This is a genomic window from Desulforhabdus sp. TSK, assembly GCF_022836495.1.
Classification (GTDB): Bacteria; Desulfobacterota; Syntrophobacteria; order Syntrophobacterales; family Syntrophobacteraceae; genus Desulforhabdus.
The window spans coordinates 111380-168279 of record NZ_BQXM01000001.1; the positions used below are offsets into that span (position 1 = coordinate 111380).

The following is a 56900-nucleotide window of genomic DNA, read 5'->3' on the forward strand; positions in this document are numbered from 1 at the left end:
AGTGGGTGGTGTGGGGGGAGGTCGGTCTTGCGGGGGAGGTGCGTGGAGTGGGACACAGCAGCGTGAGGGCGCTGGAGGCCCAGAAGCTCGGTTTCACGCGATGCCTCATTCCCAGGAGTAACGCCGAACGGCTGTCCCCGGAGCTGGAAATCGAGTGTGTCGGAGTGAAATCTCTGCAGGATGTCATGCAGCTGCTGTTTTAGACAAAAGCAGTCGATGGGAATCCGTGCCGTGCGCATGCCTGCCGTCGTTCCCGCGGAGAGCCTGCGGGAACGACGCATGAGCAGGTTGGTGAGTCTTTGGAAACCCATCCCGGGCTTGTATCACGCCTCCAGGGCCTTGCGGATGGACTGCTTGAACGGCTTTTGCAAAACGCCCACTTCGGTAATGATCCCGGTGATATATTTGCTGGGTGTCACATCGAAGGCGGGGTTCAAAGCCTTGATATCCTTGGGCGCCACAGGTCTGCCGAAAAGGTGAGTCACCTCCCGCGGGTCCCGCTGCTCGATGGGAATTCCCGAGCCGTCGGCCAGGGAGGGGTCGATGGTGGAACGGGGGGCGGCCACATAAAAGGGAATGTTGTGCGTACGGGCCAGCACAGCCACCGTATAGGTGCCGATCTTGTTGGCCGTATCGCCGTTGGAGGCGATGCGATCCGCACCCACGACCACCACGTCTATTTTTCCCTGCTGCATGAGGCTTCCCGCGGCATTGTCCGTGATCAGCGTCACGGGGATTCCGGCACACTGGAGCTCATAAGCCGTCAACCGGGCTCCCTGCAGGAAAGGGCGCGTCTCGCACGCGTAGACTTCCACGGTCGGGTCATCGGCATAAGCAGCCCGGATGACTCCCACCGCCGTGCCGTAATCCGCAGTGGCCAATGCCCCTGCATTACAATAGGTGAGGACTCGTGCCCCGCGGGGAATGACTTCCTTACCCCATTTCCCGATGGCCACATTGTCCCGCACATCCTCGGCGAGGATTGCGTCGGCTTTCCTTCGGATGAGAGTCTGGAGCTCCGGCACGTCCGCCCCGGGGTTTTCCAGCAGGACCGAATATACTTTTTCCACGGCCCATCCCAGGTTGTTTCCTGTGGGGCGGGCATTCTTCACCTGCTCACAGAGCCTTACGAATTTTCGCCGAAATGTCTGCGTGTCGGCCGCCTGCAGGTCCCGTGCACCCAGGGCCAGAGCCAGGGCGCCGGCCACACCCACGGCGGGGGCTCCGCGTATGGACATGTTCTTGATGGCCGTGATGACCTGTTGCGGCTTGCTGCAGAGCAGAATTTTTTCTTGATGGGGCAGCACCCGTTGATCGAGAATCGCCACTGCATCTCCATCCCAGTAGATGGGAGGTAAACACTTTTCAAACATGCTTCATTGCCTCCTGGCTTCTTGCTGGATCCCAAAGTGACCGGCTGCTTCCGGACGGTGCGGCCTAACGTTCTTCATTCGCCAGTTTGCTGCGAAGAATCTCATTGACCAATTGGGGATTGGCCTTTCCCTTGGTTTTCCGCATGGCCTGTCCCACAAAAAAACTGAAAAGCTTTTCCTTCCCGCCCCGGTAGAGCTCAACCTCCGTGGGATTCTCTCGCAGGATCTCATTGATGATGGCTTCGATGGCGCCTTCGTCTTTGACCTGAGTGAGCCCCTTTTCTTCGACGATGGCTTTAGCTTTCCGGCCTGTCGTGTACATGTCGTCGAAGACCGTCTTGGCGATCTTCCCACTGATGACCCCCGTATCCATCAGGCTCAAGAGCTCGGCCAGGTTTTCGGGGGGAACCGGGCAATCCTCGATTTCCCGTTCGTCACGCTTCAGCTGCTTCATCAATTCGGACATGATCCAGTTGCTGACGGTCTTGGGCTGGGGAAACTCCGCCGTGGCCGTTTCAAAATAAACCGCCAGGGCCTTGGAGGAGGTGAGCACCTGGGCATCGTAGAGCGGCAGGTTGTACTGCGCCATGAAGCGCTCCCGCTTGGCCTCGGGAAGCTCCGGCAGCGTCTCCCGGACAGACGCCACCCAGCTGTCGCTCACCACCACCGGCACCAGGTCCGGGTCGGGAAAGTAGCGGTAGTCATGGGCTTCTTCCTTCCCCCGCATGCTGATGGTCACGTTGCGCGCCACATCCCACAGGCGAGTCTCCTGCACGACGGGCTCGTTCCGTTCGATGAGGGCTCTCTGCCTGCGGATTTCAAAATCCAGGGCCCGCTGGACGTTTCGGAAGGAGTTCATGTTCTTGAGCTCTGTTTTGACACCCAGGGCTTCGGTACCCACAGGCCGCAGGGAGATGTTGGCATCGCACCGAAAGCTCCCTTCTTCCATATTGCCGTCGCAGATCTCGAGGTATCTCAAGATTTCGCGCAGGGTTCTCAGGTATGCGGCCGCCTCTTCCGACGTGCCCATGTCCGGCTCGCTCACGATTTCGATGAGGGGCACTCCCGTGCGATTGTAATCCACGTAGCTCATGGGCTGGAATTCGTCGTGGACGAGCTTCCCTGCGTCCTCCTCCATGTGGATGCGATGGATTCGGATGCGCTTGGGTCCCTTTTCCGTCTCGATGTCCACCCAGCCGTTGACGGCCAGGGGAAGTTCATACTGGGAAATCTGGTAGCCTTTGGGGAGGTCGGGATAGAAATAATTCTTGCGGGCGAACTGGCTGCTGGGAGCGATGGTGCAATGCGTGGCCAGGCCCATTTTCATGGCAAATTCCACCACCTCCCGGTTCAGGACAGGGAGCACACCAGGCATGGCCACACAGATGGGGCAGGTATGCGTGTTGGGACTCGCACCGAAAGCAGTGGAGCAGCCACAAAAAATCTTGCTTTTGGTGAGAAGCTGGGCATGAATTTCCAAGCCAATGACCGGTTCCAGTTCCATATTTTACTCCATCTAATGCGGCCATCCTGATAGGGTAACGTTCTGCCTGCTCGGGCAAAACTCAGCCCGGGCCATAATCCGCATACCCTATAGCACCAAACAAAACAACGGTGCAAGGGATAGAGCGGCAAGCTGCTTGGAAGCCCCTGCAAACAGTGTTTGACATGGAAAGATCTTTCAACTACGAATAATGTGAGTTATTGAAAAATAGATGCTTTTTCGGTCAATGGCTCTCGTCGGTGAGATCTGAATTGCACAGTACAAGATGGTGTTGTTTCGGGAAGAGTGAGGATACCTATGAAAATTCACGAGTACCAGGCGAAAGAGTTGTTTCAGAAATACGGAATCCCGACTCCTCGCGGAAAGGCCGCTTTCAGCGTGGAAGAGGCGAAAGCTGTCGCCGCTGAATTGGGTGCATTTCCGGTGGTTGTGAAAGCCCAGATTCATGCCGGCGGGCGTGGGAAGGGCGGCGGTGTGAAGCTGGCCAGGTCCGCAGTCGAAGTGGATCAAATTGCAGGCCAGATCCTGGGCATGACACTGGTGACCCACCAGACCGGCCCCGAAGGCAGAGAGGTGAAGAAGCTCCTGGTGGAAGAAGGCCTTCCCATTGAAAAAGAGCTCTACCTGAGCATGCTTCCCGATCGCGGCTCGGCCAAGAATGTCATCATGGCCAGTGAAGCCGGAGGTATGGACATCGAGGAGGTTGCCGCCAAGACCCCTGAAAAGCTCATCAAAATCTATGTGGATCCGCTCCTCGGCCTCCAGGGCTATCAGGCGCGTCAAGTGGCTTACGGCCTCAATATGGAACCGGAAGTCGTCAAGGCTTTCCTTCCCATGCTGACCAAGCTTTACAAGATGTTTGTGGATTACGACTGTTCCCTCCTGGAAATCAATCCGCTCATCATCACGAGCGACAAGCGGGTCATCGCCCTCGATGCCAAAGTGAACTTCGATGACAACGCCCTTTTCCGCCACAAGGATGTTCAGGCTTACCGCGATCTGGATGAAGAAGACCCTTTCGAAATCGAAGCGTCCAAGTACAACCTCAATTACATCAAGCTTCCCGGTGGTAACATCGGCAACATGGTGAATGGAGCCGGTCTCGCCATGGCCACCATGGACGTCATCCAGCTTGCCGGCGCGAGTCCCGCCAACTTCCTGGACGTCGGGGGCGGAGCCAGCGCCGAGCAGGTGGAGAACGGTTTTCGCATCATTCTGGGTGATCCCAACGTGAAGGGTGTCCTCATCAACATTTTCGGCGGCATCCTCCGCTGCGACATTCTTGCGGAGGGAGTCGTGCAGGCCGCCAAAAAGGTGGAGATCAAGGTTCCCATCATTGTGCGCATGGAAGGGACGAACGTTGAAAAGGGTCGTCAAATTCTCAATGAATCCGGACTGAAGATCACAGTGGCAACTGACCTGGCTGATGCCGCCCAAAAAGTTGCAGCGGTAGCGAAAGCATAGAAGGAGACATCATGAGCGTTTGGGTGGATGAAAATACGAGGTTGCTGGTTCAAGGCATTACCGGCCGCGAAGGGCAGTTCCATACCCTCCAGTGCAAAGCGTATGGTACCCAGGTGGTGGCAGGCGTTACCCCGGGCAAGGGGGGGCAGTCGGTGGAAGGGATCCCCGTCTACAACACCGTGGCCAATGCCGTGAAAGACGCGCAGGCCAACGCCGCCATGATTTTTGTGCCGCCGGCCTTCTGTGCGGACGCCATTCTGGAAGCCATCGATGCCGAAGTTCCCCTCATTGTGGCCATCACCGAGGGCATTCCCGTCATGGACATGATGAAGGTAAAGAATTACCTGAGAGGCTCCGGGAGCCGACTCATCGGCCCCAACTGTCCCGGCATCATCAGCCCCGGCAAATGCAAGATCGGCATCATGCCCGCCCCCATTCACAAACCCGGCCCCGTTGGGATCGTTTCCCGCTCCGGCACCCTGACCTACGAAGCCGTGCACCAGATCATGCGCTTCGGCATCGGCCAGAGCACCTGCATCGGCATCGGTGGGGACCCTGTGAATGGTACGAATTTCATCGACTGCCTCACTGCCTTTCAGGCCGACCCCGAAACCAAAGCCATTATCATGGTGGGTGAAATCGGTGGGTCCGCGGAAGAAGAGGCGGCTGAATTCATCCAAAAGAATGTCACCAAGCCCGTTGTCGGCTTCATCGCCGGGGCCACCGCACCGCCGGGACGGCGCATGGGTCACGCCGGCGCCATCATCAGCGGTTCGAGCGGTACGGCACAGGGGAAAATGAAGGCCATGCGGGATGCCGGCATCACGGTCGTGGAAAACCTGGGGATGCTGGGTGAAGTGGCCAGAGAGGCTTTTCAGAAAGTTCTGTGATTCAGCTTTTCCACGAAAATATCCTGAAACAGGCTGTCCGCAGATGTTTCCGTCAGTGTTTGAAGCTGCCGGAAACGTTCCACAAGCGCCTTGCCCAGGGGGGTGAGCTCTGATCCGCCCCCCCGGGCCCCTCCCTCGCGCCGGGCGACAAGAGGCTGTCCAAGACGCTCTTCCGTGGCCTTGATTTTTCCCCATACCGCCCGGTAACTCATGTTGAGCTCTTTGGCCGCACCGAGAATGGAGCCGTGGTCCGCGACGGCATTCAGAATGCGCAGACGCCCCGATCCAAAAACCACTTCGCCGTTTTCGTCCTCAATCCATATTTTGGATTTGATCGCCAGTTTCTTGAACCCGGGTTTGGTAGTTGCCACTGAAGGAATCCTTATGTTGAGTGTTTTGGGAAGGGTCATGGACCGTGTCTTTTGGGGCGTACCCGTTTCAGAAGCCCGAATCGAGAGCTGCACTCCGAGCAGCCTTGCGCATGAGAAACGGACGTCTTTATCTTCTCATAAAGCGTTATAAAGGGTCAATCTCTTGCTTTTTTCAAGGCTGACTTCCTGGTGGGGATTTTTCCGCCCGATTTGGGCTCGGCCGATGGTATAAACGACTTGCAAGCGGGGTCCCCCCTGGATGATCCTCTTTGAAGCGACTGCAATCCAAAGCCAAGGAAAAGAAATGCCCCTGTTCCTGAAAGTCAAAACCGCCGAAGAAGTCTTTGAGATTCTAAGAGAAATCAAGCCATTGGATATCGAAACGCTCCCCCTGGAAAAAGCTCGTGGGCGGAGCCTCGCTGCGCCGGTTTTCGCCCCGGAACCGGTTCCCCATTTTGCACGGGCGACCATGGATGGTTACGCTGTGCGAGCCCGGGATACCTTCGGGGCTTCGGAGTCCCTCCCGGCATTTTTGGAAACGGCAGAGTCGGTTTCCATGGGCGATCACGTGTCCTGGCGATTGGAAGGAGGAAAAGCCATCGCCATTCCGACAGGAGGAATGCTGCCCGAGGGCGCCGACGCCGTCGTCATGGTGGAATACACTATTCCCCTGGACGACAGGACCATCGAAGTGACACGTCCCGTCGCACCTGGTGACAATGTGCTGAGGGAGGGGGAGGACATTCCCCTGGGAGAAGAGCTTTTTCGAGCCGGCTGGCCCTTGAGGCCTCAGGACATGGGAGTTCTCGCCGCTCTGGGAATAAAAGACGTCTCGGTGATTCGCCGTCCCAAGGTCGCGGTGCTCTCCACCGGGGACGAGATTGTGCCCGTTTCCACTCAATCAGTACCCCCTGGTAAAATCAGGGATATCAACACTTACTCCCTGGCGGCCCAGATGGAGGAGACCGGTGCTGAAATCGGACAAACCCGTTGGGTGCAGGACGATCTGGGGGCCCTCATCGAAGCCTGCCGCGAAGCCCTCGCCACTCATGACGTTCTGGTCCTGTCAGGAGGAAGCTCGGTGGGGGTTCGAGATTTTACCGTCCGCATCCTGGATGCTTTTCCCGAAGCAGAGCTCCTGGTCCATGGGGTAGCCATACGCCCGGGGAAGCCCACCATTCTCGCCCGCATCGGTAAGAAGCTCTTCTGGGGACTGCCCGGCCAGCCCGTATCGGCCATGATGATCTGCAAAATCTTTGTCCTGCCTTCATTGCTGTACCTGCAGGGATATTGCCCGGACCTGCCGAGCACTCTTCAGGTGGAAAACGCGTGCCGGGCGGTTTTGAATCGCCAGGTGCCATCCGTACACGGCCGAATCGATTATGTTCCTGTTGTTCTATCCAGGGGAGCGGAGGGGATCCAGGCGACGCCCGTCTTCGGTAAATCAGCCATGATCAGCATCCTGGCCCGTTCGGATGGCTACATCATCATCCCTGAGCATGTGGAAGGACTGGACCAGGGAACGGAAGTGACCGTCCACTTCTTTTCCTGTGGGCGAAGTGTGTGAGGGCGGCGAGGGGATGATCCCAGCGGGATGTCTCCGGTAAAGGCATTACAATCGGACAATTCCTTCTGCCGGAGGAGAGATGGGCTCCACGTCCTCCACGTTGAGCTCCACGCTCACGGACTTCTGAATCAAATCTATGCTCACCACCAGCCTGCCCTTCCTGGGGTTCTGCCGCATCAACAGGCCGACGCACCCCCTGAGAGGTCCGCGAAGGACGCGCACCCAATCGCCGTCTTTGAGGTACGGGTGCAGGTCCAGGGTCTCCCTGGAGCCCAGCATGGTCTGCAAATTTTCGATCTGGTAATTGGGAATGGGGAGGGCCCCTTCGGAATTCCTGAGAATGTTCAAAGCCCCGGGAGTCTTGAGGATGTGCATGTTGGTGTAGTTGTCGAGGACCGCGTGCACAAACACATAGCCGGGAAAAAGAGGGGTATGGATTTTCTTGCGCCGGTCCTGCCTCCTGCTCCAGGATTCCATGAGGGGCAGAAAGGCTTCGATGGATTTTTGCTCCAGGCGCCTGGACACTTCTTTTTCATGGTTGACCTGTACATAGAGAGCGAACCATGACGGCTCATCGCCCGTTAGCGCGGGGTATATGATCGGGCCTTCGTGAGGGGCCGCCGGTGAAGCTTCAAGCTGTGAGCTTCGTTTTGTCTCGGTCATTGCATTGCCTTTCGAAGCCGTCAAAAGCTGTACGATTCACCATCGTCGGGCACCAATACGCGATGAGTCATCCCCTTTTCCCTCAGGAACTCCCGCAGATCCTTTCTTGACAGTGTGGAGTGGTTCAGAGCTTCCATGTGGCTGGCAATGATCGTGGCATGGGGAGCGGCTCGATACACCTCGTAGACATCCTCCTTGCCCATGATGATCGGTTCATCGGGGAGGACTTTGGCGTCGCCGCTGTTGAGGACGATGATGTCGGGCTTGTATTGCTTCAGGTTGTCTGCGACCCCCTCATACCAGACGGTATCCCCGGCAAGATAGAGGGTTTTTTCTTCGGGATGTTGAAAGACAACGCCGCACACTTCTCCCAGTATCTCTCCGAAGTCTTGCAGCACTTTCCCTCGTCCATGCTGACCGGTGGTTTTGATGAGCGTGATGCCGTCAAAAACCGTACGGTCTTCAAGGACTCGGATGTTGCGAAATCCTGCCGCCTGCATTGCTCCTGCGTCCTTCTTGTTTTGCACAAACAGCATGATGTCCTTGGGCAGTAATGTCTTGGCGGCGTCGTCCCAGTGGTCCGGATGAATGTGGGTGACAATGACTGCATCCACATCGAGAATCTCGTCTAAGGAGACAGGCAAGCCGACGGTGGGATTGGATTGCTGACTGTTCACCGTACCCGCAAACCCTGGGTATGCACCCTTTCCTGCCAGCATGGGGTCCACCAGGAATTTTTTCCCTGCATAGGCAATACGAACTGTTGCATTTCGTATTTGATTGAATTTCATGATGATCTCCTCGGTGTGGTCGATTCAAAGCCGTCGGGCATTCCTGTCACTTGGGGGTAAGATGTTTTTGTTTACCATGCGGAATGGAAACATATCAAGAGCTTGTGAGCCCTTCAGGTTCAACGCGGGCCCTCCAGTGAACGGAGGGCACAGGCGATGAGGCACCAAAGGCTTCACCTTCGAGAGCGCTTTTCCTCGAGGATGGCTTCGAGCTTCCAGGGGGTTTGAATCCGGAGCAACTGGCCGTTACGGTTGCTGTAAAGGAGGTATCCCTTGTCGAGGGCATGGAGGAAAAGGTCCCGGGTGAGGGTGACGTCCGACTTACAGTATTCGATGAGGGGCTCCCACTGGCCCTGGCGGAACCAGTTCACCGCCTGGATTCCGTCGGCGGACTTGTTGGCTCCCAAAGTCTTTTCGGCCAGGTGGTCAAGGCTGAGGCGAAAGCCCAGCCCCTGGTAAATCTCCTGGAGGAGATCGAAGGTGGGGAGTTTGCGGAAATTGAAGGGGGAATAGGCCTTGAGGACCTCGTAATCGAACCGTTCGATATTGAACCCCACCACGAGGTCCAGCCGCCGGAGGTCTTCCACGAGAGACGCCACCTCCTCCTCCCGGTACACCTTGAAGCTGTCGGATGAGGCGTCGTAGAGAACCGCCACGGAAACCCGCATGAGATGCTTGTTCTGCCATCCCCCCACTTCATTGGCGAGGCGCTGCGTCTCCAGGTCGAAATACCCGATGCGCCATCGGGGGGCAGCATTCGCGGCGGCCAGAATTTCCGGTATGGGCTCGTCGGGTTCCGTGAGGGAGGCATCGGTAGTCTGCAGGGGGTTCCATTCCCCAAGAAGAAACTTCAGGACAGCCAGGGCTGCCTGCTTGTCCAGAGGCTTGTTTCCCGACCCGCACTTGGGGGAATGGATGCAGCCGGGGCATCCGTCGGTGCAGGAGCAGGAGGCGATGAGCTCCCGGGTCTTTTCCAGGAGCGGGGAGATGATTTCGTAACCCTTGGCCGCCAGACCGATTCCCCCGGGGTAGCCATCGTAGATGAAGATGGCCCCTTTGCCCACCTGGGGATGCTGTGGGCAGGAAATGCCGCCGATATCGTTTCTGTCGCACAGGGCGAAGAGGGGGAACATGCTGATGGCGGCATGCTCCACGGCGTGAATGCCCCCCATGAAATGAAGCCCCTCGTCATGAAGGCGCTTGGCCAGCACGGATTCGATTTCTATCCAGAAGCCGACGGTTTCAAAGGTCTGGGGCGGGATCTCCAGGGGGTTCGTTCCCAATAGCTCCTGGGTGAAAAGGCGCCGCTTTTCATAGGCCAGGATGTGCTCCGTGACCCTAAGCCTTCCCATGCGAATGATGAAGTTGCCGACGGGCTTGGAGGCCAGCACTTCGAGGATTTCCGTTTCCTTCTCGGATTTGACCTTCGTGTAGTAAGGCGCCGTGCTGGGAGTCACATGAACGACATGGTTGGCGAGATCCAGTTGCTCCACGTGATAGGTTTCGCCGTGGTGGAGATAAATGGCGCCGGGGTGGCATTCCTTGAGAGCCCTCAGCCCTTCACTCCTTCCCAGCGGCCTTTTCTCGTCCTGCTGCGAAGCGGTGAAGATGGCATAGGACTGGCCCACCGAGCGGATATCCACGTGCCGGTGAGGCCTGGAAGCGGCCGAGATCCACGCTTCGCCTCCGGCAGTCTGCAGGAGCTTTCCCTCGCGTGTCAGCCGATCCAGAACGTTTCGAAAGGGACCGTCCTGTTTCCGAACCTCGTCCTGGTGGATGGGGAGCTCGGCGGCGGCGCAGGGCAGGTGTGATTTCAGGATTTCTTCGTTGGAGGGGTCCGTGACGGCGATTTCATACTGGCTGTCCAGAAATTCCCGGGGATGCTGCGCGATGTAGTGGTCCAGGGCATCCGGCTGGGGAAGGAGGATGATGGCCGATTCCCGTCCGCTGCGCCCCACGCGTCCCCCTCGTTGCCAGGTGGTCATGACCGTGCCGGGATAACCCACCAGGATGCAAAGATCCAGGCCTCCGATATCGATCCCCAGCTCCAGTGCGCTGGTGGAAATCACCGCCGCCAGATCGCCTCCCGCCAGCTTCTGTTCAATGGACCGACGCTCTTCCGGGAGGAAGCCCGCCCGGTAAGAGCTCACCTTCCGTGCCAGCCGCGGATCCATGCGCAGAACGCTCATGTGCACCAGTTCCGTCAGTTTGCGCGATTGCGTGAAGGCAATGGTCTTGAGTCCTGCCGCCGCAGCCTGGGCGATGAGGCGTGCCGCGGCCCCCGAAGCGTGGCCGGTCGCTCCGTCCTCGGACTCCATGAAAATGAAATTGCGTTTGGCCTGGGGAGCTCCATGCTCCTGAACCACCGTGACACCGGGCTGCTCCGGCCCCAGCAGCAGCTCCGCCAGCTCCCGGGGATTGGCGATGGTGGCCGACAAGAGCACGAACTGAGGATCGCTCCCGTAAAAACGGCAGATCCTCTGGAGGCGCCGCAGGATCTGCCCCACGTGGCTTCCGAAAATGCCCCGGTAGATGTGCATTTCATCGATGACGACATAGCGCAGGCTTTTCCAGAAGGTTTCCCATTTCCCGTGAAAAGGGAGGAGCGCGTAATGGAGCATGTCCGGGTTGGTCAGGAGAACATGGGGCGGCTCCTGCCGGATCTTTCCCCTGCGGTAGGGGGTGGTGTCGCCGTCGTAGATGCCTGCCTGCAAAGCTTTCCCATCCCGCCGGGCGTTGAGCAGATGGAAAAACGTGTCCAGGGTCTCCAGCTGGTCACGACTGAGGGCCTTGATGGGAAAGAGATACAGGGCGCGCCGGGTCGGGTCGTCGAGGAGGGCTTCCGCCACGGCCAGGTTGTAAATAAGAGACTTTCCACTGGAGGTGGGGGTCGCCACCACGACATTTTCCCCGGCGCGGATGTGATCCAGGGCATGGGCCTGGTGGGAATAGAGGCGGGGGATACCCATCTGCGTCAGTACGTCCTGGAGCACGGAGGGAAGGGGGGATCCCAAAGCTCCATAGCTGGGGGGGTGCGGCGGAAGGACTTCATGATGCGTGACCTTGAAATCCCGCCATTTCTGATTCAACAGGGCATGGATGAATCGTTGTATCACCTGGATGGATCCTTCTTCTTCAGAACCTGCCACGCAGTTGTTTAACAGCCTGGAAAAAAGAGTTAATGATGTGGAGCAGATTAACTCATCGGGAAGTGCAACGACAAGAGGACCTTAAGAAATCCCCGGAGTCGGTAAACCGACGGATGACATTAAAGTCGCCGCCCCGTCAAACCGATTAGGTATCGGGGCTGGAATCCAATGGTGGAAACAAGCTCAGTGGGGAAAGGGAGGGGGACTGCCGTGAACGGCCTCGAACCTTCAGCATTTTTCCCCCACGAAAAGGAATGAACAATGCCGGCTGCATATCTCGAAGCGCATGGAAACGGACGGTTGGATGAAAGCCTCCGCCGCAGCCTTCAGTGGATGAAGGTTTGCACGTTGTGCCCGCGGCTCTGCAAGGTGAATCGCCTGGAAAATGAGAAGGGATATTGCCGGACGGGGCGCTACGCCGTCGTGGCGAGCTACGGGCCCCATTTCGGTGAGGAGAAGCCCCTGGTGGGGAAGAGGGGGTCCGGGACGATCTTCTTCTCCTACTGCAACCTGGGCTGTGTGTTCTGTCAGAACTATGAAATCAGCCATGGCGGGGAAGGGCGTGAGGTGGAGCCCGATGAGCTGGCCGATATCATGCTGCAGCTCCAGCAGGGCGGTTGCCACAACATCAACTTCGTGACGCCTACCCACGTGATCCCGCAGATCCTCGAAGCCCTCCCCCTGGCCATTCGCAGGGGACTCCATGTCCCACTCGTTTATAACACGGGGGGGTATGATCGGGTTTCCGCTCTGAAGCTTCTGGATGGCATCGTGGACATCTACATGCCGGATTTCAAGTTCTGGGACCCTCAAGTCTCGGGGAAGCTCAGCGATGCTCCCGACTACCCGCATCGAGCCCGTGAAGCCCTGCGTGAAATGCATCGACAGGTGGGCGATCTCCGGATGGATGCCGGCGGGATTGCCGAGAAGGGACTGCTCGTGCGCCACCTCGTCATGCCTGGGGGACTGGCCGGAACGGAAGGGGTCCTGCATTTCATCGCGGAGGAAATTTCCCGGAGCACTTACGTGAACATCATGAGCCAGTATCATCCCTGCGGGGAGGCTGTGGGAAGCTCCCTCATCGGCAGAACGATCACATCCCGGGAATTTGACGACGCCCTGCGGGTGGCTGAGCGCGAGGGGCTCACACGGCTGGACGAGCGGCACAAGCACTGGCTGACCTTCGAACTTTGACTTTGAGCTCCCATAGCAACCGGCGGGTCATGGAGGGCGACCCGCAGAGAGAGGCTCCATGGCGAGGATTGACGCTTTTTTCAAACTGATGAATGAGCAGAAAGCTTCGGATTTACACCTGGTTTCGGGGCAGCAGCCGGTGTTGAGAATCCGGGGCGACCTGGAACGGGTGAAATACAAGCTGCTCGATGACGACGAGCTCCGTGCCATGCTCTATGAAATCACGCCGGAAGACAAGATCAAGACCTTCGAAGAGACGGGAGATCTTGACTTTTCCTATGAGATTCCGGGGCTGGCCCGCTACCGTGCCAATTATTTCATGCAAAAAAACGGGATCGGAGCCGTGTTTCGTGAAATCCCCAGCGAAATCCTCACGGTGGATCAATTGGGCCTGCCATCGGTCGTGAGCCGCCTGGCCATGCTCCCCCGGGGCCTGGTCCTGGTCACGGGACCCACGGGGAGCGGCAAGTCCACGACCTTGGCCGCCATCATCGATGAAGCCAACCGGAAGCGCAAGGACCATATCATTACGGTGGAAGACCCCATCGAATTCGTCCACCAGAGCAAGAGCTGCGTCATCAACCACCGGGAGCTGAACACCCACACCCGGACCTTCACGGCTGCCCTGCGTGCTGCACTCCGTGAAGATCCGGACATCATCCTCGTGGGTGAAATGCGCGATCTCGAAACCATCCGTCTGGCCATGGAAGCCGCAGCCACGGGACATCTCGTCTTCTCGACCCTCCACACCACCAGCGCCGCCAAGACCGTGGACCGCATCATCGAAGTTTTTCCCACGGGAGAGCAGGCCCAGATCCGTTCGACCCTTGCCGATGGGATCCGGGCCGTCATCGCTCAGGCCCTCTTCAAGCGGATCGATGTCAAGGGCCGCTGCGCCGTCCTGGAGATCCTCGTTGCCACGCATGCTGTGCGGGCCATGATCCGGGAATCCAAGACGCACCAGATCACCTCGGCCATGCAGACAGGAAAAAAGTACGGCATGCAGACCCTTGATGACGGCATCTTCGCGCAGCTGAAGGCGGGAAGGATCAGCCCTGACGAAGCCTACATGAAGTGTGTGGACAAGGAGAAATTCAAGCCGTACCTGACGGAGGCTCCCCAGGATTTTACTGAAGTTTAGGTCCCGGATGACGAGAGGGAAGGGACGCTGAAGAACGCTGACGGGCGCTGACTTGCGCTGATGGAAGGGCAAAGATGATTTCTTTTCCGACCGACTCCACACCCCTGAGGGCATTGAGGAGGAAAAGGGTTTGAGACGACCCGAGCTGGATTACCTGTTGAGCCGTATCCTGGAAGAAAACCCCCGGACTTCGGACATCAATTTCACTGTGGGAAAATCCCTTCAGGCCGAAGTGGACGGTCAATTGAAGGGCGTGTGCCACGATCTGGGCATCGACAAGCTGACCCCCTATCACACGGAAATGGTCGCCCTGAACCTGATGGGAGGAGACCGCCGGAGCGTGCAGCACCTTCTCACCCGTGGGTCCTGCGACATTTCTTACTACCTTCAGGGGCGGGCACGCTTCCGCGTCAACATTTTTTCCCAGCGGGGGACTTATTCCGTCGTCATGCGCCAGCTCCCCACCAAGATCCCATCCCTGGAAGAGCTCAAACTGCCGCCGGTTTTCAAGGAAGTGGCCGATCAGAAATACGGGATCGTTTTTGTCACGGGAGCCACGGGAAGCGGCAAGTCCACGACCCTCGCGGCAATCCTCAACGAGATCAACAGGAAAAAAGCGGTGCACGTCATCACCCTGGAAGACCCGGTGGAATTCGTGCATCCTCAGCTCAAGGCGACGTTCAATCAACGTGAACTGGGTCTGGACTTCGACGCCTTTGCCACGGGGCTGCGCGCGGCGCTGCGGCAGGCGCCCAAGGTGATCCTGGTGGGGGAAATGCGCGACCGGGAAACGGTGGAGATCGGACTGAGCGCCGCCGAAACCGGACACCTGGTCCTGAGCACGCTTCACACGGTGGATGCCGGTCAGACCATCAACCGCATCGTGGGCATGTTCGATCTGGAAGAGGAACGCCTCATCCGCATCCGCCTGGCGGATACGCTGCGCTGGGTGATTTCCCAGCGGCTCCTGCCGAGAATCGGCGGCGGGCGTGTGGCCACTCTCGAGATCATGGGCACCAACCTTCGGGTGAAGGAGGCCGTCATCCAGGGAGAGTCGGAAGGCAAGACCTTTTACGAAATGATGCAACAGTCCAAACCCTTCGGATGGACCAATTTCGACGACCACATCGTGGGGCTCTATACCGACGGCGTCATCACGGAAGACACCGCTTATGCCTATGCCTCCAAGAGGGCCATGGTCAAGCGCGGCATCGACCAGATCAAATCGGCCCGGGGCGAAAAAACCACGGATATCGAAGGTCTCAAGATCGATCAGGAGTACTTCCTCAAAATGAGCTGACCTTCTCAGCCGTTCCCTGCCTGTTTCTCACCGGAATCCGCATCCATGAGGGCGGATGCCCGTTGAAATCCTGCCGTTACCCTTCTATAGTAATTCCGCGGGATGATCTGAATCATCCCGGTCTTCATCAGCGTGAGTCTGCGCTTATCAGCGTTCTCAGCGTCCCAAGCTTCTTCATACTCTAATGGTACCGGACTCGGAGGCCGAGCCATGCGTGTGCGTGACCTGGGGGAATTCGGGCTGATCGGAAGGATCGCCCGTGCGCTGCCTTCACCCCCTTCCAACGTCATAGTGGGGATCGGAGACGATGTGGCGGTATTGCAGGGCTCCGGGGCGGATTATCTTCTGGCGACCTGCGACGTGCAGGTGGAGCACGTCCATTTCCGACTTAATACGACGACCCCGTATCAACTGGGCCGAAAAGTCGTGGCCATCAATGTGAGCGATATCGCCGCCATGGGGGGAGCTCCCCTGTGGGGGCTTGTTTCGCTCGCTCTTCCGCCCGATACGGACGTGAGCTTTGTGGACGGCCTTTACGAGGGAATGGCGGAAGAGATGGGACGTGCCGGCGGGTCTATCGTGGGGGGAAACCTGAGCAAGATCCATTCGGAAATTGTCATCGACCTGTGCCTCATGGGGAGCGTGGCGCGGGATAAAGTGCTGCTCCGTAAGGGTGCGGAGGCGGGAGACCTCGTCCTGGTGACGGGCTTTCTCGGCGATTCCCGGGCCGGTCTGGAGCTCCTGGGGCATCCTGAGTGGACGGTTTCGGAAGACGCCCGGCAGCGAGCCCTGGAGAGGCACCTGACGCCGCAGCCCCGCTTGAGGGAAGGGCAGATCCTGGCGGGGCTCGGCTGTGTCCATGCCATGGCGGATGTGAGCGACGGATTGGTGAGCGACCTTCGGCACATTTGCGGAGCCGGCCGGGTGGGGGCTGAAATCTGGGCGAAGGACCTTCCCATCAGCAGTGCCTGCCGCGAAGTGGCCGCAGCGGCCGGGGTAGATGCGTCGACCTGGGCCCGGACGGGCGGAGAAGACTATGAACTGCTTTTCACGGCTCCTGAATCCATGGCCGGGAAGATCCAGGAAGCCCTTCAAAACGGAGGGGGAACCTCCTGCCGGGTCATCGGGCGCATCCTGGCCGGGCCGGTTGATGTGCGGATCTGCATGCCCGATGGAAAAACTGTTACTCAGGCGGAAGAGTCGAAAGGTTGGGATCATTTTTCCGGCTCCTGACGGCGGAGGACCTTCGTGAACAAGCCTTGAACCCTGTGAGTGAAAGATGAACATGACATGACCAAAATTCCTCGTGCATTGACGATAGCGGGCTCCGATTCTGGAGGCGGGGCCGGGATTCAGGCGGACCTCAAGACCTTTTCGGCATTGGGGGTCTTCGGAATGAGCGCTCTCACCGCCCTGACGGCCCAGAACACCGTGGGCGTTCATGGCGTGGTGGAGTTGGACCCGGCTTTTGTTTCGGCGCAGATCCACGCCGTTGTGACGGACATCGGCGTGGATGCCCTGAAGACGGGCATGCTCGCCAATGCAGCCATGATTTCCCAGGTGGCGAGGGATATCGTTGCCTTGGGGATCGGTGAAAATCTTGTGGTGGATCCCGTTATGGTGGCCAAGAGTGGTGACGCCCTGCTGCGACAGGATGCCATCGACACCCTGATTCGGGAGCTTTTTCCTCTGGCCCTGGTGGTGACCCCAAACCTCCATGAAGCCTCCGCCCTCATCGGCACCGGGGTCACTCGCTCCGACGCCATGAGGGAGGCGGCCCGGCGTATTCATGACTTCGGGCCGCGCTATGTGCTGGTAAAGGGAGGGCACCTGGAAGGATCTCCCATGGACCTTCTTTTTGACGGGAAGAATTTCCGGGAATATACCAACGAACGCTATGACACCCCCCACACCCATGGCACGGGCTGCACTTTTGCTTCCGCCATCGCTGCGGGGCTGGCCAGGGGGCTTGCGCTGGAAGAATCCGTGGCGCAGGCGAAGGAATACATTACCGGAGCCATCCGGGAGGGGTTACCCCTCGGCAGGGGGCATGGACCGGTACACCATTTCTACGAGCTCTATTCCCTGGCCGGATGGTATTTTCGCTGATTTTTTCGTAACAAGAAAGGAGAGACAAGATGGCAGGCGATCCTCATGAAACCCTTTCTCCCCGGTGGCGGTACGGTGTTTTCTGGACCGTCTTCATTGGCATGTCCATTCTGGTTTACATGTCCGCGACAGCATACCGGGATGCGCCTCCCATTCCCGAAGGGGTCGTGTCGACTTCCGGTCAAATGGTCTTTACGGGCAGGGACATCGAAGAGGGACAGGAAGTTTTCCTGAAGCACGGTCTCATGGAAAACGGGACCATTTGGGGACATGGCGCCTATCTGGGCCCCGATTTCTCAGCGGAGTACCTCCACACTCTCGGCCTCCACGTTCGGGACGCTCTGGCCCGGAAGATCTATCAGAAGGACCTCACTTCCCTGAAGGAGACGGAAAAAGAGTCTCTTGACGCCGAGGTGGAGAAGCTCCTGAAGACCAATCGCTACGATCCCAAGACAAAGACGCTGATTTTCACCGACACTGAAGTCGCTTCCTTCCAGCAGCAGCAGACCAAGTGGGCGGAATACTTCTCGGGACCCAGCATCAATGGCGGTCTCCCCATGAAATTCATTCATGATCCCGAGGAAATCCGGAAGCTGACGGCGTTTTTTGCCTGGGCGGCATGGGCTTCCGTGGCGGATCGTCCCGGAAAGTCCTATTCCTACACCAACAACTTCCCTTATGACCCGTCTGTCGGCAATGTCCTCACGAACGATTCCATTCTGTGGAGCGCTCTCAGCCTCATCACGCTCCTGGTGGCGACGGCCCTGGTGCTCTTCATCTTCGGCCGCTTCGACTATCTGGGGTGGAAGGGGCACGGGGAAGGGGTTCACATTCATCCCCAGCTGCTGCCGGGTGAGGCCACGGAAAGCCAGAAAGCCACCATCAAGTATTTCCTCATCGTTTCGTTGCTCTTTCTGACACAGGTCATGGTGGGAGGTGCTCTGGCCCATTATCGAGCGGAGCCCGGGGACTTTTACGGCATCGACCTGTCCTGGTTCCTGCCGAGCAACCTCCTGCGTACCTGGCATCTGCAGCTGGCCGTATTCTGGATTGCCACCGCTTATGTGGCAGGAGGGCTTTTGCTCGCTCCGTCCCTGGGGGGCAAGGACCCCAAAGGGCAGGTGGCCGGCATCAACATGCTCTTCGGAGCCCTGGTGCTGGTGGTGGTGGGCAGCCTTGTGGGAGAGATGCTCGGAGTGCGCCAGCTCCTGGGGAACCTGTGGTTCTGGTTCGGGCACCAGGGATGGGAATTCCTGGACCTCGGGCGCGGCTGGCAGGTTCTCCTGACGATTGGACTCCTGTTCTGGCTGTGGCTACTCTACCGTGGAGTCGCTCCCGCATGGAAGGATGCTGAAAAGAGTGAAATCGCCACGCTGTTTCTCTTCGGCGCCGTTGCCATTCCCTTCTTTTACTTGCCTGCCTTCTTTTTTGGCAGCAAGTCCAACTTCGCCGTGGTGGACATGTGGAGATTCTGGATCATCCATCTCTGGGTGGAGGGCTTCTTCGAGCTTTTCGTGACGGTGCTGGTGGCGGTCATCTTCTACCAGTTGGGCGTGGTGTCCCGGAAAACGGCAGTACGCATTATTTATCTCGACGCCATTCTTTTCCTGGGAAGCGGCATCGTGGGGACCGCTCACCACTGGTATTGGACGGGGCAGTCCAACGTGACCATGGCCCTGGCGGCGGCCTTTTCCGCCATGGAAGTCGTGCCTCTGACCCTGTTGACTCTGGATGCCTGGGACTTTGTGAAACTGACGGGGACGCGGTGCGACATCTGCGGGAAGGGGATCAATATTCCCCACAAGTGGACCTTCTATTTTCTTATGGCGGTAGGCTTCTGGAATTTTACGGGGGCTGCGGTCTTCGGGTTCCTCATCAACCTGCCCGTCGTCAGCTATTTTGAAGTCGGCACGATGCTGACCCCGAACCACGGGCACGCGGCCTTCATGGGGGCCTTCGGCATGCTGGCCATGGCGCTCCTCGTGCTTGCCCTACGGCAGGTGCTGACGGATGAGCAGTGGGTCCGCCCCGAAAAGTTCATCCGCGTCTCCTTCTGGGGGCTCAATATCGGTCTGCTGCTCATGGTCGTCATGAACCTTTTTCCCGGAGGGGTCATGCAGTTCTGGGATGTCCTGAGCAACGGCTACTGGCATGCCCGCAGCCTGGAATACACCAGCCGCCATCTCGTACGTTGGATCGAATGGATGGGCATGCCCGGCCATGTGGTGCTCATCGCCTTTGGTGTCGTTCCCGCCGTGATGGCTACCGGTCTCGCCTATCGGGAAATGTGGGCCAGGGGACGATGAATCGGACAAAAGAAAAATGATAGCCCCCATCAAGGAGGGAATTTTTGGATAGCCTCCCAGCGGCCCGAACCACGTCGTCGATGAGCTACGGGAGACACCACCAAATGCGCCCGGCGTGGTTCGGGTCCGCTGGAACGACGGGTAACAGGTTCACAGTTTCAGTCCAAGCAGTCTTTTCAGGAGAACGTCTTCAACATTCTGTCGAGAATCCAACACGGACAAAACGTAGACCGTTCCCTCCGCAATCCTGTAGATGATTCTCCATGGAGCAATGATCAGTTCACGATATTGAGTGATTCCTTGATCCTGGAGCTCAGGGACAATACGACCTCTGCCAGGAAAGGAATGAAGGTTTGAGGCCTTTTCTTTGATGTCGCTGAGCACTTTGTAGGCACGTGAAGGGCTGTCTTTGGCAATGTATTCAACGATTCCCTTGAGGTCTCTTTCTGAGGTTTCCGACCATCTGATGGTGTAGGTCTTCTTCATTTCCTTTTTTCTTGAAGAGACTTCTCGATTTCCGTGAATACGTCCTCTTGTAATTTGGATTTCCCATTCCGTATGTCCTCCTCACCTTGGGAAATCAGCTTCAAAATACCGATGGCATTTCGCATGTTTTCATAGCTTTCGGGATCCTGAAGGACAGCTCTTGGTTCGCCGTTTTGAGTGATGACAACGGGTCGATGCGTTTCGTTGATCTGCTTTAACAGATCGGCTGCTCTTGCTTTGAGATAGGTAATCGGTTTGATATCTTTTGATATATTCATTTCATGACCTCCAGTTCTTTTATGATACGATAAAAGGACCGGTTGTCAAGCCTTACAACATTGGGGACTGCCAATCGCGGCGCTCACATGAGATTGCTGGGGGAGGCCCTTAACTTATTAACTTTTTTTCAAGCTGAGATCATCCTGAGCTTGCATTTTCCGATCTTGGGGCGCCCAAGTCACTCACAAGCCCGTGACGTATAGTGTGCATTAAGTTAATAAGTCAAGGGCGTCCCACCATTCATGTGCTAGCGGGGTAGTGTGGCGGCCGAAGAAGAAAAACTTTCGGCTACCCGATTAGGGCTTTGCCACGGGAAGTGCATACGTCACTTTTTGTCCATTGACTTTGATATAGCCGCGCTTCACCAGAGATTCGTAAACAGCATCGATCTCAGCGGCGGGTAATCCCTTGCCGCACTTTGCGTGAATGGTTCTTCGTAGAGTCTTTGGAGTGCGTGGCTTCGATGCTTTTCGCTTTATCAAGTCGTCCACTGCCACTTTGATCAAGTCATCGACCGAGGCTCGCACAGCAGTGGGTTTGACCTTGCCTTCACCGACCGCATCCTTTGTGTCAATTGCACTGACCGCAACCTTGCTGAAACAAGGCATATCCTCAATCGCAGCTGAGCGGACAGAGAAGACTTTCCTGGCCTTCAGATGCTGGATGAGCGGATCAAATCCTGTGTCTTTTGAAATAATGTGAAAGAATCCCGACGGGTCAGTTGACGCCAAAATGCCAAGATAGTAGGCAATATGAAAATCAAGCGCATTTGCTCCGGACGTTTCGAGAACGATGTATTCCGCACGGCTACCAAGTTCCTGCATTGCCAGAACAAACTCAACAGGAAGTCTCGTATTCTTTGGGCCGAGGAATACCCGCACCTGGAAGTGTTCGCCCTTTAAAAGAGCGAGAGACTTCACTTGGACGTTTTCATAATCGATGAGAACGTAGTTCATCTTCACGTCTTGCTTTCCCTATCCTTATGACTGACTGCTTTCAGCCCTAACATGTAGGATTGTATGGGGAGTGAGGGCTCTTTCGCATTTTCCCATACAGACGATCTTTCCTCATTCCCCATACAATCTTGTTGAAATATGTCGCTTCGCCCAGGAGCTATGGGGATTGAATAGTTTTTTCTCTTGTCGGCGGCGATCTTTCTCGTCTTGAAAGATTCCTGGATCAACCGGAGGGCTTAAAGACCACCAAGAAGCGGTTCAACTCGATATATGACAATTCGTGGAGTGGCCATGGAAAAAAGGGCGGTCCCGGCAATGTGATTGCATCCTACCTATTATTTGGACTTCTGCGAAAAGTATCACTTCCCCAGTGCAGACCGACAGCATTCCCCATTTTCTCGGCAAATTCCAGGCGAAGAAGCAAACGGAGGCGCAACAGCAGGCGCTCCACGCTATCACGCTCCATTACGAGCTTCTTCAGGACTGGGTACCCGGAAGCCTGTTTTGTTCGCCTCAAGAAAGGGTAGCTCACGGAAAAAGCACGAAGGAATTCCGTCCTCCGACCGAGCCTTCGCTCAAGCGGGAGAATGGAGCGGTTCAAGGAGAGCGCACGGACGGGCACTCTCCTTGAACCGCTTCGACCGGATATCTCGACTCCTCGTAGGGCCATCCTGTCACACGGAATTTCCAGGGAAAGCGGAGTATGCTGGGCTGTCCGAATTTTCTCTGCGTCGAGACAAACGCCCATGATGAGAGTGCCCGGAATGGAACTGATGCTTTCACTGGTGAGGAGCGGACGTGCAGGCATCAGCGTGGGGCTTTCGGGCGTTCCGAGAAGTCGATTCGCTCTGCTGGTTGGATTCGGATGCTGGCGCAGCTCTCTTTCACCCATTCAGAGACCGGCGGACAGTCGCGAGCAAGGAGATCGAATATAAAATCTTACCGGAGGAGTTGAACTTCGACGATTGATCCTTCCCGGAGGCAATCCTGTCCTTCGGGGATACGCACGATCGCCGCAGCCTTCACAATGGAGCTCAAGCGGCTGCGCTTGCTCATGGGATGAAAGTACGGCAAGGCCTCGGTGGATTCCAGGGTGCCGAAGAAGAAATCGGTCCAGTCGGGGTCGCTCTCCCTGATGTCGAAGGCAAGCCTGGCGTTCAATCTGGGCAGCTCCGGATTTGCATGGCCGCCCAGGGAGAGGATCCCGGGCAAAGCAATCTGCAGGAAGCCCATCAAATTGGAAGGGGGGCCTCCGGCCAGGATGAATACCGGTTTCTGCTCCAGCAGGCCGAAACCGATTGCCTTGCCGGGGCCTACCCGAATCCGGTGAAACACCTTCCTCCAGCCAAGCTCGTCCAGGACCTCGCCCACCATGTCACGGTCTCCCGTCCATGCCCCGCCGCTGGTGATGACGGCGTCTGTTTCTTCCGAAAGGATTTTGATGACATTGAACAGGGCTTCATGATCGTCCCTGGCAGTGGCCAGCCGGGTCTTCATGCCATAGCGACGGCACCATCCGGCCACCGTGATGATATTGCTTGCGTAGAGCTTGCCTTCCCCCAGGGGTTTTCCCGGTTCAACGATCTCGTCCCCTGTTCCGATAATTCCCACGACAGGATTTCTGAATACCGGGATCCTGTCGTGCCCGGCAGCCGCAAGGAGGCCTGCCATGATGGGCGATATTTCCCGGCCTCTTTCGAGGATACGCCGGCCGGACGCCACGTCGCTGCCGCGCCTCAGGATATTCCTGGGCTCTGCAGAAGCTTCTATCACAACCTCCGAGTCGGCCGCTTTCACGAATTCCTCGGCCACGACGGCATCAGCACCTGTCGGGATGCGGGATCCTGTCAGTACCTTGATCGCTGTTCCCGGTTTGAGTGAAATATCCTTTTGCTCCCCTGCCGCCAAGGAGCCCAGGAGCCGCAGGCGGACCGGCTTTTCAGCCGTTGCATGCGCCACTTCGTGCGACAGCACGGCGTAGCCGTCTTTTCGAGAGGAATCCATGGAAGGTGAATCCACTAGGGCATAGAGGTCCGAAGCCGCCACGCGGTCGATGCTCTCCACGAGGGCAACCTCTTCGGCAGCGAGAGGTTTTATCTCCTCCAGGGTCAGGCTCAACGCTTCTTTCAGGCCGAGTGACATCCGTAGCATGGAAGGCTCCTCATAAAAATAACGGCCTCAATGTTGACAAGGGTTGGATATATGGCAACTCCAAAGAAATAACCTCCCAAAGGTTAGCTTGCTTTGTAGGAGCGGCTTCCAGCCGCGACCAAGCGCATGGCGGCTTCTCCGATGTCGCGGCTGGAAGCCGCTCCTACAGTTCTGGTACCCTATTATTTGCGAGCTGCCTATATGGGGGCATCCGGGCGCCGGTCATGGACGAATGGGGCCGCCATGGTGTGGAATTTTCGTTTCAGTCCGTCCAATACGGTTTTCAATGGCCGCGGTGAAAGGCTGTGGCAAATGCCTGATGTGGGAGACCAGGACATCGATGTCTTCTGCCTCCATCACCGTGCCGAAGCCTTCTCTGAAGACCGTGAAATCGTCACCGCCCTCGGCGAGAAAGCTGTTGACCGTCACCGTATAGGTCGCTTCCCTGTCGATGGGAATACCGTTTTTCATGACCGTCGAAACCGTTCCGGGTACTCCGGGGCCATTGTCGGTCCAACGGTAGGAAAGCCCTGAAATTTGCAGCATCCTGGGGGGCGATGGGTTCTCCCACTGCTGCGCGAGAAGATCGTAGATCTGCCGGCCCGTCAGGGTCATCCTGACCAGACGGTTGCCGAAGGGCTGTACGGAAAACAGCGTGCCCCAGCTGACCGCTCCCGCTGGAATGTTGGCGCGTATTCCACCCGGATTCATGAAGGCAAAATCCGTCCCGCCGTAACGTCGCAGAGCGTCTGCGATGAGGTTTCCCAAGGGCGATTCCCCCGCGGGACTCTGGAGGCGGACAATGTCATGCGCCGCCGTGCCAATGACGGCATTCACCTTGTCCTGAACCGCTGCATCGGCGGCTGCCACCAGTGCTGCAGCCTCTCGGTCCGGTTTGAGGCCCGCCCCGGTGTCCCCCCAGGTCATGGACACAGACGCTGTTTTTTTGACGATCTCCCCGCTGCGCGGGTCGATTTCCAGGTCGATGTCTGCGTAAGCAACACCGGCGGAGTAAGCCTGGGTCACGAGGACCGGCTTGCCGGCGGCATTGTTCACGGTGGTGTTGGTCAACTGGTGGGTATGCCCGGAAATCACCACGTCGATCTCCCCATCCAACCGTCCGACAATGCCGTTGACTGCATCTCCACCCTGGTGGATCACGGCCACAATGGCCTTGATGCCCTTGGTCTTGATGTCGCGAACGCAGCGGTTGATGGCGTCCGCTTCATCGATGAAGCGCAGGCTCTCGACTCCAGAGGGCGAAACCATGCTCGGAGCTTCCTTCAAGACCGCCCCGATAAAAGCGATGCGGGCCTTTCCGACCTTTTTGACAACGTAAGGGTGGAGGAGCGTCTCGTTGGTATTGACGTCGATGACGTTGGCGGCCAGGCAAGGATAGTGGGCTCCGGTGTAGGGAAACTCGAGAAAGGGACCGTCGACGTGATTGCCGCCATCCAGCATCCGCTGGAGCTCAGCAAGGCCTTCGTCAAATTCGTGGTTGCCGACCGTGGCCACCAGATTGCACCGTTCGCTCATGCGGTTGGAGCAATGGCGATTGGCCAGGGAGCTCAGGAACATAACGGACGGTTCATCCTGAAGAAGCGCCGAGTTGGCCGGAGAGGCGCCCACGAGATCGCCGGCGCTCACGATAAGAGTGCGGTCTTTCATGCCGGTCTGGGCTTTCCTCAGGTAGGCCGCCAGGACCGCGGCGCCGCCGATGGGGCGCCCGTTGAAGGTCCTGGGGGACAACTGTCCGTGAAAGTCGTTGAAAGCCAGGACCTTCACCTGCAGGTTTTTCTGGGATGCTGCGGGCAAAACGCCGGCAAAACCGGATAGGGGAAGCATCACCAGCAGGGTGAGGAGGGGGGCCAGGAGCAGAAAAGGGGTACGACGTCCCCGAAAAAATCGCGTCTTCATTTAAGCAGCTCGTTGTCGTTGGACGACCGCAGCAGAAGCTCCTGTGTCCGCTGCTCTGTCCCTTCATGAAACACCAGATGAACTCGGTGGAGGTGCAGCGGGCGATCAAACAGGAGGCGGACGGTTTGCAATCCAGGCTCCGAAGCCTGCCAGCCGCGTTCGGGGCCGGGCTTCAAGGCAGATTCTACCGGGCGTGAGGCGTCTTCGGAGGTGAGATCCATCTGGGCCAGGCCTTCCAGGTCCAGCCAGCTTCCATCGAGGGAACGGACGTCTTGCGGGTCCGAGGCGATGATGCCTTTGCGCATGGATGGCCTCCTATGGCAAATGAAAGCTAAAGGGGTTGTTTCAAGGCTGCCGGCTCCTGCAGCGCCGCTGCCCTCAGGAACGGGGGGCTGGTTGTCTTTTCCCTCTTATTCCTTTCGATTATAGGCCTGGATGCTTCAATGGCAACTGTATTCTGCCCATTTGTGTGGGCAGCGGTACTACGGACGGCTAATAAACAGTGTCCTTTCAGCAGAAGGGAGAAGTCGTACCCTCTCACTGCCCGCCGGAAATCGCCGCGAAAAGATTCTTGACACTCCTATGGACAGGTGCTACGCGAAAACGACTGAAACGCAATTCCCTAATCATTGTCGCTTGTACCTGAATTGGATGTCATCCCCCATGCCTATCGTTCCGCCTGCGAGGAGCCTGGAATGAAGAAAAAATTGCTCCCCGTTCTGATCTGCCCCTCCTGTCTGCCCAACGAATATCCGCTGGCGGAGCACATCGAGGAAGAGCTCGGCGAAGACATTGTCCAAGGGCTTCTGAGCTGCCAGGAGTGCGGCGGGGCCTATCCCATACGGAATGGTGTCGCGTTTCTGGACCCGGCATCGGCGGGAGAGAAAGGGACCCAGTCCCGCTATGAAAGCCCTCGCGTCCTCTCTTCGTATCTCTGGAGTCATTTTGGTGACCTTCTCGGAGATGCGGAGGCGTCGGATGCCTATGCACGGTGGGCGGGCCTGATGGAAGGGACGTCGGGGATGTGTCTCGACATGGGCTGCGCTGTCGGGCGCTTTGCCTTTGAAATGAGTCTGAACAGTGACTTTGTTGTCGGCTTGGACAATTCGGCAACATTCATCCAAACGGCTCGGGAGCTCATGCTGCACCGAGAGCTCCGTTTTTCCCTGGTGCAGGAAGGGCTGTTGACGCGCGAGGTCGCTTTGCAGCTCCCTGAAGCCTGGAAGATGGACCGGGTAGAGCTCATCGTGGGAAATGCTCTGGCATTGCCCTTCCGTTCCCGGTCTTTTACGGCCCTGGCCGGGCTGAACCTGGTGGACAAAGTACCCGTCCCCCTGAAGCATTTTGCTGAGATGAACCGAACAGCGATGGCGGAAGACGCCCAATTCCTCTTTTCAGATCCCTTTTCATGGTCCGGGGACGCTGCGAAGGAAGAGGACTGGCTGGGAGGCAAGGAGACGGGTCCCTACCCGGGAAGAGGCATGGACAACGTCATTGCGCTCTTGAAAGGAGAGGGCGGCCGGCTCGTTCCCGGCTGGAAGATCCAGCAGACCGGCCATGTGTGGTGGAAGATTCGGACCCACTGCAATCACTTCGAGCTGATTCGGAGTCAGTTCATCAAGGCCGTTCGATAGGCGATGGCCCTCGGATTGATTTTCTCGTAACGCATCAAGCCATGGAGGATGAAATGGCTGCGCACAGAGTTGTCGTTTTCAACCTGTTCCCCCTGGAAGTCGGGCAGAAGATTCGGATCGAGGGAGGACCCCGGGGTGGGGATTGGGAAGTGATCGGGTTGACGGACCGCAAGATGCGACTGCGATGCCCTGTCACCTTCAAGGAAGTGGAATGGGACCGTTTCTGCTGCCTGGCTCGGGAGCTTGAAAACGACGAGTGGCCCAGGCAGCATTGATGGGATCCCCTGAGAATGGGCAGGGTCGTTCCATGACTGATAGGTGCGCCGGGAGGCCCCTGCTCTTATCCGGTGCAAAGGCATACAGGGGTGCAGGAGATGCCATGCAGGATTCGACGAAGATGGAAGCCGGCGTTTTGAAAAAAGAGGATGGCGGGCAGTCCCGGCAAAGGTGCCCACGGTGCAACGGCACCGGTCTGGTGTGTGGACATGAGCCCGTCATAGGCCCCGGCAACTGTTGTGTCGACTTCGCCAACGCCGTCTGCCCCGAGTGCAAAGGGACGGGCAAGCACCGGGGAGAAAAGGAATAGGGTCCGTCAGGACTTGGGATTCAGAAAGCCCTTGGCGAGGAGATAGGCCAGCACCTGCTCCGAGCATTCCCCGGGAAAGCATTCCGCCGTGTTGACGATGATTTCGGGATGGAGTGGAGGCTCTTAGAGAGCATCATTATAATGGGAAGGTCCCCTTCTTGACCCGGAAGGTGACAGGTCAGTGCCTGCTTCGACATGTATGACCAGGATGTTTGTCCGCTTCCTTTTTTGGGGACTCTTGCCGCAAAGTTCACACCGTGCACAGCACATCCAGATCGTGGAGAGTGCTGACCTGTACCATGTCTGGCGGGAGAAGAAAATGGCATTACGGTTTGGACTGTGTTGTATCTTCACTCAGGAGCCCATTCGATTCAGGGCGGCCACGGCAAAAGCTCTGTCCACTTTGAGCCGGCCCCGGCAGCTTGCAAAGCTCTCCGAGATCTGTCTCGCCAATGTCCAAAACCTCCTGGCCGCGGTCCAGACGGTTTCCCGCCTGGGGATCGGGGCCTTTCGTGTACTCTCTCCCATCTTCCCCCGCTTTACCCATCCCGAGGTAGGATACGGCCTCGACCAAGGATCTTTACCCGGTGGCGTGCGCATCGGGCATCCCCCTGGTGTACGATGTCCATCACCACCGTTGTCTTCCTGACGGTCTGTCCGTGGAGGAGGCCACTTCTCTGGCGGTGGAAAGCTGGGGGAGGGTCGGACGGGAGCCGTATTTTCACATCTCCTCGCCCATCCAGGGGTGGGATGGAAAAAATCCACGGAGGCATGCCGACTATATCGACGCCGCCGACTTTCCCCAGTCCTGGATGAAGCTTACGGCAACCATCGATGTGGAGGCCAAGGCCAAGGAAATGGCCGTCATGAAGCTCATGCGGGATCTTGGAGTTGCTCCTCTGGAGGCTCCGTCAAGGAATTCATCCTCCTGAGAGTCAAACACATTGCCATCTCCACGGTCGGCGAGCCTCGGCGTCAAACGCCCAACGCCTCATTGTCGGCCTCTGTCTTCGTATCCTCGTTGTAATTTTGATCCTGCCGGATGAAGTTGACCCTGTTTTTCTCCAGGTAGATCTTTTTCACCGTGGCAAAGTCCATGCGGAAGATGGCGCAAAATTCGTAGAAACAGCTCCAAAGAGCCAGAACGGCTTCCCGCGCCTTTTCAGGCTTGAAGCCGCCTCCTTTGGCCCACCACTTCCACTTCAGGCTGTTCTGAAGGGCATCGAGGGTCAGGAATGCCCGCAGGGCGCAGGCTTGAAAGGCATCTTCCGGGGCGATCTCATGGCCGGCACCTGCAGATACCTCCGATTCCTCCAGCCCCCTCTGCTGGAAGGGAATATCCGCAGGCACCACGTGTACAAGGTGGGAGAGGCTCACCAGGAAGTGGAGCATGTCTACGATTTCCACCCGGCCATTGGATGTGCCGAAACCATGGGCGTAGACTTCTCGAATGAGCTCGGCAAGCTCCGCCGACAGGGCCTTGCGATGGTTTTCGATCCAGACGATGCTTTTTTCCGGGTCGCTGAGGGTTTCCCCGTAGTCCAAACCAATATTCTTCAAAATATGAGCACCCAGTTGCCACTGAAGCTCAAAAATTTCCTCCATGATCTTCCTTTTGCACTACAATAGGCGTCAGGCAAGAAGTAGATATTCGTCCCGCCTGTTCATCCGTCATTTGTAGCAGGTTGTAGGGTGCGTTTTACGCACCATTGTTGACACAAGCATTTCTTCAGTGCGGATGGTGCATGGAATGCACCCTACCCCAATCCCCAATCGATGGATGCCGATTTATTGCCCTGTGCCTATCTGCTCACTTCGCTGAATACGCCATGCAGAGCATGGCGCTGAAAACAGCCTTCAACCTGCTGACAATCCCAGGGTTTCAAAGTATTTTCTGACTTCTCGTGCAATAAATCGGATTCTGGGATGCGCCTGGGCCGAGTCGCGCAGGGCGATGAAATGCTTCCATCCGCTCCATCGGCCGCTCACCAGGATTTCGCTCTTGAGCAGGTTCGGCAGGATATCCCGGGCCGTCTGAGGCTTGAGGCCTCGGTCGAGATCGTTTTGATACCATCTAAAGATGGTTTCCAGTCTTTGGGTCCACATTTCCACCAGTGGAGACTGCGCGGAAAAGCCTCCTGAGAGAGGGTCAAAAAAGGGCTCGAGCTCTTCAGGGAGGATGACCGTCATGCCTTTGTTGCCGTAGTTGACGTAGCGTGTGCTTTCCTGGGTGAAGGAGAGCACGCGGTGCCGGACCACCTCGTGGGTGATGCCCCGGTCGCACACGAATTTGAAGACGAACACCGGAAGGTCCGACGTCGGGTCCCGGCGGAGGGCCGAGAGTTGCTCATCTTCCTCCAGCAGAGAGACGGTAACGTTTGAGAAATCTTCGGACGGTCTTTCAGGAGCATGAAACAGGCTGGGGTAGAAACGGTTCAGGTGTGTCTGAAAAAAAACGGCGTAACGGGGTTCTCGTTCCCGGAAGTATTCCAATGTGTCGATCCAGGCACGGAAGTTTCCTGAAACGGCAAACCCGACTGCTGCGGAAAGGTGCGCCATGCGGTGGTATCCAATGCGACTCCCGAGACAGGCCTTCAGGGATTCCTGAAAAGCCTCCAGCGGCGGGTGATGTCCCTCCACGCCGGGGGCAGAACCTGCGATGCGCAGCACGGCATTGCTGTGCTCCAAAACGGAGAGGTGGCCGTGCTTTTTCAGCATCAAAACAAAGGACCGGGCGGAATCCCGCGTGATTTTCTCCTCGGACTTGTAGGCTGTTCTCCCGCAGATTTCAATGAGCTCGAGAGCCTGGCCTTCGGCCGACGGGGCAATGCCTTGAGGAGAAGCTGCGGTTTGTACAAACTGAATGGCTGTCATGGCTTTTGCCTCCCTTGAATATGGAGTGTCGTAGCACACAGGCGTGGGCAAATTCAAGGCAGAGCTTCGCGAGATTTGAAGCACCTGCAGGCTGCCGACCATCACAACAGGCGCGTTTCCTGCTCTTTATCCCTTTTGAATTGCAGTAGAATCTGCGATTCGAATCCGGGAGGTAGACAGGCCTTCTATGGGTGGAAATGCTCTGCCGAGGGGCGTTCCTCTTCGTCGAGAAGCGCTCGAAGATACCGGAAGAGGGTGCGGGAGGATTTTGGCGGTTTGTTCTGGACGATTTCTTTGCGGGCGTTAAGGGTCAGTTGTCGCAGGTGCTGATGATCTGCAGCGGGGAAACGGCCCATCAACTCCTCCAGAATGGCGTCGTCTCCTTTCAGGAGCTCGTCCCGCCATTCCTCCACCTGTTGGAAAACACGCTGCTGCACCCTGTGGCCGTGAAGCGCCGTATCAATGGCACGTTCTACCGGTTCGGGATCGATATCGCGCATGAGGGTCCCGATGTACTGCATCTGCCGGCGCAGGGCTTCGTGCTTCCGCATGGTCTTGGCAAAGAGCAGGGCCTCGCGTAGCTCCTCGGGGAGCTCGATCTTGCGGATCTGGTCTTCCGTAAGACCTGCCAGTTGCTCACCGAGTTTTTGCAGAGCCGTCATTTCTCGTTTGACTTGTGATTTGCTTTTTTTCTCTTCCATTACCTTTCCATTTTCAGAAAACAGCGTGGTGAGAATACCCTTCGCCTGAGCAACGCCGGTCTCACTCCCCCATCGCCTCATCCCTCGACCCTTTCGATGGAGCACCCTTCAGGGCGGCGACCTCGAGTCGTGATCTTCTTCCCGGGTGTTCCCGGCTATCGGTTGCCGAGCACCACGCGTCCCCCCGTCTTTCCCAGGACCTTCACGTCCCCCAGCCTGGTGAGCAGACCCTGGAGCTTTCCCTCCGCTTCCGTTACCACAAGAACGCGCTGGGAGGAACCCCAAAGCTTCAGAAATTCACTCTCGTCCAGAAAGCGGTCGGGTGGCTCCCGCCGTCGAGACTCCAGGCCGTCGAAGCGGGGATCCTTCAGGATGTGTACGGAGCGCCCCGCATAAAAGGTGATGCCCCCCACCCACATGTATTCATGGGGCTCCGGAAATACCACCATGTCGTCGGGACCGGCGTGAGTGCGAACGATTTCTGCAATGGGCCGTGTGGATTGGAAGGGCTCCACCGCCAGGAAGCCCCAGTGCACCAGCAGGAAGAAGGGAACCATCATGATCGCGGGCAAGCCGCAGGCGACGGTGTAGATTCTCCTTCGGGCCGCGAACCAGGCTCCCGCTGAAAAGGCGGCTGCACCGGCAAAGGATGCCATGGCAGGAACGCGAATCCGTTCCAGCGTGGCCATCTGTTCGGCGCTGCCTGTCCATCCGCCCGTGGGCCATGCGTTCGTGATGACCTGTGAAATGCTCATCTTGGCGGGTCCCAGCAGCACCAGGGCGGCTGCGGCCGCAATCCCCATGAGTACGGCCATGACGGCCAGGGCAGAGGTGAGGCTCCCCTGGGATGGGGACATTTGTTCACCCGAACGGCTGAAAGCCTTATCCTGCTGCTGAGGTGACGATCCCGCCTTCAGGGGGAGCGGCACATCCGGGTTCCCCGACAGGACGTCGCTCCACAATTTTCCCACGAGGAGGGCAATGGCCGGCATGCAGGGAAGGGCGTAGTATTCCAGCCTGGAATGGGATGCGGAGAAAAGACCCATGACGACCGTCACCCAGAGGATCAGCAGGAGATCCGCATCGCTTTGGAAACGGGTCCCCCGCAGGAAATCTCCTGGAGCCGGGAATGGCTTCCATCCATGGAAGCCCAATCTCCCCATGCTGCGCCCGACGGCCTGAGGGAGGAGGGTGATCCAGGGGAAGGTCCAGAGCACCGTCAGCAATAGAAAGAGGGGCAGCGGGAGGAATTCGTCGGGGGGGAAGCGCCGGCCGGTGAAGCGGTGAAGATGCTCTCGAATGACATAATAGCCGAGGAAATCGGAGTTGGCTCGAGCCACCGCAACGTGCCAGGGGAGGGCGATGGCTGCCGCGACGGCGCTCCCCATGAGCAGGCTCCTGGAGAAAAATTCCCGCAGGCGTCCGCTCAGCAGCACGTGCAGCCCGATGATGGCTGCCGGAAGGCCGAAGCCGAGGATGCTCTTGGTGAGCACCGCCAGACCCAGCGCCCCATACATGGCCCAGAACCACGGCCTGCGGCCGTCGTTGCCTTCCTGGAGATAACTCCTGCTGTAGCCCAGAATGGCCAGGGTGATCCAAAAGATCAGGATGGGATCGGACATCACCATGCGTCCGAAAATGTACGGGCCAAGGCTCGTGGCGTAGACCAGGGCTCCCAGGAACCCCGCCTGCCGGTCGTAAAGCGTGGACCCGAGTGCTCCAACGACTCCAATGGTGCCCCAGGCGGCCAAGGCAGGCCAGAGGCGGGCAGAGGTCTCCGTTTCTCCCAGTAGCATCTGAGTGCCCGCGATCAGCCAGAAGATGAGAGGAGGTTTGTCGAAATGGCGGTTGCCGTTGAGGTGCGGAGTGATCCAGTCACCCGATGCACGCATTTCCCGGGCGATTTCGGCATACATGGCCTCCCCGTCGTTGAGGGAGGGAGTGTCCAGGTACATGACAAAAAATGGCAAAGCCGCCAGCATCAATAGCAGGAGGGGGCGCTGCAGCAGGGAGCCCCCTCCGCGCGCCGTCGTATCCAAAGAAAAACCCATATAAGTATGCTCCTTCCATCGATAGCATTACCCGATTCTCGGACTGAGGCTCCACTTGATGAACCAGGAATTCTCTCCCGGCTCCTGATCCAGGCAGACGATGCCGCCGTTCTGGAATTTGAAGAGGATCTTGTCGGGTGATCCCGTCAGCAGGTAGGACGTGATCCGCCCCATGAAGGGCTGATGCCCCACCAGCATGACGTTTTCGCGTTGGTCGAGCTGCCTGGCGAAGGCGATGACGTCGTCCAGGGGGTTCAACCCTGCTGTCTCCTCCATGCCGCTCTCGGGATGCAATGCCGCCGCGAAAAGCTCCGCCGTCTGCCGCGCTCTTTTCTTTCCGCTGTGGCGGATGTGGGAAACACGAATGCCATAGCCCCGAGCCACCCCTGCGATGCGTTCCACGTCGGCGATGCCTTCGGGGGAAAGCCCCGGATCGGGGTCCTGGTCCTTGGGCAGTGCGATACCGTGCTGTACGAGAAAAAGCGCCATGGGAATGTCTCCTTTCTACCATTCATGAAATGCGATGGGCTTTACCCTGCCGATAGGAAATCCCTCCTCGGTCTCCTCCATTCAAGAATGAGGCGAGGAGGGATTTCCCGGCGCTAGTACGGAACCCTTTTTCTCTTCATATACCACAATTGGGCCCTCACAGGAGGTCCTAACGGTTGGATCGATACAGAGACAGGATTTTTTCTCATACCGGATAGGTGAGTTGCATCAGAACCCGATGGCCTTTTCTTTGTGATGATCCCCCTTGATTTTCGCTTCCAGCCTCAGGGCATCGATAAGGACGTGGTGATGGAGCTCCCTGCGGGGATGGAATGCAAACTTGTCGCGCACGACCTTGAAATCTCCCGGGCAGAGGTTGCCCATCCCCAGTAATTCCTCCCTGGAAGCCTGGGGCAGTGGTTCTTGAACGAGGGGCAGGAGCAGCTTGTCATAAAACACGAGGTTTCCTTCGGGCTTCAAGGCCGAGAACCCAATTTTGTGGCTGAAGCGGCGCAGGGAGGCTCCATCCAGGTCCTCCAGCCGGTTGGTCGTGCAGATAAGAATCCCCCGGAGCCGTTCCATCTGGGTGAGCAGTTCGTTGGTGAAGCTGATCTCCCAGGAGTGACGGGCGCGCTCACGGTTGTAAAGCAGGGAATCGGCCTCATCGAGGACGAGGAGTGCTTCCCGGGATTCGGCCTCGGCAAAGGCGGCGCTCAGGTTCCTTTCCGACTCTCCCACGTAAGGGCTTCGAAGATCGCTCAGGCGCCTGCAAAGGATCTCCCGGTCCAGGTGGGCTGCCAGGAAGCGGGCCAGCTCACTCTTGCCGCTGCCCGGAGGACCGTGAAAGAGGAGGTTCATGCTCACGTGTCCCTCGTGCCCCCCGTGGCGCAGATGCCGGTCGAAGCGCTCCAACTGCTGCAAGAGGGACGTGAGGTCGCCCTCCACGTTCAAGCCCTCCAGGGAGTAGCTCTTTTCGATTCTATCCTTGAGCAGGGGTTTCATCCCGGAATGGAGGAGCGTTCCGTGAGCCAGCAAAAGCGCGCCCACGGTTTCCCGGAATATTTTGTTCGACCGCGGATTCATCTCCACGCTTTTTTTGACAGCGAGGTCGATGGCTCCGGCGCCGACTTCATACCGGGTGGCAAGCTCCTGGAGGTCAGACAAGCGAAATCGGCCGGCTACTCCGTATCGAGCCAAAACGTTCTTCCACAGCTGAATGCGGCGGCGCCTGCCCAGGGGGCGGAAGCAGATGCTGAAGGCGAAGCGGCGCCGCACCGAGGCTTCGATGTGCTCGATGTCGTTCACGATCCAGATCATCCGGACCCCCGGTTGTTCCAGCAGGTGGTTGAGCCATCCCTTGTCCTGTGTTTCTCCGCGCATGAACCATGAAAACCGGGTGCCGAGGACATTGTCCGCCTCATCCACGATGATGAGGGACCCCGCACCACCGTTGGTCATGTTCAGGCAGGACACGATGGCTCCTCGCCGATTGCTCGAGCTGTTTTCCTGGTCCTGGACGATCTCGTAGGCGGGGACTCCCAGCTTTTGAGCCACCCCCCGCGCGAAGGAAGTCTTGCCGGTCCCCGGAGCGCCGTAGAGGAGGATATGGGTAGAGCTTTTCCGCTTCTCTTTCAACAGCTCCACGACGTAAACCGCCTCCTTTTCGAGGTGATCGTGCTGCTCCAGGGGAAGAGTATCCTGCGGAACCTTGGTGAAGAGGCGTTCCAGGACCAAGGGGGACGATGGGTCCCAAATGAGCTTGAGGTAATCTTCCTCGAGCCTTAGGTCGATATTGTCCATCTCGAAGGCGCCGATTTTTTGGAGGGTGCCCGTCAGGACTGCGTTGAGCTCATTGACGGAAAGGTGCAAAACGGTCCCCAGGTGCTTGCGCCCCGTGAATTTGTTGCAACCCAGGCGGTTCACGAAAAAGTCCTCGAGGATCTCATGATTGGCGAGGACAAAGAGGAAAATTGCAAACTCCATTTCAGCAGGGTCCAGGTTGAACATTTCCCGAAAGAGGGCGAGGTTTTCCTCGATGGGAGACACGGCCTCCGAGGCCAGGCTCTCGATTCTCTCCCCCAGGACATTCCTCACACGTGGGACGAAGCTCCTGGCCACCCGGTGGGGGGCCTTTCGAAGGAATCGGGCCAGGATGTCGGCGAAACCTTCGCCATCCAGGTCGCCCTCCTCCAGGTCGTCCTGGAGCTCCTTTCGGAGTCCGCCGCTCAGGTGCACGAGGAGCTCTCTCCCCAGCCGCGTCCTTTCTTCCCCCAGTGCCCAGCAAACGGCATTCATGGAATTTCTATCCAGAGGGCCGCTGCGGTCCAGGAATCGATGCAGATAAACGGCGCATTGTTTCAAGAGGAATCGTTCATTTTCATCGGCTTCGTGGACCCTCGGCGGAACACAATGCTTTCGAATTCTCGGCGACATGACTTCCCTCCCTTTCGTTTTGAGTTGACGCATGGTAGCATCACTCCGTTCCATATGGCGGAACGCTGCCTCGAAAGATATTGGAGGGGATATGCCAGAGAAAATAGATGCTTATAAGAGCTATGGGCAAAAGGTGATCAGCCTGTTTGCAAAACTGCTCTTTACGGGAAAGGACTATTCGCTGAGCGAGCTTGCGGGGCATTTTGCCTGTTCCAAGCAGACGATTTTGCGCCTGGTCGAGGACATACGGCGGAGCTACGGTGTGGAGGTGGAAGAGTCTTTTCAGGGGAACCAGAAGTATTTCCGCATCAGGCGGCCGGGCGGGACTCTACCACTCGTCAACCTGACGGAAACGGAGCTGGATGCCCTCCACATGTGCCGGGCCTTTGCGGAGCACCTGCTGGGACGGGAAGCCTTCCAGGAATCCACGCGAGCGCTGGAAAAGAGCCTGGCGCTTCTTTCCGGAAAGCCGCGCGCCTCCTCCGATCTCTTTGCGTCGTTCAAGCCCGGCAGCATCGACTACACGCCCCACCAGGAGAGTATCCGCAACCTCATCGAAGCCATGGAACAGAGGAAGATTTGCCGCATCTCCTATAAATCCATCATGGCCGGCGAAGCGAAAACCTTTCACATCAAGCCCCTGAAGATATTCTCCCACCGAGAAACGGTCTACCTGCACGCCCGACTCGCCCGGGAACCCTCCAAGCCGTGGAAGGAGCCCGCCTTCGACCCCCTCCTGGCAATCCACCGGCTGAAAAAAGTGGAGATCACGGACCGGCTCTTTGAATTCCCCAAGGATTACGACTTCGAGACGGTATTCAACCAGAACTTCGGCATCATCAAGGATGATGCCTTCAAGGTCCAAGTGGAATTCACCGGCTTCGCCGCCCGTTACGTGGCGGAACGCGTGTGGAGCCAGGGGCAGAAAATTGTGTGGGTGAATGACGACACCATCAAGCTTTCGTTCACCGCGTCGTCCGAAGTCGAGGTAAAAGCATGGCTCTTGTCGTTCGGGGAGGAGGCGAGGCTCATTAAACCGAAGTGGCTTGTGAAGGAGATGAGGAGTGTGATAGAAAGAATGAAAGGGAATTACGCTTGAGTACTGCAACCATAATCCGACGGGAAGAGGTTCATCACAAGGTTTGCCGACGCATATTATGTCTACTTATATGAAAATAGGAGCATGAATCAATGAGAACACAAATGACAGCTCAAGTGTCAACCGAGGTGCAGATTAGATAAGCGCCCAGCATATACCGGACGCCTTTGTATCTACCGAGAACTGTTTCATAAATCGCTAAATTTTCAATTCCTTATTCTGCAGAGATGGTGAGAACATCAATAATCCGTTTGCCCAAATTTGCTCCTTCTTTTTTCACCTCATCCAGTGTTGCATTTGCATTCAAGGGCAAAGGCCATTCAAGCCCAATGCCCCATTCATCCTCTTGTTTCAATCCTTCGGGAAAAACTTCCTGAAGTCGCTTCCAGTCGTTTTCGTCTCTCATTATCTGAATCCAAATAGGGCGGCCATTTTTCAATCCTTCTCCAGTTTGCCAAAAGCCAACCCAAAGATGATTGCCTCTGATTCTTGGAATATTCTTACGTACTTCGAATCCGATCGACACTTCAGGAGTCCCTTGCTCATCAACATCAATAACCTTGCCCCAACCAGCGTCACGGGCTATTAGACCGTCGTGGGCTACAATGGTGTCCCAAACCTCTTCGAGGTAAACGAGCAAGTGAAAATTCAAGCGGCACCAGTCAGAATTAAAAGAGTTTTGCACTATTATCTCCTTATCTTAAAATGGTTTTTGTTTTGAATGTGACCTCACTTCATTTCCGGTCGGTGGAACATCTCCTTAGAAATGCGGGACTATGCGACTCCTCCTTTCTCTGATAAGTGTATAAACGAAATGCCAAGGACAGAAACGTGCAGAGAGTTGATTCGGCATTCATCAAAAGCACGTCAAGTTAGGATAAGGAAAGACTGAATTTCAGCGCCCGGTCGACCTGAGCCATGGTCTTGTCTGAAAGTTGTGCAAGTTTTGGAACCAGGAACCTTCGCTTATCGATAGTTCTGATTTGTGCCAGGTTGACTATGGAAGGTTTCTTCATGCCCTGCTCGATACCAATGGGGACGCAGATGGGATAGGAAGCCTTTTTTCTGAGAACTCGGTGATAACGGCGACAATAGTGGTGGGAGAGTATGTATTGCCTATATCATTTTGGATGACCACAACGGGCCGAGTTTTTCCCGTTTCACTTCCCAAAACCGGTTCCAGATCTGCGTAATAGACTTCGCCGCGTTTCACCTGTAGAACACTCACATCCCAGCCTTTCCCGTCTCAAAGGTTCTCCGCATCCGAATACCTGAACTCATCGGCGGTAATGCGATTCTCATCGGCCATATCCAGGTACGCCTTACGCATGTTTTCTTCGAAAAGCTTTTGTTCCATCTGTGCAACCTTTTCTTCGATGGACTCGCGCACGAGAGCTGAAACCTTTTTATTTTGCGCGGCAGCCATCTCGATCAGTCTCCTCTTGAGCTCCGGTGGAACCACCAAATGGAGTCTGACATCTTTCGAGGCCGAACGATGTGTCATTTTTGAATCCTTTATGCTCGAAAATTTTAGATAAAAAACTCTAACATGGATGGGCGTAGCAAACAAGTTCTCAGCGCCGTGATACATTACTCGGAAGATTGACTGTAGACGCTGCCATCATCGGCACAGGCTGATCTTCCGCCAGAGGGAGAAGGATTTCCACCTCTCATGTCATACCTGAGGCTGCAAGCCATCCCTTCCCGTTGAGACCGCCACACGCAACTCCCGCGCGGCGGCGCGTGGTTCGGGGGCGGCGATGATGGCCGAGACCACGGCTATGCCGTCGGCTCCGTGCGCCAGAACTCTCGCGGCGTTGGAGGCCTTGATGCCGCCGATTCCCACGAGGGGGATGCTGACGGACTGACGGATGGACCGCAGTCCCTCCAGTCCCGTGGCGCTGGGAGTGTCCGTCTTGGTGGGCGTATCGAAGACGGGGCTCACCCCGAGATAGTCAGCTCCGTCGGCTTCCGCTCGCAGGGCTTCTTCCACCGTGCTGACCGAAACCCCTACCAGCATTTCACGGCCCACGATTTTCCGCACGATGTGGCAGTCCATATCGCTCTGCCCCACGTGCACCCCGTCGGCACCGCAGGCGAGCGCGATATCCAGGCGGTCGTTGATGATGAGGGGAATGCCGTGGGGCTGGATCCTTTCCTTGACGGCCGCCGCCAAGTTGTAAAATTCCCGGGTCGATGCGTGCTTCTCGCGCAGCTGCACGATGGTCACCCCGCCCTGGATGCTTTCCTCGATGACTTCGATGAGGGAGCGGCTGCCGATCATACCGCGGTCGGTCACCAGGTAAAGCGAATAGTCGATCCTTGTTCTACGCTGCATTGTATAAAGCCCTCAGGCAATGCGGATGCGAACACCCTCCTGGAGAATCGTCCCGTCCATTTCATCCAGGGCGTCCAGCAGGAGAGTCTGAAAGGTCCCGGGACGCGGGTTGGAACGGGCGGCCCGTTCTCCGGCCAGGCCAAAAGTCACCAGGGCTCCCGTTACCGCCATGAGGGCATCGGGCTCCACGGCGCAGAAGGCCCCCGTGATGGCGCTGGCGGCACAGCCGGTTCCCGTGACACGGCTCATGAGGGCGTGTCCGTTGGAAATGATATAACCTCTCAGACCGTCCGTGACAAAATCCTCCACCCCCGTGACGGCAACCACCGTGTTACTTTTTTCTGCCAGCTTCGAAGCCACGGACCGTGCCGCTTCCGTCCCGTGCACCGCATCCACGCCGCGTGTGCCCGTCGTTTCCCCGGCCAGTGCGAGAATTTCCGAAGCGTTGCCCCGCACGACGGTGATGGGAAGCTCATCCAGCAGGCGGCGCGCCGTTTCCGTCCTGAAACGGGTGGCCCCGGCGCCCACGGGGTCCAGGACAATGGGAATGGACCGCTTCTCGGCCGCTCGCGCCGCAAGGAACATGGAATCCACCCAGGGGATGGAAAGGGTCCCGATGTTGATGACAAGGGCTCCCGCGAGGGCAGCCATTTCTTCGACCTCCTCCGGGGCATGGGCCATGACGGGTGACGCCCCCAGGGACAGCAGGGCGTTGGCTGTAAAGTTCATGACCACGAAATTGGTGATGTTGTGCACCAGGGGACGCTTTTGGCGAAGGGTGTCCAGCATTCTGGAGATCATGCGATCGATCATATCATTTCCTTCTTTAAATGGAACGCTGAAGACGTTGGAAATGGAACGCAGAAGACGCAGGCTTGCGCGCGCTGACTTTCGCTGAAACTGCTTTTATGATTTTTGTTTTATCAGCGTTTGTCAGCGGACCTCAGCGTTCTCAGCGTCCTAAAAATCTTACTTACCGCCATGAGGCCGGCGAAGGGCCGATTCCATGCGCTTCAAAGCTTCCAGGAGCACCGAGCGGGGACAGCCGAAGTTCAATCGCACAAAACCTATGCCCCCAAATTCCGCCCCGTTGGAAAGCCCCACGCCCGCTTCTTCAAAAAACCGGTCCGGGTGTTCGATCCCTGTCTCCCGTGTGTCGATCCAGGCGAGGTAGGTGGCTTCAACGGGGCTCATGGAAAGCCCCGGCATGGAATCCACCGCCTTCTGAACGATATGTCGGTTTTCCCGGAGGTAGTCGAGAAGCGCCAAGCGCCACGGACCGCCCTCCCGGTATGCTGCCAGGGCTGCGGTAAAGCCCAGGGTATTCACGTGAGGAACGATGCCCGCCATGGCCTGGAGAAAGCGTTTTTTCAGGCCCGCATCGGGAATGACGGCAAAGGAGCACCCCAGACCGGGAATGTTGTAGGTTTTGCTCGGAGCCATGAGGGTGATGGTGCGCCGGGCGACCTGGGGATCCAGGGTGGCAAAGGGGATATGGACTTTGTCTTCGTCCAGGATCAGGCCGCAGTGGATTTCGTCGGAGCACAGGATGAGGTCGTGCTTTTCGCAAAGGGCTGCAAGGCTCGAAAGCTCTTCCCGGCTGAAGACGCGGCCCACGGGATTGTGGGGGTTGCAGAGCAGCAGGAGCCGGGTGCGCGGTGTCAGGGATCGTTCCAGGCGATCGAAGTCGATCGTCCAGGTTTTGTCCACCTGTGCCAGGGGAACGGCCACCAGGTTGCGCCGGCATAGGCCGGGGGCCGAAAGAAAAGGGGGATACACCGGTGTCAGGGTGGCTACGTCGTCTCCGTCCTCGCCGGCGGCGCGGCAGGCGACATTGAGCCCCGTCACCAGCCCCGGAAGCCAGACAAGCCATTGCTCTTGCACTTCCCAGTCGTATTCTTCCCAAAGCAGGGCTCGAACGGCCTGGACCAGTTCCCGGGGCACGAGGGTGTACCCGAAAACCCCGTGATCGATCCGCTGGTGAAGAGCTTCCAGGACAGCGGGCGGCGAACGAAAATCCATGTCCGCCACCCAGAGGGGAAGAACGTCCCGGCCGCTGTATCGGTCCCATTTTAAGCTTGCCGTGCGCTTGCGGTCGATCAACATGTCAAAATCGAAAGAAATGATACACCTCCCAGTCTTTGTGGTAATAAGAAGCCTCGACCGAATGCCGCTCGCACTATAAACAAAGTGACCGCCAGGAGCAACCGCCGGAAGGCTGGACGACGGGATGGAGGCGCATGAGCTACAAATTCAATCGCGGATGCTGGGTGGAATCCTGGGAAGAGACCCGGCTGAGAGCAGCATTGCATGAAAACGACGAGGTGCGTGGGGCGTCCGCCCGGGGGAACTGCACGAACGGGAGTCCGGAGACGCCGATGCTGTCCATCGAGGACAAGATCCAGATGGCCAGGGTGCTTTACGTCCAATGGGGACGGGCTCTCCTGGAGGACACCGGCATCAGGGGGCTTCTCCAGCGCCTGGAGCGCGACATGGGATTCTCCCACGAAATCATGCATTTACTCTGGATCGACAGCGCCTGTGCCCGATGCGATGCGGCAGCCCCGGAGGGGAGCTGCTGCAGCCGCGGCCTGGAGAACAAGTACGACGTGGTCTTGTTGCTGCTCAATCTGCTGATGGGTGTCAGCCTGGACCGCGGCCGGTCCAGGGAAGACAGCTGCTTCTTCCTCGGGCCCCAGGGGTGCCGCCTGCGTGTCCGCAGCCTCCTCTGCATCGAATATCTTTGCCCCGAACTGGAAGAGGCACCGGGGTGGGAAGGCCTCCTCCGCATCCAGGGGGCGACGGGCGGGGAGCTCGAAACCTCCTTTCTCCTCTGCGATGCCGTCAAGAAACGCATCGCTTCCGTGTGAAACCGCATGCCTTGGGGGGTAAGAGCCGAGGATCGCAATTGGGCAACCGTTTGCCTTTGTCTTTATGTATACTGCGAACGGTTCAAATCTTATCTTTCGTAGGAGCGGCATCCTGCCGCGACAAAGGCTGGTTTACCCCTCCTGTCACGGCTGGAAGCCGTTCCTACAAACAAATGGCCGCCTGATTTTAGGGATTCGCGTATCTGGCCAGAGCCTGTCTCAGATTGGCCGCTATGGGGGGCGCGGCGATCTCCCTGCTTGTGAGGATTTGCATGGGGGTCAGGCCGGCCATGTTGTAAAAGGCGGAATTGGATTTATCGTCCACCTGTAGAGAGCTCCCTTCCAGCGAGACCCCGGCAAAGAGGCCCCGGCTGCGGGAATAGGACAGAATCTCGGCTTTGAGCTGCAGGTCGGTACTCGCTTCCGCGCGGCGTCCCACGGGCCCTGCAGCCGCTGCAGCGTCAGCCCCCAGGGTGAACTTCCCGCTGGTGATGGAATCCAGGCTCCGAACCGTCCTGAAGATGAGCACCACGTCGGTCGACTGTGCGCCGATTTGGAACCCGAGGCTTCCTCCCATGATTGTGAAGAAGGCCGGGTTGCTCCAGTTGCGTTTTTCGTCCCGCACCGAGAGCACCCCTACGCCGTAGCGTCCCCCCACAATGAAGCCGGCTTTGAGCAGACCGGGAAATATGGCGATTCCATAGGCTTCGCTGAGGAGGGACGGAGGGATGCTGGTTTCGGGTATGGCCATGATTTCGTCCAGGACCTCGATGGCCGACTGGACTTTCATCACCTCTTCGCCGCCTGCCTGAGGGGAGGGCAGGGGCGAAAGCACGAGGCACAACAAGACGAGGGAAAAGATCGCGTAAAGTTTTTTCATGTCCAACGTATCCTTGGTGCAAGAGGTTTCAGGCGAAACTTGAGGAACGAAATCCTCATCGCGAGTCCGGTGCAGCTCCTTATTTTCGGATCAACGGTCGCTTGTGGGGAAGATGTCCGTCTCCTTTTTTCTTCCGTCCTCCGGGACCAATTCCCTGGAATTCTTCTTCAAGATCCCCTGAAGACGGGGCAGTGCATCCACGACGACGACGATGGTATCGTAGTCTGCCCACTGGTAGAGTTGCTCGGCTTTACCCAGGGGCAGATTGATGCATCCATGTGAACAGTTTCCGCCGGTGATGTCACCCAGGTGGATCCACACGTGGTCGTAAATCCTCAGTGCCCAGGGCATGGGAGCCGGCTCTCCGTAGGCGTTGGGATAGCTTTTGGAAACATGTTCGGCGTCCTTGGTGAGGACCTTGTAGAATCCTTCCTCCGTCCAGCCTTCCTCCCGGCCGATGCAGACGAAGGTGTCCCCTTTCATCCTGCCGTATTCGTACCAGGCGAGGTAGGGCATGTCCTTCGTGATGAGGATGAACTTCTGCACCTGATTGAGATCGGGAATATAGCGGGGCAGAGGGGACCAGGTCTTGTATGCGCTGAAATTGTTGGGAACCTTCAGGGGGCGTCGGTTGGCCACATCTTCCCGGACGTAGTAGCGCGCTCTTGCATTGAGATTGGCCAGAATATCGTAGGCTCTTACGGTAGTCAGCTCTGGGTCCTTTTTGCCGAGGTTGATCAATTCCTTTTCCGTGATGGCCCGATAGGTCCATGCGCGGCTCGCCGGGGCGGGCTTGGACTCCTTTTTGAGTTGTTTGAGACTCCCGTCGGTAAAAGGCGAAGATGGAGGCGCGGGAGGGGGAGGGTAGTATTCCGCCGGGTAGGGCTGAATGTACGCTCGCGGGGCACACCCCCCCAGGACAAACAAGATGATGCACAGCTTCACCCACCGGCCCCATGGCAATACCGGCATTGCTGACTCCTTTCTTGATGGCCTTATTCTATTGAATCGGCGCAGTGGAAAAAGGGATGCCCTGTCCCTGAATCACCCTGCGGATTCCGTGAGGAGGGGAACGCGCTTCCTGGATCACGCCGCTATCATACGATGGAAGAAGAGTTACTGACCAGAGGAAACTGAACTGTGCCGTTTACGACCTTTATCCTGTTTTCCGAAGGTTTGAGTCGTCAGGACGTATTTCCTGGTGCCACACTCGTATGGGGAGGGTACAGTAACGAACTTTTTGCGGAATCATTTTGCATGAGCATTCAGATGTTAGCCATTAGCTGTTAGCAATAAAAGATTTTTAGGCTTACCATGAAGATCCCCCTCAAACCCCCTTCAAAGGGGGAGTTCAAAACCTCTCAAGAAACGTTTCCACCCGTGAAGCCAGCTCCTGAGGGGTGGCGTTGTCAGTGTCGAGAACGAGGTCTGCCGACTTTTCATAGAGCGGGGTGCGCCGCTGGAGCACTTCCAGAATTTCTTTTTCCATGGGAAGATGGGTCAGGGGCGGCCGATTGGCCGCAGTGAGGGGATCTTGCAGGAGGCGGGCCTGGATGGTTTCCGGTGCCGCCCGGAGCCAGATCACGAGAAAATGATCCGCCAGGATTTCCCGGTTGTCGGCCCTTTCGATGATTCCCCCACCGGTGGAGACCACGCACCGTTCCTGGGCCACGAGGGTTTTCAGGAGATCCGATTCCGCATCTCTGAAGGATTCCCAGCCGTGAGACCGGACGTAGGCGTCGATAGCCTGTCCAAAAGTTGCCGTCAGTTGGACATCCATGTCGATGAAAGGCCAATGGAGTTTTTGAGCCAATGTTTGGCCCACCAGGGTTTTGCCTGTTGCACGAAACCCAATAAGTGCTATCTTAGATCCTTTGATTTTCAACACATTCCTTTCCCATGAACCTGCAGGGTGCTCCATGAACGAAGAATCTGCTGCAACTGAAAAGGCTGTCGTTGCCCAAAAGCGTCGTTTCCATGTGGACCGGGTGCCCTTCCTGCCTCGGATACTGGCGGGATTGATCAGGCTCCTCCATGGAAGCTGCCAGTTTACCATTTTGGGCAAAGAATATGAAGATCTGCTCTTGAAGAGGCAGGGGCCGGCGCTGACCGCCTGCTGGCATTTCGCGTTTCCTGTGGTCGTCTACTATTTCCGGGATCGCGGGGGGATGGTCATGGTGAGCCGGAGCCGGGACGGAGAATGGGCGGCCAGTGTCGTGAAGCTTTTGGGGTACGAGGTTTTTCGCGGTTCCCCCGGCAAAGGGGGCGCGACGGCCCTGCGCAAGATCATTGCTCAGCTCCAGAACGGTCCCGGGGGCGGCCTCATTGCAGACGGCTCTCAGGGGCCGGCATTGAAGGCTCAGAAGGGGATCCTCCTCCTTGCCCGGTATTCGGGTGCGCCTCTCATTCCTGTCAGCATGGCGGCAGATCCGTGCTGGCGTTTCCGGAGCTGGGACCGGACGCTCCTGGTCAAACCCTTTTCCCAGGTGGTGTTTGCCTTCGGTCCCCCCATTGACGTGGCGCGGGACGCCTCTGCCGAGGAAATGGAACAGAAGCGCATGGAGCTGGAGAATTCCCTCAATGCCCTCACCCTGAAGGCTGAAGAGGCGCTGCGCAGGAAGAAGGCCTGAAGAATATCGGCCCTCGCCAATCGCATCTTGCAAAGTGGGGGAAGCTTTGCTATTGGGTCCATTGGAGCGGGCACGGGAATGTGCTTTCATTACAATATATTTGATCGATAGATTCACTGTCTGTGAAGAAGCCATATGCAGTGAGGGATTTGGAGCAGGGCAAATGATCGCTGATCCTTTCCTTTCGAGGAAAGGGTGGGAGGAAAGTCCGGGCTCCGCAGGGCATGGTGCTGGGTAACGCCCAGTCTCGGCGACGAGGAGGAAAGCGCAACAGAAAGCAGACCGCCACGCCTCGGCGTGGTAAGGGTGAAACGGTGAGGTAAGAGCTCACCAGTCTCGGTGGTGACATCGAGAGCTAGGCAAACCCCACCCGGAGCAAAACCGAATAGGAGAGCGTTTGAGGGCTGCCCGTCCGAGCTCTCGGGTTGGTTGCTTGATCCCATCGGTAACGGTGGGACTAGAGGAATGATCATTGCCTCAGCCTCTCTTCGGGGGAGGATGAGGAACAGAACCCGGCTTATGACCTGCTCCAAATCCCTTTTTTTCTTTTACTGGATTTGCCCTTTTTAATGTTCCGTTCCCTCTGTTTTGGACTGAATGCATTATGATCCCGAAAACATGCGCCATCATTCCCGCCGCGGGGCGCGGCCTGAGGATGGGCCGAAGCACTCCCAAGCAGTTTGTGGAGGTGTCGGGCAAGTCGCTTCTTGCCCACACCCTCGACACTTTTTCGGTGGCGCCGTTCCTTTCGGAGATCCTGCTGGTGGTGCCCGAAGACTTTCTCGACGAAGCCCGGGAGCTGATCCAGGGGCGCCCGTGCTCCGGCGCGGACGGACCCCTTTTTTCTGTCGTGGCGGGAGGGGCCGAGCGGCAGGACAGTGTGTACAACGGCCTGTGCCGACTGCCTTCCCATTGCCGCTGGGTCATGGTGCATGACGGCGTGCGCCCCTTTGCCTCCGTGCGCCTCCTGGAAGAAACCTGGAAGGCAGCCCGTAAATCCGGAGCGGCCATAGCGGCCCTGCCGGCTACGGATACCGTCAAGCGGGTTACCCATGGGAGCGTTCGGCAAACCCTCCCCCGTGAGGAGATCTGGCTGGTTCAGACCCCTCAGGTGTTTCAGAAGGAGATCCTGCTGCAGGCCTATGAAGAGGCCCGCAGAAAGGGGTGGACGGGAACGGATGATGCCTCCCTCGTGGAGCGCCTGGGCATTGACGTTGCGGTCATCCAGGGCGAGCGTTCCAACATCAAGGTCACCACTCCCGAAGATCTCCAATGGGCCGAGTGGTTTCTTTCCTCGAAAGCCGAGAGCACGGGGATAGAAGCGGCGGGGGGATGTCCATGAGAGTCGGGTTCGGCTACGATGTACACGCTTTTGTGGAGGGGCGCCCGCTTATCCTGGGAGGCATCGAAATCCCTCACACCCACGGGCTCCTGGGGCATTCCGACGCGGATGTGCTCCTGCATGCCGTTGCCGATGCGCTCCTGGGGGCGGCCGCGCTGGGAGATATCGGACGCCACTTCCCGGATTCAGACCCGGCATACAAGGGGATATCCAGCCTGCTGCTCCTGGAGCGTACGGTGGAGCTCATCCGCAGGGAGGGCTTCTCGGTTCACAACGTCGACAGCACCCTGGTGCTGCAGAAGCCTCGACTGGCGCCCTACATTTCCAGGATGGTGGAAGAAATTGCCCGGGTCATGGGCCTCCCGGTTTCGGCAGTCAATGTCAAGGCGACCACGACGGAAAAGTTGGGCTTCACGGGCCGCCAGGAAGGGGTTGCCGCCTATGCCGTGGTGCTGCTCAATGAGGCCGTTTGAAGGCGGCGCAGGGCGGGCCCAACACGTGCCCCGGTGCGCTGAAGTGTCTGAATGGAGATTACACGCATGGGATTGCAGCTGTTCAATACCCTGACCAGGAATAAAGAAGAATTTGTTCCCCTCGAACCGGGCAAGATAAGGTTTTATGTCTGCGGCGTGACGGTCTACGATCACTGCCACATCGGCCATGCCCGGTCGGCCATCGTTTTCGACGTCATCTACCGGTACCTCATGCATCTGGGCTATGAAGTCACCTATGTGCGCAATTTTACGGACATCGATGACAAGATCATCCGGCGGGCCAATGAAGAGGGAACAGACTACCGTACCATTGCCCAGCGCTACATCACCGCGTTTTACGAGGATATGGACGCCCTGGGCGTCCTGCGGCCCAACCTGGAACCCCTCGCTACGGACAACATCCCCGGCATGATTGAAATCATCCAAAAACTGATGGACAAGGGCATTGCCTATCAGTCGGGGACCGACGTGTACTTTCAGGTGGAGGGGTTTCCGTCTTATGGAAGGCTGTCGGGGCGGGCACTGGAAGATATGATGGCGGGAGCCCGGGTGGAGGTGGACGCCAATAAACGGAATCCCATGGATTTTGTCCTCTGGAAGGGGAGCAAGCCCGGTGAGCCTGCCTGGGACAGCCCGTGGGGACCCGGACGGCCCGGCTGGCACATCGAATGTTCCGCCATGGGCAACCGTTTTCTGGGAAAGACTTTCGACATCCACGGGGGCGGGAAGGATCTGATTTTCCCTCATCACGAGAATGAGATCGCTCAAAGCGAGGCGGCCTTCGATGCCCCCTTTGTAAAATACTGGATCCACAATGGATTTGTGAACATCAATAACGAAAAGATGTCCAAATCTCTTGGAAATTTCTTCACCATCCGGGATGTGCTCCAGCGGGTTCACCCGGAAGCGCTGCGTCTTTTCGTTTTGAGCAAGCATTATCGCAGTCCCGTGGATTTTTCGGATGAAACAGTGGCCGAAGCCGAGCGCGGCCTGGAAAAGCTTTACCACACACTGGCGGCGGTGAAGGATCGCACGCCCGCTTCCCAGGAGGGTGAGACAGCCGAAAAGGCCCTCCAGTCCCAGGATTCCGAGCTCTTCCAGGAAACATTGGCCCTGCCCCAGGCCTTCACCGAAGCCATGGACAATGACTTCAACACGGCTCAGGTCATCGGGTATTTCTTCGGTCTGCAGCGCCATCTGCAGCGCTTTCTCGACCGCTTCGGGCAGAAGAAGCTGAAAGGGCCGGCGGCGGCCCTGGCCCGAAAGGCGGCATCCACTCTGCGGCAGTACGCCGGAATCATGGGGCTGCTGAGTCTCGAGCCCGAAGTGTTCATGCAGGAGCAGAGAATGCTCAAGCTGAAAGCCACGGGGATGATGGCGGAAGAGGTGGAACGACTCATCGAGCTGCGACAGCAGGCAAGGAAGAACAAGGATTTCGCTGAAGGGGATCGCATCCGGAAGGAACTGGAAGACAAGGGCATCCAGCTGGAAGATACAGCGGGGGGAACGCGCTGGAGAGTCACCGTGTGATTGTACAAAAAGGGCGGACCTGCCGGGAAGCGCAGGCCCGCCCTTTTTGTGTGCAGGCAAGCCACCGACTTTTTCCGGAGGGTGGCCCTCCGCACAATTCAGGACGATGGTGCGTTGTGGACCATCAGGCTCTGCCGCAGCAGCTCCCGGGGACGCAGCCCTGAGCTCCAGGGCGGGATCCGCAGCAGCCCGTGTCGCCCGCTCCGGGCATCCTGCCTTCACCTTTCAGACCGGAAGCGCTGGAGGTGGCCGAAAGGAGCTTTTGAACCTTCGTTCCACCGCACTGGGGGCATTGGATCTGTTCACTGTCGGAAAACACGAGGTGTTCGCTCACTGCGGCACAGTCCGTACAGAGATATTCAAAAATGGGCATGGGTGCCGTCCTCCTGCTTGTTTGAGATTGAATCATCTCAGTGATGGTGGCCGCATCCGCCGCCGCCTGCATGGCCGGCGCAGGTATGTGCTGCCGTAAACTGGGGAAGCTTGCCGCTTTGAATCATTTCGACGTTTTGCCGCACCGTTCCCTGCATGGCCCGGAAGACGTTCAATCCAGCCGCCTGGAGCTTCATCAGGGCGCCCATGCCGATTCCGCCCGTGGCGATGCCGTCCACCTGGCGTCCGCCAAGGGCCTTGACCGGCTGGCACATGCCGTGTGCATGGTGCTGATCGCCGTTTTGAATCTCTTCGACGCCAAGGGTTTCCGTATCGACAATGACAAAGCCCGGGGCGGACCCAAAGTGCCCGAAAACGACGCTGTCCAAGCCCTGCAGATTTTCCGTGGGAAAACAGACCTTCATAACCTCAATCTCCAATGTGTAAGTGATCAAAAATTGACGGGATACATCACGTCCTCATGTGGTTAAAACTTAAGCGGATATATAGATTTTAATTTCACGGTTGTCAACCCGGGCTCCCGGTTCTGTCCGTCACGGCCGGAGTCGGCTGCCTTCTTGAAAAAATCCCTCAAAGGACTATATAAGTACCATGTTAATTTACTCAACGTTCAGGAGGCAGCCATGGACTCAAAGGAATTTGTCATTGCCAAGGAAGTATTCATCAAGACGGACCGGATTCAGGGCAACACCGTCATCTTAAAAGAGTCAGAGGACGATCCCAATTATTTCCTCATGTTTGTGGGAGATGCCGAAGTTACCGCTATCGCCAAGGAAAAGGGACTGGTGGACCCCAAACGCCCCCTCACCCATGAGCTTTACCTCTCCATCTTGAAAAAAACCGGCGTCGTCTTCGATCATATCGAAATCTTTTCCATGCAGGAAAACACATACTATGCCAAGGTCTATGTAAAGGTGGGGGATGACATGGAGATCTTCGACAGCCGGCCCAGTGATGCCGTGGCCCTGGCTCTCCATGAAAACTGCCCCATCTGGGTGAGCCGCAGCCTGATGCGGCGCGAATTGTCCCAGGCAGAAATTCAAGAATTTGAAATGATCATACGCACCGTCAAGTTCTGATTTTCCCCTTCCGCCTTCGGAACAGTTAGTTTCTCGTTGACTCGCGTCGACCTTTTGATTAGACGGGGCTTGATTTCCGGCCCTTCGAAAGAACGACGCGGGCCACCTGGACAGCCGGTATGCGCCGGCTTTGTCTTTTTGTGGAATTTGGCGCTCAGAGGTCCGGCAAACGGTTCCTCCATGTGCGAGTACGTTCCGCCTCCCCGTCACCCTGTGCAGTGCATTGAATCAAGTGAGGAAATTTACCCATGGGAATCCAAACGGCTTCCGCCACCTTCACCCGTTTTTTTGTTCCCGAGCCCGCGACGGAGGATTTCTGGAGCTTTGTGGAAGAAAAATTACAGGCCGGGGCTTTCAAAGAGCCCGACGAAGTCGAAGAGCAGTCTGTCGGCTTCGCGACCTGGGAGGACTTTTTCGAGTCGTCCTTCCCGTACGGGTCTTACCACAAGGGTGAATACGTGGCCTTCCAGTTTCGCTGCGATCAGCGCAGGGTTCCCGCCATCGTCGTGAAAAAATATATTCGGGATGCCGTCCGTAAGTTCCACAGTGAAAACAACGAAAAGTGGCCTTCACGCCAGGAAAGGCAGGAGATTCGGGAGAATGTCCAAAACTGGCTGCTGAACCGGTCCTTCCCTCAACCATCCGCCTGTGAAGTGGTATGGAATCCTGCGGCGAAATGGATGTTTGTCGGCACGACCGGCACCAAGATGCTGGATGCCTTCCTGGAGCACTTTGAAAAGCATTTCGGAATCTATCCCGTGCCCCTGTACCACGCTCAATGGGCTTTGAACCTGATTCCCCTCGACGAGCGACAAAAAGATGCTTTGAGCGCCCTGGTCCCGCTGCAGTCGCCTCAAAGCATGGAGGACGGGCGATTCCTGGGGTATGAGTTTCTCACCTGGCTCTGGTATTTCATTGAAAGCTCCGAGGGCGGAATCCGATTTCACGGCGCCACGGGCGAAAAGGAAGCGGAGCTGCACCTGGGAGAGCGTATGGTGCTGACCCTTCCGGGAGAAGGGAGGGAAAAGGTTGTTTGCACCACCCAGGCCAACTCCCTCCACGAGGCGCGAACGGCGCTTCAGCAGGGGAAGCAGGTCCATGAGATCCAGCTTTTCCTCATCATCGGCGAGGACGAATACCTGCTGACCCTGGACAGCGCTCTCTGGGCCGTGAAGGGACTCAAGACCCCCAAACAGTTGAAGGATTACGACGAAGAGGACCAGGATTCTCTGTTCCTGGAAAAGATGTACTTCCTGGAGGATGTTACCTCGGTCCTCAATGCGTTTTACGGGAAGTTCCTGCTGGAGCGTTTGAATCCCGGCTGGGAATCCGACAGCCTGCCGCTCCTCAAGCAGTGGGTCCAGGGGAACGGTGAAGTGCCGGCCCGGGAAGAAGCGGCAGGGGAGGAAGAGAGCGGCCCCGCATCCACTCCCTTTTGATGTGTTGCAAGAATGACGAAAGCGCCTTGAAAGGGACATGAACGTTCAACCGGCCTACGAAACATTTCTGGAGCTGCTCCGCACCCACTGGATGAGTGCGATTTTCATCCTGCTGACGTTGGTCACCCTGTTCGTCCTTTTGGGGTTCCGCTGGTGGCTGCGGCGGCGACTGCAAAAGCTCCTGGAAGAACGCTTCGAGGAAGAAAACGAGCTGGATCGCCTCCCGTCTCCCGGCCCGACCGACCAGGAAGCCCTCGCGCTCATCAAGTCGTTGCGCAGTGAGGTGTGGGAGCTGCCCGAATCGGAGCTCCTGCTGAGTGTGGATGCCCTCATGCAGCGCGGCATGGGGATCGTGCGCTCCGTGGCGAGGGTGTATCATTCCGGGGTGGAAGCTCCCCAGTACGCTGCCTCCATGGCTGAAATGCTTCAAATGATCCACCGCATCAGCGCTCGCCTGGCTCACCTCTCCACGGCAGCCCCCTTCAGTATTTTGGGCAATCGAAAGCTGAGCGAATATCAGCGCTACTATGAAGTCTATCGAAAGATCAACGAAAATCCCATTCTGCAGCTCTTGAAGCGCAATCCGCAGCTTTACAAACTTGCCCGGTGGGCCATGAACATCAAGAACCTGGGAAATCCTCTCTACTGGGCGGGAAGGGAATTGAGCCGGGAGGGGTATTTTTTCCTCCTGCGCTGGTTCTACCTTTCGTTCACCAGTCAGGTGGGGCGGGAAGCCATGCGTCTTTACAGCGGCCGCCATTTTCAGACGGAGGAAGATCGTGACGCCGCGCTGGTCTGCTACCGCCTGTACGCTTTCACGCGTCAATGGGGTGGACCGTCAGCCGTCGAGTGGTCCATTCTGGTAGATTACGTGACGCATCATGCGGCCCTGGAGTCCACTACCCAGCTGCACATACTCTCGCGATGGTCCCAGGACCGCCTTCCTAAAGATCTCGACGGGCAGACGCTCCAGACCCGCTCCGGGAAAAAGTGGTACAAAGAGGGGCTCAAACGCCTCCTGGACGGTGACAAAAAGCCCATCCCCCTGAAGTCTCAGCTCATCCGGGAAGAAATTGCGGCCATGGACAGGGAGCCCAAGGGTGCTGCGGATGCTGCATCTTATACTCCAAACGGATAAGATCGTGACTTATTGATAATCCTGTAGGAGCGGCTTCCAGCCGCGATGGAAATAGCTGGCTCCATCAGAATCGCGGCTGGAAGCCGCTCCTACAAATGTCAAGATTTTACCCGTTCGCAGTATAATAGTGCCATGAGAGATCCAGGCGCCATGAGGATCCTCAGACGTCTCAGCTCTCCTGCTGTATCCTGAGCAGGCGCAAACCGTTGAAAATCACAAGGAGCGAAGCGCCCATGTCGGCAGCAATGGCCATCCAGAGGGTTGCCGTTCCCCAGAGGGTCATGGCGATGAAGAAGATCTTCACACCGAGAGAAAACACGATGTTTTGCTTGATGACCCTGAGCGTCCTGCGGGAGTGCCGGATCAACCAGGGCAGTTTGGACAGATCGTCGGACATGAGGGCGATGTCGGCCGTTTCGATGGCGGCGTCGGTTCCCATGGCTCCCATGGCGATGCTCACCGATGCCACTGCCATGGCCGGCGCATCGTTGACGCCGTCCCCCACCATGGCCACATGGCCCCAGTCTTCCTGCAGCGCCGCCACAGCCCGGACCTTGCCCTCGGGGAGGAGCTCCGCACGGTACGAATCCACTCCAGTGGCGAGGGCCATCTTCCGGGCCGTCCCTTCGTTGTCCCCCGTAATCATGACGACGGCTTCGATGCCCAGTCGCTTCAGCTGTAAAACCGTTTCCCGCGCCTCGGGGCGCAGCTGGTCCGAGATGCTCATGAGGCCGCACACATGGTCCTCGCACCACATGATCACGAGAGAATGCCCTTCGTCTTCGACCCGAGTGGCCGTCTCATGAAACTCGGGCGTTTCGTGACGCCATTGCTCCAGAAGTCGGTGATTTCCAATCCAGTAGGATTTGCCGTGGAGTGTCCCCTGGGCTCCCTGCCCCGGAAGAATGGAGAAGTCCTCGGCCTGAGGACGTTCCATTCCCCTGGAATCCGCCAGCTTCAGAATGGCGCGGGCGAAGGGGTGTGTGCAATGGGATTCCAGGGCGGCGGCGTTGGCGAGTAGTTCATCCTCGGTGTGATGGTCTGTGGGGATGATCTGTTGCACCGAGGGTTCGCCGAAGGTGAGGGTCCCGGTTTTATCCAGGGCGATGGCTTTGATGCGTGCGGGGGCTTCCAGGAATGCGCCTCCCTTGATGAGCACCCCGTTGCGTGCAGCGGAGGTGAGGCCTGCCACAATGCTCACTGGAGTGGAAATGACGAGAGAGCAGGGGCAGGCGATGACGAGAATCACCAGGGCCTGGTAGAGCCAGTCGGCCCAGGCTCCGCCAAAGAGGAGCGGTGGTACGACGGCGATGAGGAAGGCGAGGGCCATCATGGTGGGGGTGTAGATGCGTGCGAACTGGTCCACCCATTGTTCGGTCGGGGCGCGGCGGGCCTGAGCTTCCTCCACCATGCGGATGATGCGCGAAAGGGTCGTGTCCGAAGCGGGCCGGGTAGATCGAAACTCGATGGAGCCTTCAGCGTTGATGGTGCCGGCAAACACTTCATCACCCGGCTCCTTGACAACGGGTGTGGATTCACCGGTGATGGGCGACTGATCGACAGAGGTGATTCCTCGCGTGACAACCCCATCCAGGGGGATCTTTTCCCCGGGGCGCACAAGGACGGTGACTCCCACCGGGATGTCCTCCACCGGCTTTTCCTCGATGTCCCCGTCGGTGGGGCAGATGAAGCGGGCTGTGGTGGGGGAGATATCCACGAGGGCCTTGATGGCCCGCCGCGCCCTTTCCACGCTCCAGGATTCCAGGACGAGGGCCAGGGAGAAAAGAAAACTGACGGAGGCGGCTTCGAGCCACTGCCCGATGGTCATGGCTCCCAGCACGGCGACGGTCATGAGGAGGTTCATGTCCGGTTGGAGGCGGCGGGCGGAAAAATAGGCCTTGGGTAAGACATACCAGATGCCGGCAAAGACGGCCGCTGCATAAAAGGCGATTCCCGCTGTCCCATGGCCGAGAGTGTCTGCGGGTCTTTCCCGCAGGGCCTCCAGGATGCTCCCCAGCCGGTAGGCTTCCAGTAAAAAACCCACCAGGATCAGAGCTCCGCTCGCCGCGCACAGTATCAGGCGACCGTGGCGCTGCCACATCCCTTCCTCCACGGCGCAAACGCCCGAGGCGCAGGCCTCTTCCCAGGGGACGGCTTCCATTCCGGTAGCGGCTACGACTTCCCTGACTTTCTGAGGTGTCACCGTTTCATCGGTGGAGACCACCGTCATCTTGCTGTTCAGCAGATCGAAGGTGAGGTTCAATTCTCCACCCACCAGGGGCCCTACCTGCCTCTTGAGGACAGCGATCTCCTCCCCGCAGCACATGCCCTTGATGCGAAAGGCCATTCGTTCCATTGCATCTCCGTTCTTGAAAGCGCTTTTTTTTATTATAATCCCGTTGGCCATTGCAGGCTCGTGGTTTCCATTGCGGCCTCATGCATTCAGAAGAAGCAGGGTGGACTGCGTCCGTTAGGCAGCAGTAGGGTGACTATGTCCACCAGGCAGTTTTCGCACGTGAAATTTCATCCGTGAGTAAGTAACAGTCTGAAAATTCGTTTGCTCGTCATTCCGGCTTAAAGACCGCCGGAATGACGAAATAAGGTGCATGCCAAGAGTGATTGACTCACTTTTCAGACAGCTTCTAAGCGTTGTGCCCCCTCTTTCCGTCAAAAAAAGGGCTCCAGGATGATGAGGGGCAGCTTGAAGGTTCGTTCCACAAAGCCGAAGAGCCCCGATCCGATGGCCGAGGGCGACAGGGGGATCACGGAGGGATCTTCGATGCTGCCGGAGACCTGGACGGGAAAGGCGATGAGGGAATCCCCCAGGGCCTTGCCCACCAGGGGAATGAGGGCAATGATGCGGTCCACGGTCCTCAGGGGAGAGACCAGGACCGTGAAATCCAGAGTCCTGTTTTCCAGGTCCATGCTGCCGCGCCACGCCATTTTCAGGTAGGGACCGTCGATGAGGCCTTTTTTGAGGGTGAGCTTCCCGTCGGCCAGGGTTCCTTCGGCATCGATGGAATCGTAGGCGAATCCCTCCTGGGTGAAATCCGGAAACTTGCCCCGATAAATTTCCGTGATATTGACGACGCTCAGAATCTTTGCCAGCAAGCCCATGCGATAGATGCGGCCCTTGTAGGCCTTGAATTCCAGATCGCCGTTCAAATCCCGCAGGAGGTTCATTTCCCCTGCGGCGGCCTTCAGGTCCCCTTTGAGATCGAATCGCCCGGTGATCAGACCGTCTTTGTTCCACAGGCAGGAGAGTGTGGGAGGAAAGTCGAGGTTTTCG

The 56900-nt window shown here is 57.6% G+C and carries 54 protein-coding genes, 1 other RNA gene and 1 pseudogene (2 of these 56 running past the window's edge); 25 read left to right on the forward strand and 31 right to left on the reverse strand.

Annotation, left to right across the window (positions count from 1 at the left end):
- Positions 1-203, forward strand: the final stretch of a protein-coding gene (gene radA / locus MWC30_RS00555; protein ID WP_244082194.1) for a DNA repair protein RadA. It extends 1153 nt beyond the left edge of the window; only the last 203 of its 1356 coding nucleotides appear in the window; its start codon lies beyond the left edge, outside the window; its stop codon occupies positions 201-203.
- A 120-nt stretch (positions 204-323) separates the two neighbouring features.
- Here radA and mtnA read toward each other — a convergent pair whose 3' ends face one another.
- Together mtnA and gatB are read right to left on the reverse strand one after the other, a co-directional pair.
- Positions 324-1373, reverse strand: coding sequence for an S-methyl-5-thioribose-1-phosphate isomerase (gene mtnA / locus MWC30_RS00560; protein WP_244082195.1), 1050 nt, complete (start codon positions 1371-1373; stop codon positions 324-326).
- Positions 1374-1437: 64 nt separating this feature from the next.
- A complete protein-coding gene (gatB, locus tag MWC30_RS00565) occupies positions 1438-2877 on the reverse strand; it encodes an Asp-tRNA(Asn)/Glu-tRNA(Gln) amidotransferase subunit GatB (RefSeq protein ID WP_244082196.1) in 1440 nt (479 codons plus the stop codon).
- Between the two features lie 297 nt (positions 2878-3174).
- Here gatB and sucC point away from each other — a divergent pair, with 297 nt between their 5' ends.
- A complete protein-coding gene (gene sucC / locus MWC30_RS00570; protein WP_244082197.1) occupies positions 3175-4341 on the forward strand; it encodes an ADP-forming succinate--CoA ligase subunit beta in 1167 nt (388 codons plus the stop codon).
- Between the two features lie 11 nt (positions 4342-4352).
- The gene (gene sucD / locus MWC30_RS00575; RefSeq protein WP_244082198.1) at positions 4353-5231 is read left to right on the forward strand and encodes a succinate--CoA ligase subunit alpha; all 879 of its coding nucleotides are present in this window, start codon (positions 4353-4355) and stop codon (positions 5229-5231) included.
- Here the strand turns inward: sucD and MWC30_RS00580 are convergent.
- Positions 5216-5602 carry a winged helix-turn-helix domain-containing protein gene (locus MWC30_RS00580; protein WP_244082199.1) on the reverse strand — a complete coding sequence of 129 codons (387 nt, stop codon included), beginning with the start codon at positions 5600-5602 and terminating at the stop codon, positions 5216-5218. The two genes, sucD and MWC30_RS00580, sit on opposite strands and share 16 nt — an antisense overlap.
- A gap of 304 nt (positions 5603-5906) precedes the next feature.
- On the opposite strand from MWC30_RS00580, the gene glp (MWC30_RS00585) reads away from it, so the two are divergent.
- Positions 5907-7169, forward strand: coding sequence for a gephyrin-like molybdotransferase Glp (glp, locus tag MWC30_RS00585; protein WP_244082200.1), 1263 nt, complete (start codon positions 5907-5909; stop codon positions 7167-7169).
- A 45-nt stretch (positions 7170-7214) separates the two neighbouring features.
- Here glp (MWC30_RS00585) and MWC30_RS00590 read toward each other — a convergent pair whose 3' ends face one another.
- From MWC30_RS00590 to MWC30_RS00600, 3 genes are all read right to left on the reverse strand, one after another.
- Complete coding sequence (locus MWC30_RS00590; RefSeq protein WP_244082201.1) at positions 7215-7832, reverse strand: transcription termination/antitermination protein NusG; 618 nt, start codon at positions 7830-7832, stop codon at positions 7215-7217.
- 20 nt (positions 7833-7852) lie between these two features.
- Entirely contained in the window at positions 7853-8623 is a 771-nt protein-coding gene (locus tag MWC30_RS00595; protein ID WP_244082202.1) for an MBL fold metallo-hydrolase, read from the reverse strand.
- A 173-nt stretch (positions 8624-8796) separates the two neighbouring features.
- Entirely contained in the window at positions 8797-11739 is a 2943-nt protein-coding gene (locus tag MWC30_RS00600) for a DEAD/DEAH box helicase (protein ID WP_244082203.1), read from the reverse strand.
- Between the two features lie 294 nt (positions 11740-12033).
- Between MWC30_RS00600 and MWC30_RS00605 the strand changes: the two genes are divergently transcribed.
- The 6 genes from MWC30_RS00605 to MWC30_RS00630 all read left to right on the forward strand — a co-directional run bounded on the left by MWC30_RS00605 (position 12034) and on the right by MWC30_RS00630 (position 19822).
- Positions 12034-12966: a radical SAM protein gene (locus tag MWC30_RS00605; protein WP_244082204.1), complete on the forward strand. Its 933-nt coding sequence runs from the start codon at positions 12034-12036 to the stop codon at positions 12964-12966.
- A gap of 58 nt (positions 12967-13024) precedes the next feature.
- Positions 13025-14107 (forward strand): type IV pilus twitching motility protein PilT, encoded by a 1083-nt coding sequence (locus tag MWC30_RS00610; RefSeq protein WP_244082205.1) that lies wholly within the window; start codon positions 13025-13027, stop codon positions 14105-14107.
- 130 nt (positions 14108-14237) lie between these two features.
- Positions 14238-15407 (forward strand): type IV pilus twitching motility protein PilT, encoded by a 1170-nt coding sequence (locus tag MWC30_RS00615; RefSeq protein WP_244082206.1) that lies wholly within the window; start codon positions 14238-14240, stop codon positions 15405-15407.
- 210 nt (positions 15408-15617) lie between these two features.
- Complete coding sequence (gene thiL / locus MWC30_RS00620) at positions 15618-16640, forward strand: thiamine-phosphate kinase (protein ID WP_244082207.1); 1023 nt, start codon at positions 15618-15620, stop codon at positions 16638-16640.
- Positions 16641-16697: 57 nt separating this feature from the next.
- On the forward strand, positions 16698-17516 hold the full coding sequence (gene thiD, locus MWC30_RS00625) for a bifunctional hydroxymethylpyrimidine kinase/phosphomethylpyrimidine kinase (protein WP_244082208.1): 819 nt from the start codon (positions 16698-16700) through the stop codon (positions 17514-17516).
- Between the two features lie 29 nt (positions 17517-17545).
- Positions 17546-19822 (forward strand): nitric-oxide reductase large subunit, encoded by a 2277-nt coding sequence (locus MWC30_RS00630; protein WP_244082209.1) that lies wholly within the window; start codon positions 17546-17548, stop codon positions 19820-19822.
- A gap of 150 nt (positions 19823-19972) precedes the next feature.
- Here MWC30_RS00630 and MWC30_RS00635 read toward each other — a convergent pair whose 3' ends face one another.
- The 6 genes from MWC30_RS00635 to MWC30_RS00660 all read right to left on the reverse strand — a co-directional run bounded on the left by MWC30_RS00635 (position 19973) and on the right by MWC30_RS00660 (position 25916).
- On the reverse strand, positions 19973-20308 hold the full coding sequence (locus tag MWC30_RS00635) for a type II toxin-antitoxin system RelE/ParE family toxin (protein WP_244082210.1): 336 nt from the start codon (positions 20306-20308) through the stop codon (positions 19973-19975).
- A complete protein-coding gene (locus MWC30_RS00640) occupies positions 20305-20586 on the reverse strand; it encodes a type II toxin-antitoxin system Phd/YefM family antitoxin (protein WP_244082211.1) in 282 nt (93 codons plus the stop codon). The genes MWC30_RS00635 and MWC30_RS00640 overlap by 4 nt, the downstream gene beginning before the upstream one ends.
- 297 nt (positions 20587-20883) lie before the next feature.
- Complete coding sequence (locus MWC30_RS00645) at positions 20884-21543, reverse strand: PIN domain-containing protein (RefSeq protein WP_244082343.1); 660 nt, start codon at positions 21541-21543, stop codon at positions 20884-20886.
- 939 nt (positions 21544-22482) lie between these two features.
- Entirely contained in the window at positions 22483-23694 is a 1212-nt protein-coding gene (gene glp / locus MWC30_RS00650; RefSeq protein WP_244082212.1) for a gephyrin-like molybdotransferase Glp, read from the reverse strand.
- A gap of 222 nt (positions 23695-23916) precedes the next feature.
- Entirely contained in the window at positions 23917-25611 is a 1695-nt protein-coding gene (locus tag MWC30_RS00655) for a bifunctional UDP-sugar hydrolase/5'-nucleotidase (protein WP_244082213.1), read from the reverse strand.
- Positions 25608-25916, reverse strand: coding sequence for a hypothetical protein (locus MWC30_RS00660; RefSeq protein ID WP_244082214.1), 309 nt, complete (start codon positions 25914-25916; stop codon positions 25608-25610). The genes MWC30_RS00655 and MWC30_RS00660 overlap by 4 nt, the downstream gene beginning before the upstream one ends.
- 390 nt (positions 25917-26306) lie before the next feature.
- Here MWC30_RS00660 and MWC30_RS00665 point away from each other — a divergent pair, with 390 nt between their 5' ends.
- The 5 genes from MWC30_RS00665 to MWC30_RS00685 all read left to right on the forward strand — a co-directional run bounded on the left by MWC30_RS00665 (position 26307) and on the right by MWC30_RS00685 (position 28763).
- On the forward strand, positions 26307-27245 hold the full coding sequence (locus tag MWC30_RS00665; RefSeq protein WP_244082215.1) for a Trm112 family protein: 939 nt from the start codon (positions 26307-26309) through the stop codon (positions 27243-27245).
- Between the two features lie 53 nt (positions 27246-27298).
- Complete coding sequence (locus tag MWC30_RS00670) at positions 27299-27520, forward strand: hypothetical protein (protein ID WP_244082216.1); 222 nt, start codon at positions 27299-27301, stop codon at positions 27518-27520.
- Positions 27521-27624: 104 nt separating this feature from the next.
- Positions 27625-27831, forward strand: a complete 207-nt coding sequence (locus MWC30_RS00675) for a hypothetical protein (RefSeq protein WP_244082217.1) — start codon at positions 27625-27627, stop codon at positions 27829-27831.
- Between the two features lie 319 nt (positions 27832-28150).
- Positions 28151-28480 carry a hypothetical protein gene (locus tag MWC30_RS00680; RefSeq protein ID WP_244082218.1) on the forward strand — a complete coding sequence of 110 codons (330 nt, stop codon included), beginning with the start codon at positions 28151-28153 and terminating at the stop codon, positions 28478-28480.
- On the forward strand, positions 28419-28763 hold the full coding sequence (locus tag MWC30_RS00685) for a hypothetical protein (protein WP_244082219.1): 345 nt from the start codon (positions 28419-28421) through the stop codon (positions 28761-28763). The genes MWC30_RS00680 and MWC30_RS00685 overlap by 62 nt, the downstream gene beginning before the upstream one ends.
- Positions 28764-28806: 43 nt before the next feature.
- On the opposite strand, the gene MWC30_RS00690 is transcribed toward MWC30_RS00685, so the two are convergent.
- The 6 genes from MWC30_RS00690 to MWC30_RS00715 all read right to left on the reverse strand — a co-directional run bounded on the left by MWC30_RS00690 (position 28807) and on the right by MWC30_RS00715 (position 36379).
- Positions 28807-29436 (reverse strand): dUTP diphosphatase, encoded by a 630-nt coding sequence (locus tag MWC30_RS00690; RefSeq protein ID WP_244082220.1) that lies wholly within the window; start codon positions 29434-29436, stop codon positions 28807-28809.
- A gap of 252 nt (positions 29437-29688) precedes the next feature.
- Positions 29689-30705 carry an FAD-dependent thymidylate synthase gene (locus MWC30_RS00695; protein WP_244082221.1) on the reverse strand — a complete coding sequence of 339 codons (1017 nt, stop codon included), beginning with the start codon at positions 30703-30705 and terminating at the stop codon, positions 29689-29691.
- 185 nt (positions 30706-30890) lie between these two features.
- Positions 30891-31406, reverse strand: a complete 516-nt coding sequence (gene yjgA, locus MWC30_RS00700; RefSeq protein WP_244082222.1) for a ribosome biogenesis factor YjgA — start codon at positions 31404-31406, stop codon at positions 30891-30893.
- Positions 31407-31561: 155 nt separating this feature from the next.
- On the reverse strand, positions 31562-33457 hold the full coding sequence (locus MWC30_RS00705) for a glycosyltransferase family 39 protein (RefSeq protein ID WP_244082223.1): 1896 nt from the start codon (positions 33455-33457) through the stop codon (positions 31562-31564).
- A 27-nt stretch (positions 33458-33484) separates the two neighbouring features.
- Positions 33485-33946 carry a phosphohistidine phosphatase SixA gene (gene sixA / locus MWC30_RS00710; protein ID WP_244082224.1) on the reverse strand — a complete coding sequence of 154 codons (462 nt, stop codon included), beginning with the start codon at positions 33944-33946 and terminating at the stop codon, positions 33485-33487.
- A 228-nt stretch (positions 33947-34174) separates the two neighbouring features.
- Positions 34175-36379, reverse strand: a complete 2205-nt coding sequence (locus MWC30_RS00715) for an AAA family ATPase (protein WP_244082225.1) — start codon at positions 36377-36379, stop codon at positions 34175-34177.
- A gap of 91 nt (positions 36380-36470) precedes the next feature.
- Here MWC30_RS00715 and MWC30_RS00720 point away from each other — a divergent pair, with 91 nt between their 5' ends.
- Entirely contained in the window at positions 36471-37478 is a 1008-nt protein-coding gene (locus MWC30_RS00720) for a YafY family protein (RefSeq protein WP_244082226.1), read from the forward strand.
- 214 nt (positions 37479-37692) lie between these two features.
- Here the strand turns inward: MWC30_RS00720 and MWC30_RS00725 are convergent, their stop codons facing one another.
- The 6 genes and pseudogenes from MWC30_RS00725 to MWC30_RS00750 all read right to left on the reverse strand — a co-directional run bounded on the left by MWC30_RS00725 (position 37693) and on the right by MWC30_RS00750 (position 41922).
- Complete coding sequence (locus MWC30_RS00725) at positions 37693-38163, reverse strand: hypothetical protein (protein WP_244082227.1); 471 nt, start codon at positions 38161-38163, stop codon at positions 37693-37695.
- A 187-nt stretch (positions 38164-38350) separates the two neighbouring features.
- Positions 38351-38706 (reverse strand): annotated as a pseudogene (locus MWC30_RS22745) (type II toxin-antitoxin system PemK/MazF family toxin).
- Positions 38707-38724: 18 nt separating this feature from the next.
- Positions 38725-38982: a hypothetical protein gene (locus MWC30_RS00735; RefSeq protein WP_244082228.1), complete on the reverse strand. Its 258-nt coding sequence runs from the start codon at positions 38980-38982 to the stop codon at positions 38725-38727.
- Between the two features lie 171 nt (positions 38983-39153).
- Positions 39154-39816, reverse strand: a complete 663-nt coding sequence (gene thiE / locus MWC30_RS00740) for a thiamine phosphate synthase (RefSeq protein ID WP_244082229.1) — start codon at positions 39814-39816, stop codon at positions 39154-39156.
- A 12-nt stretch (positions 39817-39828) separates the two neighbouring features.
- Positions 39829-40629 carry a hydroxyethylthiazole kinase gene (gene thiM / locus MWC30_RS00745; RefSeq protein ID WP_244082230.1) on the reverse strand — a complete coding sequence of 267 codons (801 nt, stop codon included), beginning with the start codon at positions 40627-40629 and terminating at the stop codon, positions 39829-39831.
- A gap of 156 nt (positions 40630-40785) precedes the next feature.
- Positions 40786-41922: a MalY/PatB family protein gene (locus MWC30_RS00750; RefSeq protein WP_244082231.1), complete on the reverse strand. Its 1137-nt coding sequence runs from the start codon at positions 41920-41922 to the stop codon at positions 40786-40788.
- Positions 41923-42056: 134 nt separating this feature from the next.
- Between MWC30_RS00750 and MWC30_RS00755 the strand changes: the two genes are divergently transcribed.
- Entirely contained in the window at positions 42057-42686 is a 630-nt protein-coding gene (locus MWC30_RS00755; RefSeq protein ID WP_244082232.1) for a hypothetical protein, read from the forward strand.
- A gap of 187 nt (positions 42687-42873) precedes the next feature.
- Here the strand turns inward: MWC30_RS00755 and MWC30_RS00760 are convergent, their stop codons facing one another.
- The 3 genes from MWC30_RS00760 to MWC30_RS00770 form a co-directional block, all read right to left on the reverse strand.
- The gene (locus tag MWC30_RS00760; RefSeq protein WP_244082233.1) at positions 42874-43566 is read right to left on the reverse strand and encodes a lipid-binding SYLF domain-containing protein; all 693 of its coding nucleotides are present in this window, start codon (positions 43564-43566) and stop codon (positions 42874-42876) included.
- Between the two features lie 90 nt (positions 43567-43656).
- Positions 43657-44538, reverse strand: a complete 882-nt coding sequence (locus MWC30_RS00765) for a L,D-transpeptidase (RefSeq protein ID WP_244082234.1) — start codon at positions 44536-44538, stop codon at positions 43657-43659.
- A 379-nt stretch (positions 44539-44917) separates the two neighbouring features.
- Complete coding sequence (locus MWC30_RS00770; RefSeq protein ID WP_244082235.1) at positions 44918-45451, reverse strand: shikimate kinase; 534 nt, start codon at positions 45449-45451, stop codon at positions 44918-44920.
- 34 nt (positions 45452-45485) lie between these two features.
- Here MWC30_RS00770 and MWC30_RS00775 point away from each other — a divergent pair, with 34 nt between their 5' ends.
- From MWC30_RS00775 to cysS, 5 genes are all read left to right on the forward strand, one after another.
- Positions 45486-46196, forward strand: a complete 711-nt coding sequence (locus tag MWC30_RS00775) for a lysophospholipid acyltransferase family protein (protein WP_244082236.1) — start codon at positions 45486-45488, stop codon at positions 46194-46196.
- 151 nt (positions 46197-46347) lie between these two features.
- Positions 46348-46731: RNase P RNA component class A (gene rnpB, locus MWC30_RS00780), an RNA gene on the forward strand.
- A 69-nt stretch (positions 46732-46800) separates the two neighbouring features.
- A complete protein-coding gene (ispD, locus tag MWC30_RS00785) occupies positions 46801-47538 on the forward strand; it encodes a 2-C-methyl-D-erythritol 4-phosphate cytidylyltransferase (protein WP_244082237.1) in 738 nt (245 codons plus the stop codon).
- Entirely contained in the window at positions 47535-48011 is a 477-nt protein-coding gene (gene ispF, locus MWC30_RS00790) for a 2-C-methyl-D-erythritol 2,4-cyclodiphosphate synthase (RefSeq protein ID WP_244082238.1), read from the forward strand. The genes ispD and ispF overlap by 4 nt, the downstream gene beginning before the upstream one ends.
- 66 nt (positions 48012-48077) lie before the next feature.
- Positions 48078-49562, forward strand: coding sequence for a cysteine--tRNA ligase (cysS, locus tag MWC30_RS00795; protein ID WP_244082239.1), 1485 nt, complete (start codon positions 48078-48080; stop codon positions 49560-49562).
- A gap of 124 nt (positions 49563-49686) precedes the next feature.
- Here the strand turns inward: cysS and MWC30_RS00800 are convergent, their stop codons facing one another.
- Both MWC30_RS00800 and MWC30_RS00805 read right to left on the reverse strand, forming a co-directional pair.
- Positions 49687-49935, reverse strand: a complete 249-nt coding sequence (locus tag MWC30_RS00800) for a zinc ribbon domain-containing protein (RefSeq protein WP_244082240.1) — start codon at positions 49933-49935, stop codon at positions 49687-49689.
- 37 nt (positions 49936-49972) lie between these two features.
- A complete protein-coding gene (locus MWC30_RS00805; RefSeq protein WP_244082241.1) occupies positions 49973-50359 on the reverse strand; it encodes a NifB/NifX family molybdenum-iron cluster-binding protein in 387 nt (128 codons plus the stop codon).
- Positions 50360-50578: 219 nt separating this feature from the next.
- Here MWC30_RS00805 and MWC30_RS00810 point away from each other — a divergent pair, with 219 nt between their 5' ends.
- The 3 genes from MWC30_RS00810 to MWC30_RS00820 all read left to right on the forward strand — a co-directional run bounded on the left by MWC30_RS00810 (position 50579) and on the right by MWC30_RS00820 (position 53611).
- Positions 50579-51034 (forward strand): bifunctional nuclease family protein, encoded by a 456-nt coding sequence (locus tag MWC30_RS00810; RefSeq protein WP_244082242.1) that lies wholly within the window; start codon positions 50579-50581, stop codon positions 51032-51034.
- A 248-nt stretch (positions 51035-51282) separates the two neighbouring features.
- A complete protein-coding gene (gene rdgC / locus MWC30_RS00815) occupies positions 51283-52473 on the forward strand; it encodes a recombination-associated protein RdgC (protein ID WP_244082243.1) in 1191 nt (396 codons plus the stop codon).
- Between the two features lie 37 nt (positions 52474-52510).
- Positions 52511-53611, forward strand: coding sequence for a hypothetical protein (locus MWC30_RS00820; protein ID WP_244082244.1), 1101 nt, complete (start codon positions 52511-52513; stop codon positions 53609-53611).
- Positions 53612-53780: 169 nt separating this feature from the next.
- Here the strand turns inward: MWC30_RS00820 and MWC30_RS00825 are convergent, their stop codons facing one another.
- Together MWC30_RS00825 and MWC30_RS00830 are read right to left on the reverse strand one after the other, a co-directional pair.
- A complete protein-coding gene (locus MWC30_RS00825; protein WP_244082245.1) occupies positions 53781-55967 on the reverse strand; it encodes a cation-translocating P-type ATPase in 2187 nt (728 codons plus the stop codon).
- Between the two features lie 311 nt (positions 55968-56278).
- On the reverse strand, positions 56279-56900 hold the final stretch of the coding sequence (locus tag MWC30_RS00830) for a DUF3971 domain-containing protein (protein ID WP_244082246.1). It continues 3080 nt past the right edge of the window; the window shows 622 of its 3702 coding nt (coding positions 3081-3702); its start codon lies off the right edge, out of view — the gene reads right to left on this strand; it ends in the stop codon at positions 56279-56281.

Coding starts and splice junctions, on each gene's coding strand:
- mtnA (WP_244082195.1), bottom strand. CDS start 1,373: ATGTTTGAAAAGTGTTTACCTCCCATCTACTGGGATGGAGATGCAGTG.
- gatB (WP_244082196.1), bottom strand. CDS start 2,877: ATGGAACTGGAACCGGTCATTGGCTTGGAAATTCATGCCCAGCTTCTC.
- sucC (WP_244082197.1), top strand. CDS start 3,175: ATGAAAATTCACGAGTACCAGGCGAAAGAGTTGTTTCAGAAATACGGA.
- sucD (WP_244082198.1), top strand. CDS start 4,353: ATGAGCGTTTGGGTGGATGAAAATACGAGGTTGCTGGTTCAAGGCATT.
- glp (WP_244082200.1), top strand. CDS start 5,907: ATGCCCCTGTTCCTGAAAGTCAAAACCGCCGAAGAAGTCTTTGAGATT.
- MWC30_RS00590 (WP_244082201.1), bottom strand. CDS start 7,832: ATGACCGAGACAAAACGAAGCTCACAGCTTGAAGCTTCACCGGCGGCC.
- MWC30_RS00595 (WP_244082202.1), bottom strand. CDS start 8,623: ATGAAATTCAATCAAATACGAAATGCAACAGTTCGTATTGCCTATGCA.
- MWC30_RS00605 (WP_244082204.1), top strand. CDS start 12,034: ATGCCGGCTGCATATCTCGAAGCGCATGGAAACGGACGGTTGGATGAA.
- MWC30_RS00610 (WP_244082205.1), top strand. CDS start 13,025: ATGGCGAGGATTGACGCTTTTTTCAAACTGATGAATGAGCAGAAAGCT.
- thiL (WP_244082207.1), top strand. CDS start 15,618: ATGCGTGTGCGTGACCTGGGGGAATTCGGGCTGATCGGAAGGATCGCC.
- thiD (WP_244082208.1), top strand. CDS start 16,698: ATGACCAAAATTCCTCGTGCATTGACGATAGCGGGCTCCGATTCTGGA.
- MWC30_RS00630 (WP_244082209.1), top strand. CDS start 17,546: ATGGCAGGCGATCCTCATGAAACCCTTTCTCCCCGGTGGCGGTACGGT.
- MWC30_RS00635 (WP_244082210.1), bottom strand. CDS start 20,308: ATGAAGAAGACCTACACCATCAGATGGTCGGAAACCTCAGAAAGAGAC.
- MWC30_RS00640 (WP_244082211.1), bottom strand. CDS start 20,586: ATGAATATATCAAAAGATATCAAACCGATTACCTATCTCAAAGCAAGA.
- MWC30_RS00645 (WP_244082343.1), bottom strand. CDS start 21,543: ATGAACTACGTTCTCATCGATTATGAAAACGTCCAAGTGAAGTCTCTC.
- glp (WP_244082212.1), bottom strand. CDS start 23,694: ATGCTACGGATGTCACTCGGCCTGAAAGAAGCGTTGAGCCTGACCCTG.
- MWC30_RS00655 (WP_244082213.1), bottom strand. CDS start 25,611: ATGAAGACGCGATTTTTTCGGGGACGTCGTACCCCTTTTCTGCTCCTG.
- MWC30_RS00660 (WP_244082214.1), bottom strand. CDS start 25,916: ATGCGCAAAGGCATCATCGCCTCGGACCCGCAAGACGTCCGTTCCCTC.
- MWC30_RS00665 (WP_244082215.1), top strand. CDS start 26,307: ATGAAGAAAAAATTGCTCCCCGTTCTGATCTGCCCCTCCTGTCTGCCC.
- MWC30_RS00670 (WP_244082216.1), top strand. CDS start 27,299: ATGGCTGCGCACAGAGTTGTCGTTTTCAACCTGTTCCCCCTGGAAGTC.
- MWC30_RS00675 (WP_244082217.1), top strand. CDS start 27,625: ATGCAGGATTCGACGAAGATGGAAGCCGGCGTTTTGAAAAAAGAGGAT.
- MWC30_RS00680 (WP_244082218.1), top strand. CDS start 28,151: ATGGCATTACGGTTTGGACTGTGTTGTATCTTCACTCAGGAGCCCATT.
- MWC30_RS00690 (WP_244082220.1), bottom strand. CDS start 29,436: ATGGAGGAAATTTTTGAGCTTCAGTGGCAACTGGGTGCTCATATTTTG.
- MWC30_RS00695 (WP_244082221.1), bottom strand. CDS start 30,705: ATGACAGCCATTCAGTTTGTACAAACCGCAGCTTCTCCTCAAGGCATT.
- yjgA (WP_244082222.1), bottom strand. CDS start 31,406: ATGGAAGAGAAAAAAAGCAAATCACAAGTCAAACGAGAAATGACGGCT.
- MWC30_RS00705 (WP_244082223.1), bottom strand. CDS start 33,457: ATGGGTTTTTCTTTGGATACGACGGCGCGCGGAGGGGGCTCCCTGCTG.
- sixA (WP_244082224.1), bottom strand. CDS start 33,946: ATGGCGCTTTTTCTCGTACAGCACGGTATCGCACTGCCCAAGGACCAG.
- MWC30_RS00715 (WP_244082225.1), bottom strand. CDS start 36,379: ATGTCGCCGAGAATTCGAAAGCATTGTGTTCCGCCGAGGGTCCACGAA.
- MWC30_RS00720 (WP_244082226.1), top strand. CDS start 36,471: ATGCCAGAGAAAATAGATGCTTATAAGAGCTATGGGCAAAAGGTGATC.
- MWC30_RS00735 (WP_244082228.1), bottom strand. CDS start 38,982: ATGACACATCGTTCGGCCTCGAAAGATGTCAGACTCCATTTGGTGGTT.
- thiE (WP_244082229.1), bottom strand. CDS start 39,816: ATGCAGCGTAGAACAAGGATCGACTATTCGCTTTACCTGGTGACCGAC.
- thiM (WP_244082230.1), bottom strand. CDS start 40,629: ATGATCGATCGCATGATCTCCAGAATGCTGGACACCCTTCGCCAAAAG.
- MWC30_RS00750 (WP_244082231.1), bottom strand. CDS start 41,922: ATGTTGATCGACCGCAAGCGCACGGCAAGCTTAAAATGGGACCGATAC.
- MWC30_RS00755 (WP_244082232.1), top strand. CDS start 42,057: ATGAGCTACAAATTCAATCGCGGATGCTGGGTGGAATCCTGGGAAGAG.
- MWC30_RS00760 (WP_244082233.1), bottom strand. CDS start 43,566: ATGAAAAAACTTTACGCGATCTTTTCCCTCGTCTTGTTGTGCCTCGTG.
- MWC30_RS00765 (WP_244082234.1), bottom strand. CDS start 44,538: ATGCCGGTATTGCCATGGGGCCGGTGGGTGAAGCTGTGCATCATCTTG.
- MWC30_RS00775 (WP_244082236.1), top strand. CDS start 45,486: ATGAACGAAGAATCTGCTGCAACTGAAAAGGCTGTCGTTGCCCAAAAG.
- ispD (WP_244082237.1), top strand. CDS start 46,801: ATGATCCCGAAAACATGCGCCATCATTCCCGCCGCGGGGCGCGGCCTG.
- ispF (WP_244082238.1), top strand. CDS start 47,535: ATGAGAGTCGGGTTCGGCTACGATGTACACGCTTTTGTGGAGGGGCGC.
- cysS (WP_244082239.1), top strand. CDS start 48,078: ATGGGATTGCAGCTGTTCAATACCCTGACCAGGAATAAAGAAGAATTT.
- MWC30_RS00800 (WP_244082240.1), bottom strand. CDS start 49,935: ATGCCCATTTTTGAATATCTCTGTACGGACTGTGCCGCAGTGAGCGAA.
- MWC30_RS00805 (WP_244082241.1), bottom strand. CDS start 50,359: ATGAAGGTCTGTTTTCCCACGGAAAATCTGCAGGGCTTGGACAGCGTC.
- MWC30_RS00810 (WP_244082242.1), top strand. CDS start 50,579: ATGGACTCAAAGGAATTTGTCATTGCCAAGGAAGTATTCATCAAGACG.
- rdgC (WP_244082243.1), top strand. CDS start 51,283: ATGGGAATCCAAACGGCTTCCGCCACCTTCACCCGTTTTTTTGTTCCC.
- MWC30_RS00820 (WP_244082244.1), top strand. CDS start 52,511: ATGAACGTTCAACCGGCCTACGAAACATTTCTGGAGCTGCTCCGCACC.
- MWC30_RS00825 (WP_244082245.1), bottom strand. CDS start 55,967: ATGGAACGAATGGCCTTTCGCATCAAGGGCATGTGCTGCGGGGAGGAG.